Origin of the sequence: Salmonella sp. SG203 (assembly GCF_013350575.1) — a bacterium.
Lineage (GTDB): Bacteria > Pseudomonadota > Gammaproteobacteria > Enterobacterales > Enterobacteriaceae > Salmonella > Salmonella enterica.
The window spans coordinates 56,957-114,627 of record NZ_SNMT01000009.1 but is presented as its reverse complement, the minus strand read 5'-3'; the positions used below and the strand labels follow the sequence as shown (position 1 = coordinate 114,627).

48 protein-coding genes and 2 pseudogenes (2 of these 50 running past the window's edge) are annotated in these 57,671 nt (G+C 52.7%); 39 read left to right on the top strand and 11 right to left on the bottom strand.

What is annotated here, in order from left to right; genetic code table 11:
* The 13 genes and pseudogenes from golT to foxA form a co-directional block, all read left to right on the top strand.
* A protein-coding gene (gene golT, locus HV477_RS14620; protein ID WP_023259303.1) for a gold/copper-translocating P-type ATPase GolT crosses the window boundary here: on the top strand, positions 1-1,600 show its 3' portion. Its footprint begins 689 nt before the window's first position; the window shows 1,600 of its 2,289 coding nt (coding positions 690-2,289); its start codon lies off the left edge, out of view; its stop codon occupies positions 1,598-1,600.
* Positions 1,601-1,611: 11 nt separating this feature from the next.
* Positions 1,612-2,076 (top strand): Au(I) sensor transcriptional regulator GolS, encoded by a 465-nt coding sequence (gene golS / locus HV477_RS14615; RefSeq protein ID WP_001020583.1) that lies wholly within the window; start codon positions 1,612-1,614, stop codon positions 2,074-2,076.
* 77 nt (positions 2,077-2,153) lie between these two features.
* Positions 2,154-2,348 (top strand): gold resistance metallochaperone GolB, encoded by a 195-nt coding sequence (gene golB / locus HV477_RS14610; protein WP_001159470.1) that lies wholly within the window; start codon positions 2,154-2,156, stop codon positions 2,346-2,348.
* A 291-nt stretch (positions 2,349-2,639) separates the two neighbouring features.
* A complete protein-coding gene (locus HV477_RS14605; RefSeq protein ID WP_000288502.1) occupies positions 2,640-3,893 on the top strand; it encodes an MFS transporter in 1,254 nt (417 codons plus the stop codon).
* Positions 3,894-4,081: 188 nt separating this feature from the next.
* Positions 4,082-6,040 (top strand): site-specific DNA-methyltransferase, encoded by a 1,959-nt coding sequence (locus HV477_RS14600; protein WP_023204768.1) that lies wholly within the window; start codon positions 4,082-4,084, stop codon positions 6,038-6,040.
* A 9-nt stretch (positions 6,041-6,049) separates the two neighbouring features.
* Positions 6,050-9,022, top strand: a complete 2,973-nt coding sequence (locus HV477_RS14595; protein WP_001651666.1) for a type III restriction-modification system endonuclease — start codon at positions 6,050-6,052, stop codon at positions 9,020-9,022.
* Between the two features lie 276 nt (positions 9,023-9,298).
* The gene (gene ssaA / locus HV477_RS14590; protein ID WP_000934834.1) at positions 9,299-9,400 is read left to right on the top strand and encodes a small effector SsaA; all 102 of its coding nucleotides are present in this window, start codon (positions 9,299-9,301) and stop codon (positions 9,398-9,400) included.
* 116 nt (positions 9,401-9,516) lie between these two features.
* Positions 9,517-10,920, top strand: a complete 1,404-nt coding sequence (locus tag HV477_RS14585) for a cytochrome ubiquinol oxidase subunit I (RefSeq protein ID WP_000393711.1) — start codon at positions 9,517-9,519, stop codon at positions 10,918-10,920.
* Positions 10,917-11,927 (top strand): cytochrome d ubiquinol oxidase subunit II, encoded by a 1,011-nt coding sequence (gene cydB / locus HV477_RS14580; RefSeq protein WP_000151045.1) that lies wholly within the window; start codon positions 10,917-10,919, stop codon positions 11,925-11,927. The genes HV477_RS14585 and cydB overlap by 4 nt, the downstream gene beginning before the upstream one ends.
* Positions 11,873-12,058 (top strand): DUF2474 domain-containing protein, encoded by a 186-nt coding sequence (locus HV477_RS29035; RefSeq protein ID WP_305954967.1) that lies wholly within the window; start codon positions 11,873-11,875, stop codon positions 12,056-12,058. The genes cydB and HV477_RS29035 overlap by 55 nt, the downstream gene beginning before the upstream one ends.
* Positions 11,977-12,169: pseudogene (locus tag HV477_RS28450) on the top strand (hypothetical protein). The gene HV477_RS29035 and the pseudogene HV477_RS28450 overlap by 82 nt, the downstream one beginning before the upstream one ends.
* Positions 12,170-12,264: 95 nt before the next feature.
* On the top strand, positions 12,265-13,269 hold the full coding sequence (gene foxR / locus HV477_RS14570; protein ID WP_000074605.1) for a ferrioxamine uptake transcriptional regulator FoxR: 1,005 nt from the start codon (positions 12,265-12,267) through the stop codon (positions 13,267-13,269).
* Between the two features lie 145 nt (positions 13,270-13,414).
* On the top strand, positions 13,415-15,523 hold the full coding sequence (gene foxA, locus HV477_RS14565; RefSeq protein ID WP_114050743.1) for a ferrioxamine B receptor FoxA: 2,109 nt from the start codon (positions 13,415-13,417) through the stop codon (positions 15,521-15,523).
* Positions 15,524-15,563: 40 nt separating this feature from the next.
* On the opposite strand, the gene HV477_RS14560 is transcribed toward foxA, so the two are convergent.
* Positions 15,564-16,196, bottom strand: a complete 633-nt coding sequence (locus HV477_RS14560; protein ID WP_000433131.1) for a LysE family transporter — start codon at positions 16,194-16,196, stop codon at positions 15,564-15,566.
* 231 nt (positions 16,197-16,427) lie between these two features.
* Between HV477_RS14560 and yahO the strand changes: the two genes are divergently transcribed.
* A complete protein-coding gene (gene yahO, locus HV477_RS14555; RefSeq protein ID WP_000848026.1) occupies positions 16,428-16,703 on the top strand; it encodes a DUF1471 family periplasmic protein YahO in 276 nt (91 codons plus the stop codon).
* 135 nt (positions 16,704-16,838) lie between these two features.
* On the opposite strand, the gene prpR is transcribed toward yahO, so the two are convergent.
* Entirely contained in the window at positions 16,839-18,464 is a 1,626-nt protein-coding gene (gene prpR, locus HV477_RS14550; protein ID WP_023231392.1) for a propionate catabolism operon regulatory protein PrpR, read from the bottom strand.
* A 265-nt stretch (positions 18,465-18,729) separates the two neighbouring features.
* Between prpR and prpB the strand changes: the two genes are divergently transcribed.
* From prpB to prpE, 4 genes are all read left to right on the top strand, one after another.
* Positions 18,730-19,617 carry a methylisocitrate lyase gene (gene prpB, locus HV477_RS14545; RefSeq protein WP_000052223.1) on the top strand — a complete coding sequence of 296 codons (888 nt, stop codon included), beginning with the start codon at positions 18,730-18,732 and terminating at the stop codon, positions 19,615-19,617.
* 122 nt (positions 19,618-19,739) lie between these two features.
* A complete protein-coding gene (prpC, locus tag HV477_RS14540) occupies positions 19,740-20,909 on the top strand; it encodes a 2-methylcitrate synthase (protein WP_000132744.1) in 1,170 nt (389 codons plus the stop codon).
* Positions 20,910-20,948: 39 nt separating this feature from the next.
* The gene (locus HV477_RS14535; protein ID WP_023193430.1) at positions 20,949-22,400 is read left to right on the top strand and encodes a bifunctional 2-methylcitrate dehydratase/aconitate hydratase; all 1,452 of its coding nucleotides are present in this window, start codon (positions 20,949-20,951) and stop codon (positions 22,398-22,400) included.
* 40 nt (positions 22,401-22,440) lie between these two features.
* Positions 22,441-24,327 carry a propionate--CoA ligase gene (prpE, locus tag HV477_RS14530; RefSeq protein ID WP_000010229.1) on the top strand — a complete coding sequence of 629 codons (1,887 nt, stop codon included), beginning with the start codon at positions 22,441-22,443 and terminating at the stop codon, positions 24,325-24,327.
* 106 nt (positions 24,328-24,433) lie between these two features.
* Here the strand turns inward: prpE and hemB are convergent, their stop codons facing one another.
* Positions 24,434-25,408, bottom strand: coding sequence for a porphobilinogen synthase (gene hemB / locus HV477_RS14525; protein ID WP_000130724.1), 975 nt, complete (start codon positions 25,406-25,408; stop codon positions 24,434-24,436).
* Positions 25,409-25,920: 512 nt separating this feature from the next.
* Here hemB and HV477_RS14520 point away from each other — a divergent pair.
* Together HV477_RS14520 and iprA are read left to right on the top strand one after the other, a co-directional pair.
* Positions 25,921-28,899 (top strand): autotransporter outer membrane beta-barrel domain-containing protein, encoded by a 2,979-nt coding sequence (locus HV477_RS14520; RefSeq protein ID WP_079899094.1) that lies wholly within the window; start codon positions 25,921-25,923, stop codon positions 28,897-28,899.
* A gap of 85 nt (positions 28,900-28,984) precedes the next feature.
* Complete coding sequence (gene iprA / locus HV477_RS14515) at positions 28,985-29,608, top strand: hydrogen peroxide resistance inhibitor IprA (RefSeq protein WP_000950242.1); 624 nt, start codon at positions 28,985-28,987, stop codon at positions 29,606-29,608.
* Between the two features lie 44 nt (positions 29,609-29,652).
* Here iprA and ampH read toward each other — a convergent pair whose 3' ends face one another.
* Positions 29,653-30,810 carry a D-alanyl-D-alanine-carboxypeptidase/endopeptidase AmpH gene (gene ampH / locus HV477_RS14510; protein ID WP_000830777.1) on the bottom strand — a complete coding sequence of 386 codons (1,158 nt, stop codon included), beginning with the start codon at positions 30,808-30,810 and terminating at the stop codon, positions 29,653-29,655.
* Positions 30,811-31,156: 346 nt separating this feature from the next.
* Between ampH and sbmA the strand changes: the two genes are divergently transcribed.
* Entirely contained in the window at positions 31,157-32,377 is a 1,221-nt protein-coding gene (sbmA, locus tag HV477_RS14505; RefSeq protein ID WP_000477024.1) for a peptide antibiotic transporter SbmA, read from the top strand.
* Positions 32,378-32,391: 14 nt separating this feature from the next.
* Positions 32,392-33,486 (top strand): surface-exposed outer membrane lipoprotein YaiW, encoded by a 1,095-nt coding sequence (gene yaiW / locus HV477_RS14500; RefSeq protein ID WP_079899095.1) that lies wholly within the window; start codon positions 32,392-32,394, stop codon positions 33,484-33,486.
* Positions 33,487-33,523: 37 nt separating this feature from the next.
* Here yaiW and HV477_RS14495 read toward each other — a convergent pair whose 3' ends face one another.
* Positions 33,524-33,832: a YaiY family protein gene (locus HV477_RS14495; RefSeq protein ID WP_000763139.1), complete on the bottom strand. Its 309-nt coding sequence runs from the start codon at positions 33,830-33,832 to the stop codon at positions 33,524-33,526.
* 267 nt (positions 33,833-34,099) lie between these two features.
* Here HV477_RS14495 and HV477_RS14490 point away from each other — a divergent pair, with 267 nt between their 5' ends.
* Entirely contained in the window at positions 34,100-34,315 is a 216-nt protein-coding gene (locus HV477_RS14490) for a DUF2754 family protein (RefSeq protein ID WP_001239242.1), read from the top strand.
* Positions 34,316-34,340: 25 nt separating this feature from the next.
* Here HV477_RS14490 and ddlA read toward each other — a convergent pair whose 3' ends face one another.
* Positions 34,341-35,435, bottom strand: a complete 1,095-nt coding sequence (gene ddlA, locus HV477_RS14485; RefSeq protein WP_001096593.1) for a D-alanine--D-alanine ligase — start codon at positions 35,433-35,435, stop codon at positions 34,341-34,343.
* A 77-nt stretch (positions 35,436-35,512) separates the two neighbouring features.
* Here ddlA and HV477_RS14480 point away from each other — a divergent pair, with 77 nt between their 5' ends.
* From HV477_RS14480 to adrA, 5 genes are all read left to right on the top strand, one after another.
* Positions 35,513-36,226, top strand: coding sequence for an extensin family protein (locus tag HV477_RS14480; RefSeq protein WP_000480794.1), 714 nt, complete (start codon positions 35,513-35,515; stop codon positions 36,224-36,226).
* Positions 36,227-36,394: 168 nt separating this feature from the next.
* The gene (locus tag HV477_RS14475) at positions 36,395-37,606 is read left to right on the top strand and encodes a multidrug efflux MFS transporter (RefSeq protein ID WP_000446772.1); all 1,212 of its coding nucleotides are present in this window, start codon (positions 36,395-36,397) and stop codon (positions 37,604-37,606) included.
* 296 nt (positions 37,607-37,902) lie between these two features.
* Positions 37,903-38,163, top strand: coding sequence for an anti-adapter protein IraP (gene iraP / locus HV477_RS14470; protein WP_001518423.1), 261 nt, complete (start codon positions 37,903-37,905; stop codon positions 38,161-38,163).
* Between the two features lie 348 nt (positions 38,164-38,511).
* Positions 38,512-38,832 carry a phosphate starvation-inducible protein PsiF gene (gene psiF / locus HV477_RS14465; protein WP_017441686.1) on the top strand — a complete coding sequence of 107 codons (321 nt, stop codon included), beginning with the start codon at positions 38,512-38,514 and terminating at the stop codon, positions 38,830-38,832.
* 91 nt (positions 38,833-38,923) lie between these two features.
* A complete protein-coding gene (gene adrA / locus HV477_RS14460) occupies positions 38,924-40,036 on the top strand; it encodes a diguanylate cyclase AdrA (protein ID WP_175065150.1) in 1,113 nt (370 codons plus the stop codon).
* A 14-nt stretch (positions 40,037-40,050) separates the two neighbouring features.
* Here the strand turns inward: adrA and proC are convergent, their stop codons facing one another.
* Positions 40,051-40,860, bottom strand: coding sequence for a pyrroline-5-carboxylate reductase (gene proC / locus HV477_RS14455; RefSeq protein WP_000412193.1), 810 nt, complete (start codon positions 40,858-40,860; stop codon positions 40,051-40,053).
* Positions 40,861-40,999: 139 nt separating this feature from the next.
* On the opposite strand from proC, the gene HV477_RS14450 reads away from it, so the two are divergent.
* The 5 genes from HV477_RS14450 to ppnP all read left to right on the top strand — a co-directional run bounded on the left by HV477_RS14450 (position 41,000) and on the right by ppnP (position 43,686).
* A complete protein-coding gene (locus HV477_RS14450) occupies positions 41,000-41,455 on the top strand; it encodes a YaiI/YqxD family protein (protein WP_000158137.1) in 456 nt (151 codons plus the stop codon).
* 184 nt (positions 41,456-41,639) lie between these two features.
* Positions 41,640-42,185, top strand: coding sequence for a shikimate kinase AroL (gene aroL, locus HV477_RS14445; RefSeq protein ID WP_000983569.1), 546 nt, complete (start codon positions 41,640-41,642; stop codon positions 42,183-42,185).
* A 26-nt stretch (positions 42,186-42,211) separates the two neighbouring features.
* The gene (gene yaiA, locus HV477_RS14440) at positions 42,212-42,403 is read left to right on the top strand and encodes a protein YaiA (protein ID WP_001143161.1); all 192 of its coding nucleotides are present in this window, start codon (positions 42,212-42,214) and stop codon (positions 42,401-42,403) included.
* 250 nt (positions 42,404-42,653) lie between these two features.
* Positions 42,654-43,331, top strand: a complete 678-nt coding sequence (locus HV477_RS14435) for an AroM family protein (RefSeq protein WP_001276437.1) — start codon at positions 42,654-42,656, stop codon at positions 43,329-43,331.
* Positions 43,332-43,401: 70 nt separating this feature from the next.
* Positions 43,402-43,686 (top strand): pyrimidine/purine nucleoside phosphorylase, encoded by a 285-nt coding sequence (ppnP, locus tag HV477_RS14430; RefSeq protein WP_000941953.1) that lies wholly within the window; start codon positions 43,402-43,404, stop codon positions 43,684-43,686.
* 37 nt (positions 43,687-43,723) lie between these two features.
* Here the strand turns inward: ppnP and rdgC are convergent, their stop codons facing one another.
* On the bottom strand, positions 43,724-44,635 hold the full coding sequence (gene rdgC, locus HV477_RS14425) for a recombination-associated protein RdgC (RefSeq protein WP_000964305.1): 912 nt from the start codon (positions 44,633-44,635) through the stop codon (positions 43,724-43,726).
* 125 nt (positions 44,636-44,760) lie between these two features.
* Between rdgC and mak the strand changes: the two genes are divergently transcribed.
* Positions 44,761-45,669 carry a fructokinase gene (gene mak, locus HV477_RS14420; protein WP_001219273.1) on the top strand — a complete coding sequence of 303 codons (909 nt, stop codon included), beginning with the start codon at positions 44,761-44,763 and terminating at the stop codon, positions 45,667-45,669.
* Positions 45,670-45,688: 19 nt separating this feature from the next.
* Here mak and araJ read toward each other — a convergent pair whose 3' ends face one another.
* The 3 genes from araJ to sbcD all read right to left on the bottom strand — a co-directional run bounded on the left by araJ (position 45,689) and on the right by sbcD (position 51,373).
* On the bottom strand, positions 45,689-46,861 hold the full coding sequence (araJ, locus tag HV477_RS14415) for an MFS transporter AraJ (protein ID WP_000755625.1): 1,173 nt from the start codon (positions 46,859-46,861) through the stop codon (positions 45,689-45,691).
* A gap of 172 nt (positions 46,862-47,033) precedes the next feature.
* Entirely contained in the window at positions 47,034-50,174 is a 3,141-nt protein-coding gene (gene sbcC / locus HV477_RS14410) for an exonuclease subunit SbcC (RefSeq protein ID WP_079899096.1), read from the bottom strand.
* A complete protein-coding gene (gene sbcD, locus HV477_RS14405; RefSeq protein WP_001221263.1) occupies positions 50,171-51,373 on the bottom strand; it encodes an exonuclease subunit SbcD in 1,203 nt (400 codons plus the stop codon). The genes sbcC and sbcD overlap by 4 nt, the downstream gene beginning before the upstream one ends.
* Before the next feature lie 214 nt (positions 51,374-51,587).
* On the opposite strand from sbcD, the gene phoB reads away from it, so the two are divergent.
* The 5 genes and pseudogenes from phoB to malZ form a co-directional block, all read left to right on the top strand.
* Entirely contained in the window at positions 51,588-52,277 is a 690-nt protein-coding gene (gene phoB, locus HV477_RS14400) for a phosphate response regulator transcription factor PhoB (protein WP_000113921.1), read from the top strand.
* Between the two features lie 69 nt (positions 52,278-52,346).
* Entirely contained in the window at positions 52,347-53,642 is a 1,296-nt protein-coding gene (gene phoR, locus HV477_RS14395) for a phosphate regulon sensor histidine kinase PhoR (RefSeq protein ID WP_079899097.1), read from the top strand.
* 408 nt (positions 53,643-54,050) lie between these two features.
* Positions 54,051-55,372 (top strand): annotated as a pseudogene (gene brnQ / locus HV477_RS14390) (branched-chain amino acid transporter carrier protein BrnQ).
* 74 nt (positions 55,373-55,446) lie between these two features.
* The gene (gene proY / locus HV477_RS14385) at positions 55,447-56,817 is read left to right on the top strand and encodes a proline-specific permease ProY (RefSeq protein ID WP_001727981.1); all 1,371 of its coding nucleotides are present in this window, start codon (positions 55,447-55,449) and stop codon (positions 56,815-56,817) included.
* 161 nt (positions 56,818-56,978) lie between these two features.
* Positions 56,979-57,671, top strand: the start of a protein-coding gene (gene malZ / locus HV477_RS14380; RefSeq protein WP_175065149.1) for a maltodextrin glucosidase. 1,125 nt of this gene lie beyond the right edge of the window; only the first 693 of its 1,818 coding nucleotides appear in the window; its start codon is at positions 56,979-56,981; its stop codon lies off the right edge, out of view.

The window sequence follows — 57,671 nt, the reverse complement described above, 5'->3', positions numbered from 1 at the left end:
GATTAAACGTCTGGTGGGGCTACAGGCGCGGGTCGCGCATGTGTTACGCGAGGGCCGCATCGTGGATATCCCTGTCGACGAGGTTGTGCTGGGCGACTGTGTGGAGGTTCGGCCAGGCGAGCGGATCCCGGTTGACGGCGAAGTGACCGAAGGCCGCAGCTTCGTTGACGAGTCGATGATTACCGGCGAACCGATACCGGTAGAGAAATCCGCAGGAAGCGCGGTGGTGGGCGGTACCGTAAACCAAAAAGGCGCGCTCACGCTGCGGGCGACCGCCGTCGGCGGACAGACCATGCTGGCGCAAATCATTCGTCTGGTGGAACAGGCGCAGGGTTCAAAACTGCCGATTCAGGCCGTCGTGGATAAAGTGACGCTGTGGTTTGTCCCGATGGTGATGCTTATTGCTGCGCTGACCTTTGTGGTATGGCTGGCGTTTGGGCCGTCGCCTGCGCTGACTTTCGCTCTGATCAATGGCGTTGCGGTTCTGATTATCGCCTGTCCTTGCGCGATGGGCCTGGCGACGCCGACCTCCATTATGGTGGGAACCGGTCGTGGGGCGGAAATGGGCGTGCTGTTCCGTAAGGGGGAGGCGTTACAGCTACTCAAAGACGCTAAGGTGGTGGCCGTAGACAAAACCGGGACGCTTACCGAAGGCCGCCCGGTACTGACCGATCTCGACGTGGCCAGCGGCTTTGAACGCCGTGAGGTGCTGGCGAAAGTCGCGGCGGTAGAATCGCGTTCAGAGCATCCGATTGCCCGTGCGATTGTCGTGTCGGCAGAAGAGGAAGGGATCGCGCTACCAGGCATGAGCGGCTTCGAATCGGTGACCGGGATGGGCGTATACGCTACCGTTGACGGTACGCGTGTTGACGTGGGGGCCGATCGCTATATGCGCGAAATTGGCGTGGATATTAGCGGCTTCGCCACCACCGCCGAACGGTTAGGACAGGAAGGGAAATCGCCGCTCTATGCGGCTATTGACGGTCAACTGGCGGCGATTATCGCCGTGGCCGATCCGATCAAACCCAGTACGCCCGCCGCAATTAACGCTTTACATCAGCTCGGCATTAAGGTCGCCATGATCACTGGCGATAATGCCCGCACGGCACAGGCTATCGCCAGACAGTTAGGGATTGATGACGTGGTCGCCGAGGTATTGCCAGAAGGGAAAGTCGAGGCGATACGGCGCCTGAAAGCGGCGTATGGGCAGGTGGCGTTTGTCGGCGATGGCATCAACGATGCGCCAGCGCTGGCGGAGTCCGACGTGGGGCTGGCGATTGGCACCGGCACCGATGTGGCGGTGGAATCCGCCGACGTCGTACTAATGTCCGGCAACCTGCAAGGCGTGCCGAATGCTATCGCGCTGTCTAAAGCGACCATCCGCAATATCCACCAGAATCTGTTCTGGGCCTTTGCTTACAATACGGCGCTGATTCCTGTCGCGGCAGGCGCGCTATTTCCGGTCTGGGGCATATTATTGTCACCGGTATTCGCCGCAGGGGCGATGGCGATGTCGAGCGTGTTCGTGCTGGGCAACGCTTTGCGGCTGCGCCGTTTCCGGGCGCCGATGGCAACCCCATCCGACACATCCACGACATGAGGAGGAGCGTCATGAACATCGGTAAAGCAGCTAAAGCATCGAAAGTCTCGGCCAAAATGATTCGCTACTATGAACAGATTGGTCTGATTCCCGCGGCAAGTCGGACGGATTCCGGCTATCGGGCCTATACCCAGGCTGATGTTAATCAATTGCATTTTATACGCCGCGCGCGCGATCTCGGCTTTTCAGTTGCTGAAATCAGCGACTTACTGAATCTTTGGAATAACCAGTCGCGGCAAAGCGCTGACGTCAAACGCCTGGCGCAGACGCACATTGATGAACTGGACAGACGTATCCAGAACATGCAGCACATGGCGCAAACCCTCAAAGCGCTGATTCACTGCTGCGCCGGCGACGCGCTGCCAGATTGCCCCATTCTGCATACGCTTGGACAACCTGACGATAGCGAGCCGGAGGCGCGTACCGGAGCGGTATTGCGCCGTCCTCGTCGCCATGGACTGGCAAAGCGTCTGTAAGTCCTGAGATTACGCTTGACCTTCCAACACTGGCAAGGCCCAGACTGGCAACAGTTCCCAAACAAAAGGAGTTCACTATGCAGTTCCATATTGATGACATGACCTGCGGCGGCTGCGCCAGTACGGTAAAAAAGACGATTCTGACTCTCGATGCTAATGCGACGGTGAGAACCGACCCGGCGACGCGTCTGGTTGACGTTGAAACGTCGCTATCCGCGGAGCAGATTGCCGCCGCCCTGCAAAAGGCCGGTTTCCCGCCGCGCGAAAGGTAATCGTCAATGGCGATCGGTCTGGCGACAGGCCGGTCGCGATACGCTAGCCACGCTTCGCTTTCCTTTGCATGAGATAATCCCCATAAAAACTGTGACAAATCATGTGCCAGTAAGCTTTGTTAATAATATGTAATGATTTGTCTATTTTTGCTAACATTTTACCTGCTATATACAAAAAGATAACAAATAAGTAGCGCAACGCTACCTTGTTACGTCGCTTTGACGACGGGAGCGCTCCAGCGTTTCGCCGCTTCAAAGCTTGATGTTATTTTTTGATGCAGGACACTACCTATGTACACCCCCCTGAACTGGACGACGACACAACGACATGTGGCGTTTGCCAGCTTTACCAGTTGGATGCTGGATGCGTTTGATTTCTTTATCCTTGTCTTTGTACTTAGCGATCTCGCCGAATGGTTTCACGCTTCCGTATCGGACGTTTCCATTGCGATTATGCTGACCCTGGCGGTACGTCCCATTGGCGCGCTGCTATTTGGTCGAATGGCGGAAAAGTACGGACGTCGACCGATACTGATGCTCAATATTCTGTTCTTTACGGTGTTTGAACTGCTTTCCGCCTGGTCGCCCACCTTCATGGCATTTCTGATTTTTCGGGTCATGTACGGCGTGGCGATGGGCGGGATATGGGGCGTTGCGTCATCACTGGCGATGGAAACCATTCCCGATCGTTCGCGTGGCCTGATGTCGGGCATTTTTCAGGCGGGCTATCCCTGCGGCTATCTGTTCGCCTCGGTTATTTTTGGCCTCTTCTACAGTATGGTAGGCTGGCGCGGCATGTTCCTGATTGGCGCCCTGCCTGTTGTCTTGCTGCCTTATATCTGGTTTAAAGTGCCGGAATCCCCCGTCTGGCTGGCGGCCAGAGCGCGTAAAGAGAATACCGCGCTGCTTCCTGTTCTGCGCAAGCAGTGGAAGTTGTGTCTGTATCTGGTGCTGGTCATGGCGTTCTTTAACTTTTTCAGTCACGGCACGCAGGATCTCTATCCTACCTTCCTGAAGATGCAGCATGGTTTTGATCCGCATCTGATCAGTATCATTGCGATTTTTTATAACATTGCCGCCATGCTCGGCGGTATTTTCTACGGTACGCTATCGGAACGTATTGGGCGTAAAAAAGCGATCATGATCGCCGCCTTTCTTGCGCTTCCGGTACTCCCGCTATGGGCATTTTCCAGCGGATCATTCACGATTGGCCTGGGCGCGTTTCTGATGCAGTTTATGGTGCAGGGCGCCTGGGGTGTCGTACCGACCTGGCTGAACGAGCTGGTTCCGGCGAACGCGCGCGCCGTGCTGCCAGGGTTTGTTTACCAACTCGGTAATTTACTGGCGTCGGTTAATGCGACGTTACAGGCCCGCATCGCGGAAACGCATGGTGGAAATTACGGGTTGGCAATGGCGATCGTGGCTGGCGCGGTGGCTATTTTAATCTGTGTATTTGTGGCATTTGGTCGCGAGACCCGGGGAGTCGTCATCTCCGGTACAGATAGCGACGCCCTCCCGGAGTCGGCCATCGGTCATCGCACGTAAACACTACGCTCCTGGCGCATACTGTCGCCGGGAGCACGCCTTCCCCCCGTAGTTTTCACGCCCTTTCAACGAACAACAAAGGTTAATGATGGCATCTGCCGTTCGTGACCATTACAATCATCGCTTACTTTTTTCTTTATAAGAAATTGATTGCTGCACCTTAAAATTATCAACGGAGCGAAGATATCATGTTGAAAGATAACCAAAAACACAACGAGTCTGTTGCCCCGAATAGCGCCTTTCTGTCTGAGTTACAACGTGCATTACCGGAATTTTTTACCGCCGATCGCTATAACGAGCAGGGCGAACTGATCGCGAAAGGCGGATTTGATCTCGCCAAATTTGAGCGCGCGCTGAAAGCGCGTAATATTGATGAGCTGACTAGCGGTTATCAGATTGATTTTATTGGCAAAGATTACGCAAAAAAACAGGCGGGTGAAAAATCCGTTACCGTTATCGTTCCTGACGTGGAACACAATACTCTGGCAGAAAATAAAAACAGCCATAATCTTTTTCTGACCGGAGATAATCTGGATGTGTTACGCCATCTGCAAAATAATTACGCCGATACCGTCGATATGATCTATATCGATCCCCCTTATAACACCGGATCGGACGGGTTTGTCTATCCCGATCATTTTGAATATAGCGATCGGGCGTTGCAGGATATGTTTGGTCTTAATGATACCGAACTGGCACGTTTAAAATCCATTCAGGGTAAATCGACGCACTCCGCGTGGTTATCTTTCATGTATCCGCGTCTTTTCCTGGCCAGGAAGCTCCTGAAAGATACCGGATTTATTTTTATCTCTATCGACGATAATGAGTACGCCAATCTTAAATTAATGATGGATGAGATTTTTGGCGAAGGCGGATTTGTCACCAATGTGATGTGGAAGCGCAAAAAAGAGATTTCTAACGACTCTGATAACGTTTCCATCCAGGGGGAATACATTCTTGTTTACGCCAAAACCGGTCAGGGCGCTTTACGTTTAGAACCGCTTTCTAAAGAGTATATTCAGAAATCCTATAAAGAACCGACCGAACAGTTTCCAGAAGGGAAATGGCGGCCGGTGCCGTTAACGGTGTCAAAAGGGCTGAGCGGCGGCGGCTATACCTATAAAATTACCACGCCGAACGGTACGGTACACGAAAGACTATGGGCTTATCCTGAAGCCAGTTACCAAAAACTGGTGGCCGATAATCTGGTCTATTTTGGCAAAGATAACGGCGGTATTCCCCAGCGAGTCATGTACGCGCATCACAGTAAGGGGCAGCCAACGACCAATTACTGGGATAACGTAGCGTCGAATAAAGAGGGGAAAAAGGAGATTCTGGATCTCTTCGGCGACAACGTTTTTGATACGCCGAAACCGACCGCATTATTGAAGAAAATCATCAAGCTCGCTATCGATAAAGACGGCGTCGTCCTGGACTTTTTTGCCGGTTCCGGCACTACGGCCCATGCGGTAATGGCGCTGAATGAAGAAGATGGGGGGCAGCGCACGTTTATTCTGTGTACTATCGATCAGGCATTAAGCAATAACACTATCGCGAAAAAAGCAGGTTATAACACTATTGATGAAATCAGCCGCGAGCGAATTACACGCGTTGCGGCGAAGATCCGCGCCAACAATCCCGCGACCAATAGCGATCTCGGTTTTAAACATTATCGTTTTGCCACTCCGACACAGCAGACGCTGGACGATCTGGATAGCTTCGATATTGCTACCGGCCATTTTATCAATACCAGCGGTCAACTGGCCGCTTTCACCGAGTCAGGATTTACCGACATGATCAATCCTTTTTCCGCCAGAGGATTGGGCGTGCCGGGCGGCGCAAGCGGCGAAGAGACCTTATTAACGACATGGCTGGTCGCCGATGGTTATAAAATGGATATTGACGTACAGACCATTGATTTTTCCGGCTATTGCGCCAGGTATGTTGATAATACGCGCCTGTATCTGATTGATGAACGATGGGGAACAGAGCAGACCCGCGATCTTCTCAACCACATTGGTACGCACCAGCTTCCGGTTCAGACCATTGTCATTTACGGCTACTCTTTCGACCTTGAATCCATTCGTGAACTGGAAATCGGCTTAAAACAGCTTGATCAAAAAGTGAACCTGGTGAAGCGTTATTAAGAGGGGATGATGATGAATATTTTACTGGAAGAACTTCCCCATCAGGAACAGGCGTTAGCGGCGATTCTGGCGAGTTTCACCGGTATCGATCACGCGCAAGCCGATCATAATCACTATGCTAATCCGCTGATTAAGGAACGTTACGACGATAAGGCCAATATTGACGTTAAAATGGAGACCGGGACGGGTAAAACCTATGTCTATACCCGGTTGATGTATGAATTGCATCAGAAGTATGGCCTCTTCAAATTTGTGCTGGTGGTGCCGACGCCAGCCATTAAAGAAGGCGCGCGGAACTTTATTACCAGCGATTACGCCAGACAGCATTTTTCACAGTTCTACGAAAATACGCGGATGGAACTTTGCACCATCAACGCCGGTGATTTTAAAGTAAAGTCGGGGCGTAAAAATTTTCCGGCCCAGCTATTAAGTTTTACTGATGCCAGCCGTCGTGATAGCCATACGATTCAGGTTTTGCTGATCAATGCGCAGATGCTCAATTCCGCCAGTATGACGCGAGACGATTACGATCAAACGCTCCTGGGTGGGCTGACGTCGCCTGTTAAAGGGCTGCAAATGACGCGACCGGTGGTCATTATTGATGAACCGCATCGTTTTGCGCGAGATAACAAATTTTATCGAGCGATTCAGGCTATTCAGCCGCAAATGATCGTCCGCTTTGGCGCTACCTTCCCGGATATTGTCGAAGGTAAGGGTAAAAATAAATGTGTACGTAAAGATTACTATCGCCGGCAACCGCAGTTTGATCTCAACGCGGTGGACAGTTTTAACGATGGTTTGGTGAAAGGTATTGATATTTATTACCCGAATCTCCCCGAAGAACAGGCCAACAATCGTTATATCGTTGACAGCGTCACGGCAAAGAAATTAATCCTCCGACGGGGGAGCAAAATTGCCGAGGTTGGCGTGGGCGAAAATCTCGCCGATGTCGATGCAGGATTTGAAGGCAGTATCGAATATGCCGGCAGTAAAATGTTGTCGAACGATCTGGAGCTGGAGGCAGGGATGGCGCTGGTGCCAGGAACCTTTGGCGCGAGCTACCAGGAACTGATTATTCAGGACGCCATTGATAAGCATTTTGATACCGAGCAGGCAAATTTCTTACGCAGCAATGAGCCAGAAAATAATGCCCCGCGTATTAAGACCTTAAGCCTTTTCTTTATTGACAGTATTAAAAGCTATCGTGATGACGAAGGCTGGTTGAAAGTCACTTTTGAGCGTTTGCTAAAAAAGAAACTGACGCAACTGATTGACGATTATCAGCGCAAGACCCTGCCGCGAGAAGTGGAGTATCTGTCGTTTCTGCAGGCCACGCTCGCCAGCCTGCACTCGGATAACCAAAACGTCCACGCTGGTTACTTTGGCGAAGACCGCGGAAGCGGCGATGAGGCGATCCAGGCTGAGGTAGATGATATTCTGAAAAATAAAGAGAAGTTGCTCAGTTTTTCAGACCATCACGGCAACTGGGAAACGCGCCGCTTTCTGTTTTCAAAATGGACGCTTCGCGAAGGCTGGGATAACCCGAATGTTTTTGTCATTGCTAAATTACGTTCTTCCGGTAGCGAGTCGAGCAAAATTCAGGAAGTAGGGCGCGGCCTGCGGCTACCGGTAGATGAAAACGGTCATCGCGTTCATCAGGAAGAGTGGCCGTCCCGACTGTCGTTTCTGATTGGTTATGATGAAAAAGCGTTTGCCAGCATGCTGGTTGATGAGATTAATCGCGACAGCAAAGTTCAGCTTAACGAGCAGAAACTGGATGAGGCGATGATCACACTCATCGTCACCGAGCGGCAAAAAGTCGATCCTGCGTTTACGGAGCTTCGTTTGCTGGAAGATCTGGATGATAAAAAACTGATCAACCGGAGTAATGAGTTTAAACCCAGCGTCACGCTTAACGGGGAAACCAAAAGTGGTTTTGCGTGGCTACTGGAGTTCTACCCTGAGCTGACGCAGGCGCGGGTGCGAGCGGATCGCATTCGTGACAATAAGCCCGCCTCCCGGCTGCGAGTCAGGCTACGCAAAGAGAATTGGGAACAACTTAGCAGTATCTGGGAGCAGTTTTCCCGCCGTTATATGCTGCAATTCGAGCGTAGCGGCGCTTCTCTGGAACAAATTGCCGCCGAGGTGCTGCGCGATCCGGCGCTGTATATACGCCAGAAGCCAAGCCAGGTGCAACAACGGCTGGTATCGAATGAAGATAATGGCCGTTTTGAAGTGGCGCAGCGGGAAGGCGAATTAGCCGCCAGCGAATTTATGGCGGGCATGAAATATGGCCATTTTCTTAAGCAACTGGCGTTACGCACCAGTCTGCCGGTTAACGTCCTGCACCCGGTGTTAATGGCGATGCTGCGTGATGTGTTGCACGGAGATTCACGCTATTTAAGCGAGATCTCGTTGGACAATATGACCCGCGCATTACAGACGCGGATTAATGCGCATTTTGCGCAGCGCCACGATTATCTGCCTCTCGATTTTCAGGCTTCAACGTCGGTATTTGATTCCACGGCACGGCAGTTCAGAGAGGAGATTAGCGCTGAAATTGTGGGGAAAAATGTGGATGAGAATGCGATAGACGATCCCCGTTCTCTCTATCAAATACCGCCGTTGCGTTATGACAGCGTCGATCCAGAATTGCCGCTATTAAAATACGATTATCCGCAACAGGTTTCGGTGTTTGGCAAACTGCCTAAGCGGGCCATTCAGATCCCCAAATATACGGGGGGTTCTACTACGCCGGATTTTGTGTACCGTATTGAGCGTCAGGACGCCGACAGCGTTTATTTACTGGTTGAAACTAAAGCAGAAAATATGCGCGTAGGCGATCAGGTTATTCTTGATGCGCAACGTAAATTCTTCGATATGCTGCGTCGGCAAAATATTAATGTCGAGTTTGCGGAAGCGACCAGCGCGCCGGCGGTATTTTCTACGATCAATGGCTTGATTGAGGGGAAGGCAAACTAACGGGTTTGAATGGACCTTAACGGTTATCTTTTTGATAGACCATATAAAATGGCCGCCGCGCAGCGAGCGTTGCGGTCATTCTCCCTGTACTAATCCCCCGTCCCGTAAACCGCGTTGACTTGAAGGTTATCGTTTTACGTCTATTCTTAACTTTCAGCTAAGCGTATTTTGCTGAAATTGCAAATAGTCTTGAAGACGCTGTTTTTTTGTTTTGCCGTTATTTTTATAACGGCCAGGTAGATATTGCCAAGTGAATGTAACTAAGGGAGACATGTTATGCTAAATAGATACTACCGTTTCGCTGTCGAAAAAGACGACCCCTCCGAAGCGCCAGAGTCGGGCGATAAGCCTGACAGCCAGCCGCAAAAAAAATCGTAATTTATCTGGATATTCCCCGACGTTTTTACGTTTGGGGAAAATAACCGTTTCGTTTCAACCTGGTTGCGAACAGTGAATATTTTACACGAAGTGACTATATATAAACGGGAGGGAACATGGAGTTTGATGCCTTCTTTTTAGCGAGACTCCAGTTTGCCTTTACCGTCTCTTTTCATATTATTTTCCCCGCGATTACGATTGGCTTAGCCAGTTACCTGGTGGTACTGGAAGGTTTATGGCTAAAAACGCGTAATCCTGTCTGGCGCTCGCTCTATCAGTTCTGGCTCAAAATTTTTGCCGTCAACTTCGGGATGGGCGTGGTCTCCGGTCTGGTCATGGCTTACCAGTTCGGAACGAACTGGAGCGGTTTTTCCCAGTTCGCCGGCAGTATCACCGGGCCTTTATTAACCTATGAAGTGCTCACCGCATTCTTCCTGGAAGCGGGATTCTTAGGCGTGATGCTTTTTGGCTGGAACAAAGTCGGGCCGGGCCTGCATTTCTTGTCTACCTGTATGGTGGCGTTGGGCACGTTAATGTCGACGTTCTGGATTCTGGCGTCTAACAGCTGGATGCATACCCCGCAGGGATTTGAAATTCATAACGGTCAGGTGGTCCCGGTGGACTGGTTCGCGGTGATTTTCAACCCGTCGTTCCCGTATCGCCTGTTGCATATGTCCGTTGCGGCGTTTTTAAGTAGCGCGATGTTTGTCGGCGCGTCCGCAGCCTGGCATTTACTGAAAGGTAACGATACGCCGGCTATCCGCCGTATGTTCTCGATGGCGTTATGGATGGCGGTCGTGGTGGCGCCCGTTCAGGCATTGATTGGCGATATGCATGGCCTTAACACCCTGAAGCATCAGCCGGTCAAAATCGCCGCGATTGAGGGGCACTGGGAAAATACGCCCGGCGAGCCAACGCCGCTTACGCTGGTAGGCTGGCCGGATATGGAGGCGGAACGGACCCGCTATGCGCTTGAGATCCCGGCGTTGGGCAGTCTGATCCTGACGCATAGCCTGGACAAACAGGTGCCTGCGCTAAAAGATTATCCCAAAGAGGATCGCCCCAACTCTACCGTGGTGTTCTGGTCTTTCCGTCTGATGGTGGGCATGGGCGTACTGATGATCTTCCTGGGGCTGGCCAGCCTGTGGCTACGCTACCGACGCCGCCTGTATCATTCGCGGCCCTTTATGCACTTTGCGCTGTGGATGGGGCCGTCCGGGCTTATCGCCATCCTTGCCGGATGGGTGACGACTGAAGTAGGACGTCAGCCGTGGGTGGTCTATGGCCTGCTGCGAACGCGTGATGCGGTTTCCGCGCACAGTACCTTGCAGATGAGCATCAGTTTGCTGGCCTTCTTTGTGGTCTATTCCCTGGTCTTTGGGGTTGGCTATATTTATATGATTCGCCTTATCCAGAAAGGGCCGCAGCCGGCGGAGACACCGACCGCTGAAACCGATGGCAGACCCGCGCGTCCTATCTCTGCCGTGGGAGAATCGCTTGAGCAGGAGAAACGCGAATGACCATCGATCTTCCGGTTATCTGGTTTGCTATTATCGTGTTCGCCACGCTGATGTATATCGTGATGGATGGTTTCGATCTGGGCGTCGGTATCCTGTTTCCGTTTATTCGTGATAAACACGATCGCGATGTTATGGTGAACTCGGTCGCGCCGGTATGGGACGGGAACGAAACCTGGCTGGTGCTGGGCGGGGCCGGGCTTTTTGGCGCGTTCCCGTTGGCTTATGCCGTCATCACCGACGCGCTGACTATCCCGCTGGTGGTTATGCTGCTTGGTCTTATCTTTCGCGGCGTCGCTTTTGAATTCCGTTTTAAAGCCACCGAGTCGCATCGCGCGTTCTGGGATAAATCCTTTATCGTCGGGTCAATCCTGGCGACCTTTGCCCAGGGGGTTGTGGTGGGGGCGGTGGTGAGCGGTTTTCAGGTGGAAGGGCGAACCTTTAGCGGTTCGCAGCTTGACTGGCTGACGCCGTTTAACCTGTTCTGCGGCGTCGGTCTGGTTGTCACCTACGCGCTGCTGGGCGCTACCTGGCTGATTATGAAAAGCGAAGATCCGCTGCATAGCCGGATGTGCGCGCTGTCGCGCCCGTTGTTGATCGTCTTGTTGTTGGTGATGGGAGGCGTCAGCGTGTGGACGCCGCTCACCCACGACGACATCGCCGAGCGCTGGTTCACGCTGCCCAATTTATACTACTTCCTGCCGGTGCCTGTGCTGGTGTTGGCTTTTAGCATCTGGCTATGGCGCAGCGTGAAAAAACCAGAATCCCATGCGCGTCCATTTATTCTCACGCTAGGGCTGATTTTTCTGGGGTTCAGCGGGTTAGGCATCAGTATTTGGCCGAATATTATTCCACCGGATATTTCGCTGTATGCCGCCGCCGCGCCGCCGCAAAGTCAAAGCTTTATGCTGGTTGGGGCGCTGATAATCATCCCGATTATTCTGGCTTATACCTTCTGGAGCTACTACGTCTTCCGTGGAAAAGTGCGACATGGAGAGGGATATCACTGATGGTTAAAGTGAAAAAATGGTCGCGGCGAGTCGTATGGATGGTTGCGATATGGTGCGCCAGCGTGCTTCTGCTGGCGGGCGTCGGAATGTTGTTCAGACTGCTCATGACCTCCGCAGGATTTCGCTCCTGACTGATACCCCCCGGACGCGCTTTCGTCTCTCGCGAAAGCGCGTTTTTATCGACAGATCGGCGTTTATCGATCACCTTTGCTCGCCTTATCTCTCCCCTCAATAGCGGTTGATAATTATTCTCATCTTTATTGTCGTTCCCGGGCCGCAGTGATATGGTTACACAGTGGCTAACGCTCTGGTATAACGCAGATAAACGGTATTGATAATGTCTCCGATCTCCTGTCACTCTTCCGCCGCCCCGGCGATGAAAAAGATCTTTTCCGTCAGCGACTTCATCGCGTTTGGAGAGCGTTATGGCATTGATTACCGCTTCCCTGCGTTACCGCAGTATACGCAGAGTAGTCCCGTACTTCATGGCGATATCGAAGAGATAGCGCTTCCCGGCGGGATTTGCATTACACGCTCGGATGTTCACGTGTTACAACCTTATGAAACCACCTCTCGTCATAGCAGTCCGCTGTATATGCTGGTGGTGCTGGAAGGTAACGTCGCGCTGGCTGTCAATGAGCAGACCTTTTTGTTGAGCGCGGGGATGGCGTTTTGCTCGCAACTGAGTGAGCAGCAGACGATACGCGCCCATCACGGCGCAGACAGTAAATTGCGCACCTTATCGCTGGGAATGTACCCGGACGGCGGATGGCGGGAGCGTTTGCCTGTCTCGCTGGCAGACGAGTGGGAAAATAGCGCAACCTCGGCGAGGGTCTGGCAGGTGCCGGAGTTTCTGCTTTCGGGGCTACGTTATGCGCAGCAGCCCGGACCTCATGCGGCGTCACGCCAGTTAATGCTGGAAGGCATCATGCTGCAATTGCTGGGCTATGCGCTAAATCTATGTCAGCCCGCAACGCAAAAACGCGGGCTTCCCGTCACCGGTGAATACCAGCGGCTGGAGCTCATTCGGCGTTTACTGGAGCAGACGCCGGAAAAAGCCTACACGCTGAACGAACTGGCGCGTCGGGCGGCAATGAGTCCAAGTAGCCTGCGGTGCAAGTTTCGCCATGCCTATGGGTGTACCGTGTTTGATTATCTGCGCGATTGCCGCCTGGCGCGCGCGCGTCGTTATCTGATGGAGGGATACAGCGTGCAGCAGGCCGCCTGGATGTCAGGCTATCAACATGCCACAAACTTTGCGACGGCATTTCGTCGGCGTTATGGCTGCTCGCCCGGCGAGCTGCGTGACGCGTCTCTGACGGCGTCCCGACACTGTGCGTAACGCGCCCCGCCAGAACGGTAATATCCGCTGCTAACCCGGTTTTCTGCCGCTTTGGGTGATTTTTTATCATTGCGCATAGGCAATCTGGCGTTACGCATAGTGGTCCGTTATCTCTAAAAGGTAATAATTCTTATTTACAATAAAGATGCCTTTGGAGATGTTCATGTTTGCGACAACGCGTATGGCGCTATTGATAGGCGGAGCTATCGGCGGCGCGACTTTTCCTCTTTCTGCCCAGGAAACCACAAAAAATGATACCGTCATTGTCACCTCGCCCGTTCAGAGTGGCGCGACCAAGCTGGCGACGCCAGATATTGAAACGCCGCAGTCGGTATCCATTATTACCCGCCAGCAGTTTGAAGAGCAGGGCGCAACCAGCGTGCGTCAGGCGGTCAGCTACACCCCAGGCGTATACAGTAATCAGATAGGCGCCTCTAACCGCTTTGATTACATCGTATTGCGTGGTTTTTCGGACGGTAGTCTGGATAACGTTTATCTCGACGGGTTAAAAATGATGGGCGACACCAATTCGCACAGTTCGTTGGTGGTTGACCCCTGGTTTCTGGAAGATATCGAGGTGGTACGCGGCCCGGCGTCCGTTCTGTATGGACGTTCATCGCCAGGCGGCATTGTCGCGTTGACGTCGCGAAAACCGGCGTTTGATGCCGGGGGAGAAGTGAAGCTGTTTGCCGGCAATCACAACCAGCGCGGGGCGGCTTTTGATGTGACCGGCCCACTGGATGACAATGAACGTGTGGCGGCGCGTCTTAGCGGTATGACACGTTACGCCGATTCGCAGTTTACCCCCTTGAAAGAGGAACGTTATGCGCTGATGCCGAGCCTGACCTGGCGAATTACCGATCGGACGCGTCTTGATCTTATGGCCTATCTGCACCGTGATCCGGAAGGCGGTAGCCACTCCGGACTGCCTTATCAAGGCACGGTTGTACCTTATAACGGCAGAAAAATTTCTAACACTTTCTTTGAAGGTGAAGATGACTACGACAAATACGATCGCCGTGAAAATATGGTGGGTTATAACATTGAGCATCTGTTCGATAACGGCTGGTCGGTACGGCAAAAATTGCGTTATTTGCATACCAAAGTGACGTTGAATCAGGTCTATGCCGCAGGTTGGTTGAATGAAACGGCGCTGAATCGCGGCTATTCCGGCTCCGGGGAGAAAATGTCGGCTATCGCGCTGGATAATCAGCTCGACGGCAGCGTGGATACCGGGGCGATTAATCATCGTCTGCTGGTGGGGATCGATTATCAGGATCGCAGTAATCATACTACTGGCTATTATGGCGCGTTTCCGCCGATTGACGCTTTCAACCCTGTTTATGGCGCTCAGCCGGATTACATTACGTTGTATAGCCGTGAAAAACATAAGCTGCGGCAGACCGGATACTATTTACAGGATCAGATGTCATGGGATCGCTGGCGCTTTACGTTGGGCGGTCGTTACGATCGGGTCAGCGTGTCTAACATCGACAAACTTCATGATTCACGCAGCGATCTCGATAAAAACAACGTCAGCACCCGTGCCGCGTTGCTTTATCTGTTCGACAATGGCGTCGCCCCCTATCTCAGTTATTCTACCGCGTTTACGCCGACCAGCTTCGCCGACGAAAACGGCAATGTGCTGGAACCGATGAAAGGCAAGCAGTGGGAGGCGGGGGTAAAATACGAACCGCTGGGGGGGAACAGCCAGTTTAGCGCCGCCGTGTATCGTATTAACCAGACCAATATCGCGACCAAAGAAGAACCTACCGATCCGTACCGCTCGATTGGTGAAATTGAGTCTAAAGGGGTTGAACTGGAGGCCATTAGCCATTTGTCGGATAGCGTCCGTTTGCAGGCGGCGTATACCTATACTGATATCCGTTATAAGAAAAGTAGCCCGCAAGAGCAGGGGAAGCGCGCGGTTTATGCTCCACGGAACCAGGCCAGCGCCTGGCTAAGCTACGATGTGAAAAGCGGTCTGTTAGAGGGGCTGACTTTGGGCTCCGGCATCCGGTACGTCAACGGCGTGACCAGCGATCGCCTGAATACCCACACCTTGCCGTCCTATACACTGGTCGACATGGTGGTTGGGTATGATTTATCCAGCATTGGGTTAAATGGCTTGAGCGCCCAGCTCAACGTAAATAATCTGACGGACAAACGCTATGTCGCTGCCTGTAATTCGCTCTCTTATTGTTATTTTGGCGCCGAGCGTAGCATTGTAGGCAGCGTGTCATGGGCGTTTTGATAACGCTTATCGTCCGGTAGCAAAGGCTACCGGACAAACATTAGCGGTGCGTCACGCCTTCATAGAGAAGTCTGAGCGCAAACATCCCGATAATGGCGCCGATAACACGGCTGGCAATGCGCTGTATTCGTCCATAAGCGCGGCGGACTGCGGGGAGCGAAAAGGCCTGGCTGAGAAAAATACGCCAGATAACGGATGACAGCACAATTCCGGCCCAGGCCATTAACCTTGCCCATGTGGGCGTTTCTGCGCTAAGCGTTACGGAAAAAATACTGATAAAAAACAGTACGGTTTGCGGATTGGATAAATCGGTCATTAATCCCCGGCGAAAGAAAATTGTCCACGGGGCGGCAATTGGCGTCTGGAGCGTGCTCATTTGCGGCGTCGCCTGGTGACGAATACTGTTCCAGGCGAACCATAATAAATAGGCGCCGCCGACAATTTTGATAAGAGAAAATACCGCTTCGCATTGCGTAATGAGCGTCGCCAGACCGAAAAGCCCCAGCCCGGAATAAAAGGCGTCTCCCGTGGCGACGCCCAGGCCGGTGATGACCCCCGCCCGGCGTCCTGATGCGAGGCTGGTTTGCACCACCACAAACAGATTCGCGCCGGGATTAAAAAAGGTTAACACAAACAGACTGACGGTAAGCACAACGGCATGAAACGGCTCCATAGACAACTCTTCCCATAGCCTCAAGAAATAACGTTCATCTTATTAATAGTCAAACCAGATGATTGCGAGTGAGATCACAAAGCAGGGGCGTTTTAATCCGCGTTGTTACGCCGACTGAGCGGGGGCTGACTGGATTTTTCCAGCAATCTACACTACTTATTTAATCAGTCCGAACGGCCTTTTTGTTCTGATAAAGCGATGATGGCGTAATAATAAAACGAGGGTTTTGCTATGAAAACTGGCTACAAGGTTATGCTTGGCGCATTAGCGTTTGTCGTGACAAACGTTTATGCCGCAGAAATCATGAAAAAAACGGACTTTGATAAAGTCGCCTCCGAATACACGAAAATTGGCACGATTTCCACCACCGGGGAAATGTCGCCGCTGGACGCCAGAGAAGATTTAATCAAAAAGGCGGATGAAAAAGGGGCGGATGTGGTGGTGCTGACGTCCGGGCAGACAGAAAATAAAATTCATGGTACGGCTGATATTTATAAAAAGAAATAAAAGCGTTGCATCATAAAAATACCCGCCTGGGTTTCCGGCGGGTATATTTATTCCTGGCAACCGGCATCCGTTTTGCCGGATGACGGCCTGCAATAAACGTAGCGCCATCAGGCATTCAGGACGCGGTCATTTGTCTTAATTATCCGACTGGTCTTTGGCACCAGCTTTTAAACGACGCCACAGAGTGGTGCGGCTAATCCCCAGATAACGCGCCGCGGCGCTCTTATCGCCCTTAAAGCGCGCCAGTACATCCTGTAACGTGTGCGCATCCACGGTTGAAGGCGTCAGCTCTGCTGTGTTCACCATAAGCTCAGGTAATAACTGCCGCATAAATTGCCTGTCCAGCGTTGGCGCGGGATCGACGCTTAAAAAAAGCGCCAGGCGCTCCATCATATTACGCAGTTCGCGAATATTACCGGGCCAGCGCCAGGCCAGCAAAAGCGGCTGACACTGTGTCAATCCATGACGTATCGATTCGGTAAACGGAATTTCCATCGCCGCCAGCGACTGTTTTAAAAAGCTTTCCGCCAGCGGCAAAATATCAGCCTGCCGCTCGCGCAAAGGAGGAAGCGTCAGACGCAGAATACTCAGGCGATAAAAGAGATCGGGGCGAAAACGTCCTTGCATTATCTCCCGATCCAGATCGCAATGCGTAGCGCTGATCACCCGGACCTCCACCGGGATCGGCTGGTGTCCGCCGACGCGAGTGACGGCTTTTTCCTCCAGTACGCGCAAAAGTCGGGTTTGTAAGGGCAAGGGCATTTCGCCGATTTCATCCAGAAACAGCGTGCCGCCGTGTGCGATTTCAAACAGCCCCGCCCGGCCTCCTCGTCGTGAACCGGTAAACGCGCCCTCTTCATAACCAAACAGTTCCGCCTCCAGCAATGACTCGGTAATCGCGCCGCAATTGACGGCGACAAAGGGAGGGGATGGCTTATTCTGACGGTGAGGCTGGCGGTGAAAAAACGTCTGGTGAATCGCCTGCGCCGCCAGCTCTTTTCCGGTCCCTGTTTCCCCCTGAATCAGCACTGCCGCACGGGAGCGAGCATAGAGCGTAATCGTCTGGCGGAGCTGCTCCATTTGCGGCGACTGGCCGCGTATATCGCCCAGTTCATACCGGGTTTGTAATCCCTTGCCGGATGGGTAATCCACGCGCTGGCGCCGTGTCAGACGGGTCATATCCAGCGCATCATGGAAAGCCTGACGAACGGTCGCCGCGGAATAAATAAAGATGGCGGTCATTCCTGCCTCTTCCGCCAGATCGGTAATTAATCCCGCGCCGACGACGGCCTCAATACCGTTGGCCTTAAGTTCGTTAATTTGCCCGCGCGCGTCCTCTTCGGTGACATAGCTTCGCTGTTCAAGACGGAGGTGAAACGTTTTCTGAAAGGCAAGTAAAGCCGGAATGGTCTCCTGATAGGTCACGATACCGATAGACGAGGTGAGCTTTCCCGCTTTCGCCAGCGCCTGTAATACATCGAATCCGCTGGGCTTGATGAGGATCACCGGTATTGACAGGCGGCTTTTTAAATAGGCCCCATTCGAACCCGCCGCGATAATCGCGTCGCAGCGCTCGGTCGCCAGTTTTTTGCGAATGTAGGTCACCGCCTTTTCAAAACCGAGTTGAATAGGCGTGATGGTCGCCAGATGATCGAATTCCAGGCTGATATCCCGAAACAATTCGAACAGACGCGTTACGGAGACCGTCCAGATCACCGGTTTATCGCTATTATCGCGCGGAGCGCTGTGGGCAGTCGTCATCGCAGTAGGTTCATCTTTAAGGAGCGATTTTTTGTTTTAAACGCGTTTCATAAATGTTGCAATGAAACGGGGCGATTCGTTTCATGAAACGTTAGCTGACACGTTTTTCTTTTCCCTTAATCGCGCTTATTCATAACAGGAATGACTGTAATTACCTGTTTTTAAATCTCATTGTATTTAATTTTCTCGCAGCCTCTTTGCCTGGCATAGCCTTTGCTTTGGTGAATACATTCTGAGTAACAATTTACTAACATGAGGACGAGATATGTCTTTACATTCGCCGGGGCAGGCATTTCGCGCCGCGCTCGCTAAAGAGAATCCATTACAAATTGTCGGCGCTATTAATGCCAACCATGCTCTGTTGGCCCAACGGGCCGGGTATCAGGCTATCTATCTTTCTGGCGGCGGCGTAGCGGCGGGCTCGCTCGGACTGCCGGATCTGGGGATTTCTACGCTGGATGATGTGTTAACCGATATCCGGCGCATCACGGATGTTTGCCCGCTGCCGCTGTTGGTGGATGCGGATATTGGCTTTGGCTCCTCCGCGTTTAATGTCGCGCGGACGGTAAAGTCCATAGCCAAAGCGGGCGCTGCCGCGTTGCATATTGAAGACCAGGTTGGCGCTAAGCGCTGTGGACACCGTCCAAACAAAGCGATCGTCTCGAAAGAGGAGATGGTAGACAGAATTCGGGCGGCAGTGGATGCGCGCACCGATCCGAACTTTGTGATCATGGCGCGTACCGATGCGCTGGCGGTGGAAGGGCTGGAGGCGGCTCTCGATCGCGCGCAGGCTTACGTGGACGCGGGGGCAGACATGCTGTTCCCGGAGGCGATCACCGAACTGTCGATGTACCGCCAGTTCGCCGACGTGGCGCAGGTGCCGATCCTCGCCAACATCACTGAGTTTGGCGCGACGCCGCTGTTTACGACCGACGAATTGCGCAGCGCAAACGTGGCGATGGCGCTCTATCCGTTGTCGGCGTTTCGCGCCATGAACCGCGCCGCAGAAAAAGTCTATACCGTGCTGCGCCAGGAAGGGACGCAAAAGAATGTGATCGACATCATGCAGACCCGTAATGAGCTGTACGAAAGCATCAATTATTACCAGTTCGAAGAGAAGCTGGACGCGCTGTACAGGAATAAAAAATCGTAGCCTGTAGGCCTGATAAGGCGAAGCCGCCATCAGGCAATGCCGGATGGCACTACGTTTAACCCGCCTACGGTACGGCCTACACGCCTCAATACCCTACACATTACAATAATGACGAGGACAATATGACAGACACGACGATCCTGCAAAACAACACGCATGTCATTAAGCCTAAAAAATCGGTCGCGCTTTCCGGCGTACCTGCCGGAAATACCGCTCTGTGTACCGTGGGAAAAAGCGGTAACGATCTGCACTATCGCGGTTACGACATTCTCGATCTGGCGGAGCACTGCGAATTTGAAGAAGTCGCGCATTTACTGATCCACGGAAAATTACCGACCCGCGACGAGCTGAACGCGTATAAAAGCAAATTAAAAGCGCTGCGCGGATTACCCGCCAATGTCCGTACCGTTCTGGAAGCGTTACCGGCGGCCTCGCACCCGATGGACGTGATGCGTACCGGCGTTTCCGCGCTGGGCTGCACCCTGCCGGAAAAAGAGGCACATACCGTCTCCGGCGCGCGCGATATTGCCGATAAGCTGTTGGCCTCGCTCAGCTCTATCCTTCTTTACTGGTATCACTACAGCCACAACGGCGAACGTATTCAGCCGGAAACCGACGATGATTCCATCGGCGGCCATTTCCTGCATCTGCTGCACGGTGAAAAGCCAACCCAAAGCTGGGAAAAGGCGATGCATATTTCGCTGGTGCTGTATGCCGAGCATGAGTTCAACGCTTCGACGTTTACCAGCCGGGTGATTGCCGGGACTGGCTCGGATGTCTACTCCGCGATTATCGGCGCGATTGGCGCGCTGCGCGGCCCGAAACACGGCGGAGCGAATGAGGTGTCGCTGGAAATTCAACAGCGTTATGAAACACCGGACGAGGCAGAGGCGGATATCCGTAAACGCGTGGAAAACAAAGAGGTGGTGATTGGCTTTGGACATCCGGTTTACACCATCGCCGACCCGCGCCACCAGGTGATCAAACGGGTGGCGAAACAGCTTTCAGAAGAAGGCGGCTCGCTGAAGATGTACCACATCGCCGACCGTCTGGAAACGGTGATGTGGGAGACAAAAAAGATGTTCCCGAATCTCGACTGGTTTTCGGCGGTCTCCTACAACATGATGGGCGTCCCTACCGAAATGTTCACCCCGCTGTTTGTCATCGCCCGCGTTACCGGCTGGGCGGCGCACATTATTGAACAGCGTCAGGACAACAAAATTATTCGTCCTTCCGCCAATTATACCGGCCCGGACGATCGCCAGTTTGTCTCGATAGACGATCGTTGCTAACTCACTCTTATTAAAAATAAAACGCAGGAAACGTACCCTATGTCTACCCAAGAACTGAACATCCGCCCGGAATTTGACCGCGAAATCGTCGATATCGTTGATTACGTTATGAATTACGAGATCACCTCAAAGGTGGCGTACGACACCGCGCATTATTGCCTGCTCGACACGCTTGGCTGTGGTCTGGAAGCGCTGGAATACCCGGCCTGTAAAAAATTGCTTGGGCCGATCGTGCCAGGCACGGTGGTGCCCAACGGCGCACGCGTGCCGGGCACCCAGTTCCAGCTCGATCCGGTACAGGCAGCCTTTAACATTGGCGCGATGATCCGCTGGCTCGATTTTAACGATACCTGGCTTGCCGCCGAGTGGGGCCATCCTTCTGATAACCTCGGCGGTATTCTGGCGACGGCTGACTGGCTGTCACGCAACGCCGTCGCCGCCGGCAAAGCGCCGCTGACCATGAAACAGGTATTGAGCGGGATGATCAAAGCCCATGAAATTCAGGGCTGCATCGCGCTGGAAAACGCCTTCAACCGTGTCGGACTTGACCATGTGCTGCTGGTGAAAGTGGCCTCGACCGCGGTGGTCGCTGAAATGCTGGGGCTGACGCGCGATGAGATCCTCAACGCGGTATCGCTGGCGTGGGTGGATGGGCAGTCGTTGCGCACTTATCGTCATGCGCCGAATACCGGTACGCGCAAATCCTGGGCGGCGGGCGATGCGACTTCGCGCGCGGTACGTCTGGCGCTGATGGCGAAAACCGGCGAGATGGGCTATCCCTCGGCGCTCACCGCCAAAACCTGGGGCTTCTACGACGTTTCATTCAAAGGTGAAACATTCCGTTTCCAGCGTCCTTACGGCTCCTACGTGATGGAAAACGTGCTATTCAAAATTTCTTTCCCGGCAGAATTCCACTCGCAAACCGCCGTCGAAGCGGCGATGACGCTGTATGAGCAGATGCAGGCCGCGGGTAAAACGGCAGCGGATATCGAGAAAGTGACCATCCGCACCCACGAAGCCTGTCTCCGCATTATCGATAAAAAAGGCCCGCTCAATAACCCGGCGGACCGCGATCACTGTATCCAGTATATGGTCGCCGTGCCGCTGCTGTTCGGACGGTTAACCGCGGCGGATTATGAAGACGAGGTGGCGCAGGACAAGCGTATTGACGCCCTGCGCGAGAAGATCGTGTGTTATGAGGACCCGGCTTTTACCGCCGACTATCACGACCCGGAAAAACGAGCTATCGGCAATGCGATCACCGTGGAGTTTACTGATGGCTCACGCTTTGGCGAGGTTGTCGTGGAGTATCCGATTGGTCATGCGCGTCGCCGCGCCGACGGTATTCCGAAGCTTATCGAAAAATTTAAAATTAACCTGGCGCGTCAGTTCCCGACTCGCCAGCAGCAACGCATTCTGGATGTCTCCCTGGACAGAGCCCGCCTGGAGCAGATGCCGGTTAACGAATACCTCGATTTATATGTCATCTGAGCCAGCCAGCAGTAAGGCGTAAGTTCAACAGGAGAGCGTGATGTCTTTTAGCGAATTTTATCAGCGTTCCATTAACGAACCGGAGGCGTTCTGGGCCGAGCAGGCCCGGCGTATCGACTGGCGACAGCCGTTTACGCAGACGCTGGATCATAGCCGTCCACCGTTTGCCCGCTGGTTTTGCGGCGGCACCACTAACTTATGTCATAACGCCGTTGACCGCTGGCGGGATAAACAGCCGGAGGCGCTGGCACTGATTGCCGTCTCATCAGAGACCGATGAAGAGCGCACATTTACCTTCAGCCAGTTGCATGATGAAGTCAACATTGTGGCCGCCATGTTGCTGTCGCTGGGCGTGCAGCGTGGCGATCGCGTATTGGTCTATATGCCGATGATTGCCGAAGCGCAGATAACCCTGCTGGCCTGCGCGCGCATTGGCGCGATCCATTCGGTGGTCTTTGGCGGTTTTGCCTCGCACAGCGTGGCGGCGCGCATTGACGATGCCAGACCGGCGCTGATTGTGTCGGCGGATGCCGGAGCGCGGGGCGGTAAAATCCTGCCGTATAAAAAGCTGCTTGATGACGCTATTGCGCAGGCGCAGCATCAGCCGAAACACGTTCTGCTGGTGGACAGAGGGCTGGCGAAAATGGCGTGGGTGGATGGGCGCGATCTGGATTTTGCCACGTTGCGCCAGCAGCATCTCGGCGCGAGCGTGCCGGTGGCGTGGCTGGAATCCAATGAAACCTCGTGCATTCTTTACACCTCCGGCACTACCGGCAAACCGAAAGGCGTCCAGCGCGACGTCGGCGGTTATGCGGTGGCGCTGGCAACCTCGATGGACACCATTTTTGGCGGCAAGGCGGGCGGCGTATTCTTTTGCGCATCGGATATCGGCTGGGTCGTCGGCCACTCCTATATCGTTTACGCGCCGCTGCTGGCAGGCATGGCGACTATTGTTTACGAAGGACTGCCGACGTACCCGGACTGCGGGGTCTGGTGGAAAATTGTCGAGAAATACCAGGTTAACCGGATGTTTTCCGCCCCGACCGCGATTCGCGTGCTGAAAAAATTCCCGACGGCGCAAATCCGCAATCACGATCTCTCCTCGCTGGAGGCGCTTTATCTGGCCGGTGAGCCGCTGGACGAGCCGACGGCCAGTTGGGTGACGGAGACGCTGGGCGTACCGGTCATCGACAATTATTGGCAGACGGAGTCCGGCTGGCCGATCATGGCGCTGGCCCGCGCGCTGGACGACAGGCCGTCGCGTCTGGGAAGTCCCGGCGTGCCGATGTACGGTTATAACGTCCAGCTACTCAATGAAGTCACCGGCGAACCTTGCGGCATAAATGAAAAGGGGATGCTGGTGATCGAAGGGCCGCTGCCGCCGGGCTGTATTCAGACTATTTGGGGCGACGATGCGCGTTTTGTGAAGACTTACTGGTCGCTGTTTAACCGTCAGGTTTATGCCACTTTCGACTGGGGAATCCGCGACGCCGAGGGGTATTACTTTATTCTGGGCCGTACCGATGATGTGATTAATATTGCGGGTCATCGGCTGGGGACGCGAGAAATAGAAGAAAGTATCTCCAGCTACCCGAACGTAGCGGAAGTGGCGGTAGTGGGGATAAAAGACGCTCTGAAAGGGCAGGTAGCGGTGGCGTTTGTCATTCCGAAGCAGAGCGATACGCTGGCGGATCGCGAGGCGGCGCGCGACGAGGAAAACGCGATTATGGCGCTGGTGGACAACCAGATCGGTCACTTTGGTCGTCCGGCGCATGTCTGGTTTGTTTCGCAGCTTCCCAAAACGCGTTCCGGAAAGATGCTTCGCCGCACGATCCAGGCGATCTGCGAAGGCCGCGATCCGGGCGATCTGACAACCATTGACGATCCTGCGTCGTTGCAGCAAATTCGCCAGGCGATCGAGGAATAGCCGTAAGCCGGATAAGCCGCGTTCGGCAACGGGTCAGGCTCAGCGACTGAATAGTGGGGGGGAACGTCGGGAAAGGGCGGCGGCAGCGCGCCGCCCTGTAACAGAATTAACGCAGAATATTTTTCTCAGCCAGATCCAGCGCGAAGTAACTGAAAATCAAATCGGCGCCGGCGCGTTTAATCGAGCCCAGACTTTCCAGCACGACCTTTTCTTCATCAATGGCGCCAGCCATAGCAGCAAATTTAATCATGGCGTATTCACCGCTCACCTGGTAAGCGCCAAGCGGCAACTCTGTGCGTTCGCGGATTTCACGCAGCACGTCCAGATACGCGCCGGCCGGTTTCACCATTAAGCAATCCGCGCCCTGGGCTTCGTCGAGCAGTGATTCGCGAATCGCTTCACGGCGGTTCATCGGATTCATTTGATACGTCTTGCGGTCGCCTTTTAACGCGGTACCCGCTGCTTCACGGAAGGGGCCGTAGAAAGAAGAGGCGAACTTGGTGGAGTAGGACATTATTGCCGTATCGGTAAAACCGGCGGCATCCAGCGCCTGGCGGATAGCCTGGACTTGTCCATCCATGGCCGCGGAGGGCGCAATAAAATCTGCTCCAGCCGCCGCCGCGATAACGGCCTGCTTGCCGAGGTTGGCCAGCGTCGCATCGTTATCCACACCGTGTTCGCACAATACGCCGCAGTGGCCGTGCGAGGTGTATTCGCAGAAGCAGGTGTCGGACATAACGATCATCTCCGGCACGGTTTGCTTACAGATGCGGGACATTCTTGCCACCAGGCCGTCTTCTTTCCAGGTATCGCTGCCGGTGTCATCAGTATGGTGAGAAATGCCGAAGGTCATAACGGAACGAATACCAGCATTTGCGATACGTTCAATCTCTCGCGCCAGCTGCTTTTCCGGGATACGCATTACGCCGGGCATGGCATCAATAGCTTTGTAATCGTCGAGTTCTTCTTCAACAAAGATCGGCAACACCAGGTCGTTCAGGCTAAGTGTTGTCTCTTCAAACATAGCGCGCAGCGCAGCGGATTTGCGCAGGCGGCGAGGGCGATGGATAAGGTCTGTCATGGTCTGCCTGATGTTTGTGGAATCGAAGGCCCAGTATACCTGAATCTGCAGGCAGATGTTTTACGAAAACGGTCCTTAACGTAGCAGGCGCAGCCCCGGCGGCGGCGGAACATGGCGCTTCTTTTATATACCGAAGATTAATACCTCAGGCACTATATCATTTTAAATAAGAATTAGTTTTACGTTGTTTTTAGTTTTATTTCATCATCATTTAAGTAAATGTGGATTTTGACATTATTCATATTTATTTTGTTTTTCTTTAATTCATATTTATCTTATATGTATTTTGTTTTTTTATTTTCTTGCAAGGTCATGAAAAAGAACGCTTTTTAATTATCAACTTTCCTTTTATTACGCCTTTTTAATTCATGTCCGAATCCGGACTGAGGATAAAGAATAATTGAACCTTTTAGCAATGACGCCGCATAATCCTCCTTGCTAAACATCTCTATGTTTTTATGCATTGATAATTGATGGATCAACTATATTACGTCCCTGAGGAGGGATGACAAATGCACTCCTGGAAAAAGAAACTTGTAGTCTCACAATTAGCATTGGCTTGCACTCTGGCAATCACTTCTCAGGCGAATGCTACTACTTATAACACTTTTGGGTATCATGACGACGCAGACACTGCATTTAGCTGGAGTGACTGGGAAAATGCAGATAATCTGAATTACATTACCTATAATGGTTACATTTACAACAACACAACTGATGGTGCTTATGACCAGACCTTCAACGGTGATGTAGTTAATGGGGTAATTTCTACTTATTACCTGAACAACGATTATGCAGATAACACCGCAAATACGTTGAACATCTATAATTCAACCATTCACGGCATGATTACTTCTAAACAAGTTTATGATCATGACAATTATGGTTGGACAAATGGTACAGATGTTGATTATAGATGGAACGATGGTGATACATTTAATCTGAATATTGCTGATTCCACCATTGATGACGATTATGAGTATTTTTATTTTACCGATAGCTATCTGGATGCTGATGGTAAAAGAACATCAGAAGATATGCGTACCGCAGATTATGCTTATCTAGGCACTGCAGTTACGTTAGATGTAGAAAGCAATATCAATATTACTGATAATTCTCGTGTTGCAGGTATCACTTTAAGCCAAGGTAATACTTATAATGGGGATTATGCTACTGGCGGTGATAGTGCTTATGCTCATACTTGGGACAATACCATTACGGTTGACAATTCAACCGTAACGTCTGGTGCCTTTACTCCGTTAGAAGGTAGCGGCTGGTACGGAAACTCTGAAGAGCCAAGCGATTATTCTGGCAACGCTGTTTATGATGCAACGACAGGAACCTGGTATCATAATCCGAATGACACTGCTTTATCGTTCTCAGATGATCCTGACTCATACTATTCGATGAAGAACAATGTTACGTTCACCAACGGTTCAACGTTGATGGGTGATGTTGTGTTTACGAGTAACTTCAACAATGCTGGCGACGCGAACGCTGATTCCAATGGCGATGGTGTTATCAGCGCCAGCGATGGTTTCAGCCCAATCGGTTATGACACCAACAATGATGGCGTAGAAGATACGAATGGCGGTTGGAGTCACGACAACGATAACGTTGATGAACTGAACCTCAAACTGGATAACGGTAGTAAGTGGGTAGGTGACGCATACTTTAGCTATGAGTATATCGCACCGACTGAGATGTACGATCTTGAAGATGGTACTAACAGCTTAGAACCTAATTCTACTTTGGATAAATGGGGCAACGTTACTGATGACAAGACCTTCCAGAGCGGTATCTTCACTGTAGCGCTGGATAACGGTTCTGAATGGGATACGGTAAACACTTCAAACGTCGATACCCTAACTGTTAATAATGGTTCTCAGGTTAACGTAGCTGATAGTTCTTCTTTAATCGCAGACACCATCACATTGACCAATGGTTCAACGATGAACCTCAGTTCCTATGGTGAAGTTGATACCGATCACCTGACGGTTGATAGTTACAGTAAAGTTGATCTGACAAACGAAACTGCTTATCTGTATGCTAACACTATTACCGTATCAAACGGCGGTGAATTCAGCATCGGTGCTGGTGAATTTGATGCCGATTCTTTCGGTACGGATACTCTGGAACTGACCAACGCTGGTGTATTTAACATCAACAACAGCGACTATGTGCTGGATGCAGATTTGGTTAACGGCCACACCAATACAACCGATACATCAAATGCTACCTATGGTTACGGTGTCATCGCTATGACTTCTGACGGTCATTTGACCGTGAATGGTAATGGTGATTATTACAACGGTGATAACACTGCTGATACTACTTACAGTGCTAACGGTGAAGCGGATAATAGCTACACTGACAACGTTGTAGCCGCAACTGGTAACTATAAAGTGCGCATCGACAACGCTACTGGTGCCGGTTCTGTTGCGGATTACAAAGGCAACGAGCTGATTCGTGTCAATGACGTAAACACCGACGCTACCTTCTCTGCAGCAAACAAAGCTGACCTGGGTGCTTACACCTATCAGGCTAAGCAGGAAGGCAACACTGTCGTGCTGGAACAGATGGAACTGACCGACTACGCTAACATGGCGCTGAGCATTCCTTCTGCGAACACCAATATCTGGAACCTGGAACAAGACACCGTTGGTACTCGTCTGACCAACGCTCGTCATGGCCTGGCGGATAACGGCGGCGCATGGGTAAGCTACTTCGGCGGTAACTTCAACGGCGACAACGGCACCATTAACTACGATCAGGATGTTAATGGCATCATGGTCGGTGTTGATACCAAAGTTGATGGTAACAACGCTAAGTGGATCGTTGGTGCGGCAGCAGGCTTCGCGAAAGGCGATCTGAGCGATCGTACCGGTCAGGTGGATCAGGACAGCCAGTCTGCCTACATCTACTCTTCCGCTCGTTTCGCAAACAACATCTTTGTTGACGGTAACTTGAGCTACTCTCACTTCAACAACGATTTGTCTGCTAACATGAGCGACGGTACTTACGTTGACGGCAACACCTCTTCTGACGCCTGGGGCTTCGGCTTGAAACTGGGTTATGATCTGAAGCTGGGTGATGCAGGCTACGTAACGCCTTACGGCAGCGTATCCGGTCTGTTCCAGTCTGGCGATGACTACCAGCTGAGCAACGACATGAAAGTTGACGGTCAGTCTTACGACAGCATGCGTTATGAACTCGGTGTAGATGCAGGTTATACCTTCACTTACAGCGAAGATCAGGCGCTGACCCCGTACTTCAAACTGGCTTACGTTTACGACGACTCCAACAACGATGCTGACGTAAACGGCGACTCTATCGACAACGGCGTAGAAGGTTCTGCGGTACGTGTTGGTCTGGGTACTCAGTTCAGCTTCACGAAGAACTTCAGCGCCTACACCGATGCTAACTACCTCGGCGGCGGTGATGTTGATCAAGACTGGTCTGCAAACGTTGGTGTTAAATATACCTGGTAATCATTTTCTCTCAGGAGAAATAAAGGTAATTTAAACTGAAAAATGCCCGTCAAGGACTTGACGGGCATTATTGCAAGGAATGCATATGTTATCTTTAAGCAAGCCACTACAGGAATTCTACAGACTCGATAAATGCCTTTCTAAGCATGGTACGCGTTTCGAGTTTGTTAATGATAAAGAGATTATCTGTTCACCTGATGAAAGTAATACCCATACCTTTGTTATTTTAGAGGGGGTTGTTTCGTTAGTTCGGGGTGATAAAGTTCTTATTGGTATTGTGCAGGCCCCCTTTATTTTCGGCTTAGCCGATGGTGTGGCGAAAAAAGAGGCACAATATAAATTAATTGCGGAGAGCGGTTGCATCGGTTATCGCCTCTCATCATCACAAACTCTCGCCATCATTGAGCAGAACCAACTGTGGCGTGAAGCCTTCTGTTGGATAGTATGGAAAAGTCAGGTACTGGAGCTTCGTGACAAGCAGCTCATTGGTAATAATTCTTACGACCAGATTCGTGCGACGTTAATGACAATGATTGAGTGGGATGAAGAACTTCGCTCACGTATTGGTGTTATGAATTATATCCATCAACGAACGCGCGTATCGCGATCGGTGGTGGCGGAAGTTCTCGCGGCCCTGCGTAAGGGTAATTACATTGAAATGAATAAAGGCAAACTGATCAGTATTAACCGTTTGCCCTCCGAATATTAACAAAAAGGTTGCGCCTCGTCTGATATAGCGCGAGGCGCGACGACTCAGGATGCAGGAATAGCAATCGGTTTATTGCCGCTTAGCTCAGTAACCAAATCGTTAATCCCGTCGCTCATATTGGTAAAACGAGTGAGGGGGGAACGGGTTACGACCACAAAAGCGCCAATATTATATTGTGGGATCATCGCCATATAGGTAATAAAACCGCCGCCGCCTCCTGTTTTCTGGATAATGCCTGGACGTCCGTCTTTTGGCGCCATATAGACCCAACCCAGACCGAGCGCGTCGGCTTTACCCGGTACGTCCATCCCGATGATTTTCTTTAACTGTGTGCGCTGATAAATCAACGTTTGCATACGATCGGCCTGTTGGCTACGGTGATAGAAATCTGACGACAGATACTGTTGCATCCAGCGCATCATATCTCCTGGCGTAGAATAGACCCCGCCGCTGCCAATGGCAGCCAGCGTATTATTACAGGGGCTTGCGCCTTTCTCTGCCACCATCAGACGTTTACACTGATCGGGAGAAGGGGTAAACGTGGTGTCTTTCATTCCCAGCGGGCGGGTAATCTTTTCTTCAAACAGTTGCGTATAAGGTTTGCCGGAGGCGGTCGCCAGCGCGTCGGCTAACAGGTCGAACGCCAGATTGGAATAGGCCGCCTGTGAACCGGGCGCGACTTTTAACGTTGCTGTGGAGAGCCAGTTCCAGCGTTGTTCGCGGGTTGGCCAGACAAATACCGGACGATGCGCCGCGCCGCCTGGCTGTTCTCGCGGAAGCGCGCTGGTATGGGTTGCTAAGTTGACCAACGTAATCGGCGTGCCTTGATACGTCGGGACATGCGCGCCGGGAGGCGCATATTTGCTGAGCGGATCGTTTAATTTTACCGTTCCCTGATCGAGCAATTTTACCAACATTTCACTGGTCATGAGCTTGGTGAGAGAAGCGATACGAATGACCGAATCAAGCTGTGGACGAACATTATTGCCCGGTCTGGTGTCACCGAAACTACGAAACACGCGTTGATTGCCGTCGATCACCACCAGCGCCATGCCCGTGGCGCCGCTACCATAAAAGATATGCTCGGCATAACGATCAACGATATCAGAGGCAAAAACCGGATCGGCAATCGGCTGAGCCGCCTGGACAGAAGTAAGTGATGCCGCAAACAGCATGGCAGTAAAAAGCAGACTACGTTTCAACGGTGATGTCCATAAGTGAAATAACGGTGGTTATGCGTATTTATACTACCCGGCGGCACATTGCAAAACGTTAAAGAGAAAAAAGTGGGTGAAAAAACGTAACGGCGGGTTTTCGTGATGGAGAATGTTTACTTTTGTGATAGAGCGCTTGTGATAACCTGATAGCGTCAGCGTGCCTGCTGTGTATGAAACTCGTCGAAACAATTCTGTTGAGCAGAAATGCGAACTAAGCGTCACAACGTAGGTCACAATGCCTGGTTTAGCCCTTTCATTTGCGTGGGCATGGCGTGATATTGCCGCCGTTACAGCAGCCGTAATAAAGAGAAGAAGTTAGCAGGAGAGCATGATGTTTAAATCTTTTTTCCCAAAGCCAGGGCCGTTTTTCATGTCGGCGTTTGTTTGGGCGCTGATCGCCGTCATTTTCTGGCAGGCGGGAGGAGGAGATTGGGTGGCGCGACTTGTAGGGGCATCGGATGAAGTGCCTATCAGCGCAGCGCGCTTTTGGTCGCTGGACTATCTGATTTTTTATGCTTATTACCTGATTTGCGTGGGATTATTTGCAACGTTCTGGTTCATCTATAGCCCGCACCGCTGGCAGTACTGGTCGATACTTGGCACCTCGCTCATTATTTTTGTCACCTGGTTTTTGGTGGAGGTTGGCGTCGCGGTTAACGCCTGGTACGCGCCGTTCTATGATTTGATTCAAACGGCGCTCAGCTCGCCGCACAAGGTCACTCTTGGTCAATTTTATCATGAAGTGGGGGTGTTTCTCGGTATTGCGCTTATCGCCGTGGTGATCGGCGTGCTGAACAACTTCTTTGTCAGCCACTATGTATTTCGCTGGCGTACCGCAATGAATGAGCACTATATGGCGCACTGGCAGTACCTGCGCCATATCGAAGGGGCTGCCCAGCGTGTGCAGGAAGACACCATGCGTTTTGCCTCTACACTGGAGAACATGGGCGTGAGTTTTATCAATGCCATCATGACGCTTATCGCCTTTCTGCCGGTGTTAGTCACCCTGTCAGCGCATGTGCCGAATTTACCCATCGTAGGACATATCCCTTACGGCCTGGTCATTGCCGCCATAGTCTGGTCATTAATGGGGACGGGCCTGCTGGCGGTCGTCGGGATCAAATTGCCAGGGCTGGAATTTAAAAATCAGCGAGTGGAAGCCGCTTATCGTAAGGAGCTGGTCTACGGTGAAGATGACGCCAGCCGCGCCACGCCGCCCACCGTCCGTGAACTGTTTAGCGCGGTGCGCCATAACTACTTCCGTCTCTACTTTCACTATATGTATTTCAACATCGCGCGCATTCTCTATTTGCAGGTCGATAACGTTTTCGGTTTGTTCCTGCTGTTTCCTTCCATTGTTGCCGGTACGATTACGCTGGGGCTGATGACGCAAATCACCAACGTGTTTGGTCAGGTGCGCGGTTCGTTCCAGTATTTGATTAACTCCTGGACGACTCTGGTGGAGCTGATGTCTATTTATAAACGTTTACGTAGCTTTGAACGCCAGTTGGATGGTCAGCCAGTTCAGGAAGTGACCCACTCTTTTAGCTAACAGAAGGAAACGTTATGTCGGCGGCGTCCCGTCTTTACCCTCTGCCTTTTCTGGCGGTCGCCATATTGGCTGGCTGTAGTAGTCAATCCGGGCAGCCGGTGAGCAAGGGCGAGAAGCCTGTGGACGTGGCAAGCGTAGTACGTCAGAAAATGCCGGCCAGTGTCAAAGACAGAGAGGCCTGGGCGAAAGATATCGCGACAACGTTTAAGAGCCAGGGGCTGGCGCCGACGGTAGAAAATATCTGTTCGGTGCTGGCTGTCGCCCAGCAGGAGTCCGGTTATCAGGCGGATCCTGTCGTGCCGGGGCTAAGTAAAATCGCCTGGCAGGAGATTGACCGCCGCGCTGAACGACTACACATTCCGCTGTTTCTGGTGCACACCGCGCTGAAAATTAACTCCCCCAACGGCAAGAGCTATAGCGAACGCCTGGACACGGTAAAAACCGAAAAACAGCTTAGCGCTATTTTTGACGATTTTATCAATATGGTCCCTATGGGGCAGACGCTATTTGGCTCATATAACCCGGTGCATACGGGCGGCCCGATGCAGGTCAGCATTGCCTTTGCCGAACAGCACGCGAAAGGCTATCCGTGGAAGATGACGGGTACGGTACGTCAGGAGGTCTTTACGCGCCATGGCGGGTTGTGGTTTGGAACCTACCATTTGCTGAATTACCCGGCGAACTACAGCGCGCCTGTTTTCCGCTTCGCCGACTTCAACGCGGGATGGTACGCCAGCCGTAACGCTGCGTTCCAGAATGCCGTCAGTAAAGCCAGTGGGGTAAAACTGGCGCTGGATGGCGATCTGATTCGTTATAACAGCAAGGAACCGGGCAAAACAGAGTTAGCGGTACGCAAACTGGCAGGGCAGTTGGGAATGAGTGAGCGTGAAATTCGCAGCCAACTGGAGAAAGGCGATAGCCTGGCGTTTGAAAAAACGGCGCTCTACAAGAAAGTCTATAAACTGGCCGAGGCCAAAACGGGCAAGACGCTTGCGCGGGAAATGTTGCCCGGTATTCAACTGGAAAGTCCGAAGATCACGCGCAAGCTGACGACCGCCTGGTTTGCTAAACGAGTTGATGAGCGGCGGGCGCGGTGTATGGGGCGATAAATTTCGCGCTGGGATATTTTCTCCAGCGCGCTAAGGTTTATTGGTGACGGTGACGCCAGCGTAAAAACGCGGCGATAACGGCAAAAATGAGGCAGCCCGTGAGGAAGGGCACCAGGCCAAAAATCGTCCCGACGCCCAGCCCAATCTCTACCCGCGGTCGACCTGTATCCTGTACCTGCATCAGATGCTCATAGATGCCCGGCGCATGAACCAGCAGGTTTAAGAGTTGCGCTCCGGCCCAGAAGCAAAACAGTACAAATATGGCGTAAGCAATATTTCCGGGCGTAGAGGAGGTTTCTCGATGCTTCCCGCTGAACAGCGATTTTGAGAGAGTGAAATCAGCCATAAAGACCTCCAGGATGATCGGCTACGATCTGGCGTTATGCCATCGGCTTACTGTGAAGTCTGACAGGTCATTGTGTTTGTCAATATCAGAATCATGGTAATTTCACATACGGAATGTATCCATCGCGTAAATTTTTGTTAGTTGTCACAAAACGATCACTTTTATCAAAATCAATTAACATTTAAGAAATTCCGTATCCCCCACAGACTCGCTCGCCAGAAGTATGCAAAAATACGTTTTTGTTGCTGTTAATACGTCGGAGTCGTTATGCGTTTGCCTGTAAAAATTCGTCGTGACTGGCACTACTATGCCTTCTCTATTGGCCTTATCTTTATTTTGAATGGCGTCGTAGGATTGCTGGGATTTGAGGCGAAAGGATGGCAAACCTATGGTGTTGGGCTGGTAACGTGGATTATTAGCTTCTGGCTGGCGGGGTTCATCATTCGCCGGCGCGAAGATGGTGAGGTAAAAGACGCCCGATAAACGTTGCGCTATCGGGCGTGCGCTATTACATCGTGGTTTTTAAGGCGTTATTCGCCGTATGGCGTTCCAGCGCCAGCTCAATCAGGCGGCTGATCAAATCGGTATAGCCCAATCCGCTCGCCTGCCAGAGTTTTGGATACATACTGATATTGGTAAAACCTGGCAGCGTATTAATCTCGTTAATCACGACCTCATTGTCTGCCGTTAAGAAGACATCGACACGCGCCATACCCGCGCATCCCAGCGTCTGATAAGCCTGGATCGCAATCGCGCGAATCTTGTCATTCACCCCGGAAGGGAGCTGCGCAGGTACGACAACTTGTGCGCCGTTATCATCAATATACTTAGTATCGTAGGCGTAAAATTCGCTATTCAGTACGATTTCGCCGCAGGTGCTGGCCTGTGGGTTATCGTTACCTAATACGGCGCATTCGATCTCGCGCCCTTTGATCCCTTGCTCCACCACCACTTTATGATCGAATTCGAAAGCCAGCGCGACCGCCTGCTGATATTGCGCTTCGTTAGCGACTTTACTAACGCCGACCGAAGAGCCCTGATTGGCGGGCTTAACGAACAGCGGCAGTCCCAGACGGGATTCAACCTCGGCAAAACTAAACGCGTGACGATTCGTTCGGGTGAGTGTAATAAACGGGGCGATATTCAGTCCTGCATCGCGTAGCAGTCGTTTGGCGACGTCTTTATCCATGCAGGCTGCGGAGCTCAGCACGTCTGAACCGACAAACGGTAAGTTTGCGACGCGCAGCATCCCCTGCAATGAGCCGTCTTCGCCCAGCGTACCGTGGACGATAGGAAAAATAACATCTACCGTCGGTAGCGGCTGCCCGTTCTGAGCGTTAATCAATTGGTGTTGGTGTTTGCCAGGCACCTGGGCCAGACTGATTGCCGAAGGACGTAGCGCGATATGTGCCGGATCGTCTGCATTCTGCAAATAATTTTCCGCATCGTTAACATGCCATTGTCCTGCCTTATCTATCCCTAACAGCACCACGTCGAAGCGGGTTTTATCGATCGCATCAACGATATTTTTCGCTGATTGCAAAGACACTTCATGTTCCGCCGACTTACCGCCAAATACTATTCCTACCCGCAATTTCGCCATCTTAAAAACCCATTCCATCGAATGCAAAGCGTATACATTACCACGACAAAACGCGGGTTTCGCGGGCTTCTGCCATAATGTTTATGGGATGTGAGAACGGAGGCCGCGTGAGAGGTAAGGGTTTTCTGATTATTGTGCTGTTGGGCGGCATTGGCGGGCTGGGATATCGTTATCTTCCCTCTTATTATAATCCTTTTGCTCCGCTACAACTTGCCGATCCGCCAGGCTGGATCACTACCTTCAAACTACAGCGCCTGACGCCGTCGCAGTGCCGGGAGCTTTTGACGGCGGCCAATCAACAGGGATTAATTTCATCACAACCTGTTGCGGATAGCGCTGGTGAATGTCCCTTATCCCATGTTGTGCGCGTCAGAGATTTTGGCCAGGTAAAACTGAGCAGCAGTTTTTTAGCCTCCTGCCCGTTGGCGCTGCGCTCCGCGCTGTTTGTCGAACAGCAGGCAAAACCTTTAACAGAAACGTGGATGAAGCGCCGCCTGACCCGTATCGAACATCTGGGCAGCTATGCCTGCCGTAATATTTATCACCGCCCGGATGCGCGTCGCAGTGAACATGCCAGCGCAGAAGCGCTGGATGTCAGCGGGTTTCAGCTATCGGATGGCCGAAAAATCACTGTCCTGCGCGGCTGGGGGCGTCAGGAGACGGGGCCCTGGTTACGCGCTATGTTAAACGCCAGTTGCCATTATTATGGCAATGGGCTCGGGCCTGACTATAACGCTGCGCATGCTAACCATTTTCATCTTGGAATGCGGGGCTACGGCGTGTGTCGTTAAAGCATAAACGTCTGCCTTGCGCGGCTATATAATGTGACATGTTTCACAAAAATGATGAACGGGGAGACAAAATAGCAAAGTGTGACGTATCGCACCTCTGGAACCACCAGGAAAAAGAGAACTTGCTAAGCTAGCGCGTATTTTCAGCTACTTACCGTTACGAGTCTTATGGAATCCTGGAAAGTTAATCTAATTTCCGTTTGGTTTGGATGTTTTTTTACCGGGCTGGCAATCAGCCAAATCCTGCCATTCTTACCCCTTTATATTTCCCAGCTTGGCGTCTCTTCCCATGAAGCGTTATCAATGTGGTCCGGGTTAACGTTTAGCATCACGTTTCTTATTTCCGCCATTGTGTCGCCGATGTGGGGCAGTCTCGCCGATCGCAAAGGGCGTAAACTGATGCTATTGCGCGCGTCGCTCGGGATGGCGATAGCTATTCTACTGCAGGCATTCGCGACCCATGTCTGGCAACTTTTCCTGCTGCGCGGAATCATGGGGTTAACGTCAGGTTATATCCCCAATGCTATGGCGCTGGTAGCCTCTCAGGTACCGCGCGAACGTAGCGGCTGGGCGCTCAGTACGCTTTCTACCGCGCAGATCAGCGGCGTTATCGGCGGGCCGTTAATGGGCGGCTTTGTCGCGGATCATATCGGGCTGCGGGCGGTATTTCTGATTACTGCCATGCTGTTGGTGGTGAGCTTTCTGGTCACGCTATTTTTAATTAAAGAAGGCGTGCGTCCGGTCATCAGGAAAAGCGAACGCCTGAGCGGTAAAGCCGTTTTTGCGTCGTTACCTTATCCTGCGCTGGTGATCAGTTTGTTTTTTACCACGATGGTCATTCAACTCTGTAATGGTTCCATCAGTCCAATCCTGGCGCTGTTTATCAAATCAATGATGCCGGACAGTAATAACATCGCCTTTCTTAGCGGGTTAATCGCCTCGGTGCCCGGTATCTCTGCGCTTATCTCCGCGCCTCGCCTGGGAAAACTTGGCGACAGAATCGGCACGGAAAGAATTCTGATGGCCACGCTTATCTGCGCAGTGCTGCTTTTCTTCGCGATGTCCTGGGTCACCACGCCGTTCCAGCTGGGGCTGTTACGTTTCTTGTTAGGCTTTGCCGATGGCGCGATGTTACCCGCCGTACAAACGTTATTGGTGAAATACTCCAGCGATCAAATTACCGGACGTATTTTTGGCTACAACCAGTCATTTATGTACCTGGGCAACGTGGTTGGGCCGTTGATGGGCGCGACGGTATCGGCGATGGCCGGTTTCCGCTGGGTTTTTATCGCTACGGCGGCGATCGTGTTGATCAATATCGGGCAACTGACCCTGGCGTTACGTCGTCGGCGTAACGCGCAAAAAGCGAAAGGCCAATAGCGGTGCATCGTAACGGCGCTTCTGCCGTTACGATATGGTTTAAATTAAAAGATATATTCTTTATCCGTGAAGTTTTTCTATAGATGGCATAACCTTAAATTATGATATAGCGTGATTATTGTTTTTTGATGGTTTATTATCGTCTCGTTTACGGCCTGAGAAACGTTTCGCTGCGGCGACAGTGATAATTATTTGTGTAAAGTTCTTCCTGTATCATAAAAATAGTACTTTCAGCCTCTAGGCAGTGGTTCTTCATAGTGATAACGTCACCCTGGAACTAATAAGGAAATATGGTCATGAAAAATCTCATAGCAGAGTTGTTGCTTAAGCTAGCCCAAAAAGAAGAAGAGTCGAAAGAACTGGTTGCTCAGGTAGAAGCGTTAGAGATTATCGTCACAGCAATGTTACGTAACATGGCGCAAAACGAGCAGGAGATGTTGATACGTCAGGTAGAGGGGGCACTTGAAGGCGTAAAGCCGGATGCCAGCGTTCCTGATCACGATACGGAATTGCTGCGCCAATATGTAAAAAAGTTGCTGAGACACCCCCGGCACTAATCGTATTTAAAACAACACAGTTGTTATAACGTTACTTTTATAAAATAGCCCTGGCCGCTTCGTTTTTATTTTGCTCTGTATTAACCAGAAGAAAATAAAAACGAAGCGGCTATGGTAATAACAGTGTAACGTTATGCGTTGTTCTTCTGCATCCTGCGTGACTGTGGATAATCGAGTTGCACATTAGCCTACGGTTTGTCAATCAATAAAACATATATTGCTAACGGTAAGTAATACTTTTACTGCCGGGTGGTATTTTTGCCAGTAACAGCCAGACTTATATAAAGTCCCTGGGATATTTCCCAAAGGGACAACGTGTAATGCGTACACTGACAAAAGGATGGTGCTATGAAAATAACATTACTGGTGACTTTACTTTTTGGCCTGGTCTTTTTAACGACCGTCGGCGCAACCGAGAAACCGTTAACGCCGCAACAGCAGCGCATGACGACCTGTAATCAGCAGGCGACAGCGCAAGCGTTGAAAGGCGATGCGCGTAAAACCTACCTTAGCGACTGCCTGAAAAACAGCCAGTCAGCCCCTGGCGAGAAAAGCCTGACGCCGCAACAGCAGAAAATGCGTGAATGCAATGTTCAGGCGACGGAACAATCACTGAAAGGCGATGACCGTAGCAAGTTTATGAGCGCCTGCCTGAAAAAAGCGGCGTAGTGCTATCGGGTGAGCCCTGAAAAACACTCACCCGAAATTTCATACTCCCTCCATGCGCTCTGTTTCTATAATTTGGGAAAATTGTTTCTAAATGTTCCCAAAAATAATGAATGATGAAAATTTTTACCGAAAAGCGGTTGAGCAGGCGGTAGCGCCGCCTGACCCTTCTGATGATCGTCAGCGCTCCGGATTGCGCTTCGCCCGGCGCATCAGGCTACCGCGCGCGGTGGGGTTAGGGGGGATGTTTTTACCGGTGGCCGCCGTGTTAGTGTCGCAACCTGTCTTTGGCGGCTGGTGGTTATTGCTGGTCGGCTGGTCTTTTGTCTGGCCGCATCTGGCGTGGCAGTGGGCGGCGAAAGCCCTTGATCCGCTACGCCAGGAAATTTACAACCTGAAAGTGGATGCGATCCTCTCCGGCATGTGGATCGCGTTGATGGGCGTCAATATGTTGCCTGCCGCCGCGCTGTTTATGATGATGAGCATGAATCTGATGGGCGCTGGCGGGCGGCGGCTATTCACTGTCGGAATGGGCCTTTTGCTGGCGTCATGTCTGGTGACGTTGCAGCTTACCGGGCTACCCGTCGCGATGCGAAGCTCGTCGCTGGAAGTCACGCTCTCTTTGCCCGTCATTATGTTGTATCCGCTTCTGTTCGCCTGGGTAAGTTATCAAACGGCCATTAAATTAGCGGAACATAAGCGACGCTTGCAGGCGATGAGCTCGCGGGATGGCATGACCGGCGTCTATAACCGACGCCACTGGGAAATTTTATTACGTAATGAATTCGATCACAGCCGACGCCACCATCGGGAGGCGACATTGTTGATTATCGATATCGATCATTTTAAGAGCATTAACGACACCTGGGGACATGATGTTGGGGATGAGGCTATTATCGCCCTGACGCGTCAATTACAGATAACGCTACGCGGGAGTGATATTATCGGGCGCTTTGGCGGCGACGAATTTGCGGTGATTATGTGCGGAACGCCGGCAGACAGCGCGATTACCGCCATGTCGCGAGTGCATGAACGGCTAAATACCTTACGCTTGCCGGGCGCGCCGCAGGCCATGTTACGTATCAGCGTGGGCGTGGCGCCGTTAACGCCACAAATCGGTCATTATCGGGAATGGCTAAAGTCTGCGGATATGGCGCTTTACAAAGCAAAGAATGCCGGACGTAACCGCACCGAAGTGGCGGCATGACGTCCAGCCGGGCTTCAGGATTTACTGAGCGCCTCTGATTTTTCCATACACTTCGTCATCGCTTCTATTACCGCAGCGCGGAAGCCACGTTCTTCCAGAACGCGTACGGCTTCAATCGTCGTTCCGCCAGGCGAGCACACCATATCTTTCAGTTCGCCGGGATGCTTTCCGGTTTCGAGTACCATTTTCGCCGACCCCATGACGGCCTGCGCGGCGAATTTATAAGCCTGAGCGCGAGGCATACCGCCCAGAACGGCAGCGTCCGCCATCGCCTCGATAAACATAAAGACATAGGCCGGCGAAGATCCGCTCACGCCAACCACCGGATGGATCATCGGCTCAGCAATCACCTCCGCCTCGCCAAAGCAGCGGAAAATATTCAGGACATCAGCCGTATCTTCCGGTGTGACCAGCGCGTTGGGCGTGACGGAGGTCATTCCTGCGTTAACCAGCGAGGGCGTATTCGGCATAGCGCGAATGATTTTACGGTCGTGTCCCAGCGCGCGCGCAAGCTGATCAAGCGTTACGCCTGCGGCGATAGAGACCACCAGCGAGTCTTTGTTCAGGCTGGAGGAGATTTCACTGAGCACTTTCACCATAATGCCCGGTTTTACCGCGCCGAAAACGATATCCGCGACCTGAGCGACCTCCTGCGCGCTTTGCGCCGCATTAATGCCGTACTGATCATGCAGGGCGGCAACTTTATCGGGGGAGGGGGTGTAGACCCAGATCTGGCCGGGAAGTACCTGACCGCTGGCAATCAGTCCGCCAAGAATAGCCTTGCCCATATTACCGCAGCCAATAAAACCGATTTTCTTCTCCATCTCGTCACTCCCTATGTTTGTGTGTTATGGGGAATGGTTAGCTTAACGCGGATTGAAAACGGGCAGAAGGAGAAACATCACTTTGATGAAAGACAAAAGCGCGAGACAATAAAAGATTGTATACCGTACGGGAGACATTATGACCATCTGGGTGGATGCGGATGCGTGTCCGAATGTCATTAAAGAAATTTTGTACCGCGCCGCCGAGCGGATGCAGTTACCGCTTATTCTGGTTGCCAATCAGGCCTTGCGCGTGCCGCCTTCGCGTTTTATCCGCACGCTCCGCGTGGCCGCCGGGTTTGACGTGGCGGATAACGAAATCGTGCGTCAATGCGAAGCGGGCGATCTGGTGATTACCGCAGACATTCCGCTGGCGGCTGAAGTGCTGGAAAAAGGCGCTGCGGCTCTTAATCCCCGGGGAGAACGCTATAGCGACGCCACGATTCGCGAACGTCTGACGATGCGTGACTTTATGGACACGCTACGCGCCAGCGGCGTACAAACGGGGGGGCCAAACACTCTCTCGCCGCGCGATCGTCAGCATTTTGCCGCCGAGCTGGATAAGTGGTGGCTGGAAAGCCAGCGTAAAAAATAAATCCTGTAATGAAAAATTTACAGTTTATTCATTTCTGATTCTTGCTATAGTACTAATATTGTGACTTTAGTACCTTTGTGTAAATTATTATTTACATTTATGTGTTGTACTAGTTAGATGATATGATTATAACATTGCTGATATCAAATCCTGCGTATGCGCAGTTCCTGGGGGAACGCCTGCTATGATGCAACCTCTTTATCTTGTTGGCCCGCGGGGCTGTGGGAAAACCACCATCGGTATGGCGCTGGCGCAGGCAACCGGTTTTCGGTTTGCAGATACCGACCGCTGGCTGCAATCGCACGTGCAGATGAGCGTCGCTGATATCGTTGAAAAAGAAGGCTGGGGAGGGTTCCGCGCCCGGGAAACCGCGGCTCTGGAAGCGGTAAGCGCGCCTTCGACTGTCGTGGCGACAGGAGGCGGTATTATTCTCACGGAGTATAACCGACGTTATATGCACCGTGTTGGCGTAGTGATTTATCTGTGCGCGCCGGTATCCACGCTGGTTAACCGGCTTGAGGCTGAACCTGAAGCGGATCTGCGCCCGACCCTCACCGGCAAGCCGTTGAGCGAAGAGGTTCGGGAAGTGCTTGAGCAGCGTGACGCGTTGTATCGCGAAACGGCGCATTACATTATTGACGCGACGAAAGCGCCGGCCCAGGTCGTTTCTGAAATTATTGCGGCGCTGCCGCCGTCGACGCAACGGTTACAGGGAGATGTCTATACTTAACGCTCACCCAGAATAAAGGAAACGCTATGCCAACCAGACCACCTTATCCGCGGGAAGCTTATATCGTCACCATTGAAAAAGGCACGCCGGGCCAGACGGTGACGTGGTATCAGCTACGGGCTGACCATCCGAAACCTGATTCGCTCATCAGCGAGCATCCGACCGCAGAAGAAGCGATGGATGCGAAAAAACGTTACGAAGATCCGGATAAATCATAGACGCATGAACCACTCGGAAGGGATTCTGAGTACCCCTAAATTGTATCTCCATCACATTCTTGAAACATTTATACTGGCAACTAAAACCGTAAATTAAGCGATAACAATACAATATTGGAGTTATTTGGAATCTTTACACAATACGTTGCTCATCTGCTGCTACGCTTTCTGAGATTTGTAGGGCAGGTAGCGCGGTGAGCGTGTGAATATTTGCCCGGGAATTACGACGAAGTAATAAGGTGGAATAAAAATGAGTGCGTCGTTGGCAATCCTCACAATCGGCGTTGTGCCAATGAGCGAAGTGTTACCGCTTCTGACGGAATACATCGACGAACAACACATCACCCATCATAGCCTGCTGGGAAAAATGAGCCGGGAAGACGTTATGGCGGATTACGCTGTAGAGCCTGGCGACGATCCGCTTTTGACGTTGCTGAATGATAACCAGATAGCCCATGTTTCCCGCCAGAAGGTGGAGCGAGATTTACAGAGCGTTGTCGAGGTGCTGGATAACCAGGGTTATGACGTCATTATACTGATGAGCACCGCGGCGATTAAAAGTATGGCAGCCCGTAATTCTATTTTGCTTGAACCGCTGCGTATTATTCCACCGCTTGTCGCCTCTATTGTGGATGGGCATCAGGTGGGCGTGATTGTGCCTGTTGCAGAACTTCTGGCGGCCCAGGAGAAAAAATGGCAGGTATTGCAAATGCCGCCGGTGTATTCGCTGGCGAATCCGGTTCACGGTTCTGAGCAACAGTTAATTGATGCCGGGCAGGCGCTACTGGATCAAGGCGCGGACGTCATTATGCTGGATTGTCTGGGTTTTCATCAGCGTCATCGGGATATTTTACAGCAGGCGCTGGATGTGCCGGTTTTACTCTCTAATGTTTTGATTGCGCGGTTAGCTTCAGAACTGCTTGTCTAATTTTACGTGACAGGCCGAACGTCAGGACTCTATATTGAGTGTTAATTTAATAATGAGACGGGGCCTGATTATGCTACAAAGCAATGAATACTTTTCCGGGAAAGTGAAGTCTATTGGATTTACCAGCAGTAGCACCGGCCGGGCCAGCGTTGGTGTGATGGCGGAAGGGGAGTATACCTTTGGCACCGCCGAACCCGAAGAGATGACGGTTGTGAGCGGCGCGTTGAAGGTACTGTTGCCGGGAACTGTCGAATGGAAAGTGTATACAGCCGGTGAGGTGTTTAACGTGCCTGGCCACAGCGAGTTTCATCTACAGGTCGCTGAGCCCACCTCGTATCTGTGCCGCTATTTGTAACGGTGAGTCCCCTCTCCGGCGGAGAGGGACCCTCTGGTTAGCGCTGCGCTTCGCCGCCTAATCCTTCCACCAGGCTTTGAATCAGCGCCGCCAGCTCGCCGGTCATCAGGATAAAGTCCGCATCAAAACGTTGGGCAAAATCTTCCCGGTCGATATCTTCGTTCTGATCGCGCAGCTCATCGCAGAATTTCAGACGCTTAATGGAGCCGTCGTCGCACATGACGAATTGAATACGCTGCTGCCAGTCGAGCGCCAGCTTCGTGACCACTTTACCCGCTTCAATATGAACGGCGATCTCGTCGCTGACCAGATCCTGCTTTTTCGCGCGGATCACGCCGCCATCTTCCAGCATCGCTTTCAATTCGGCTTCGTCCAGCAACTGGAAACCCTGAGCGACCGTACCGGAGCGCACCCACTCGGTGAGCGTCAGCTCAATCGGATTTTCCAGCGCCAGCGGGACGACTGGCAGCGAGCCAAGACTTTTACGCAGTAGCGCCAAAGTATCTTCCGCTTTTTTCGCGCTGGCGCAGTCAACCATAATCAGGCCGTTAACGGTATCAATCCACATCATTGTCTGACTGAAGCGGCTAAACGCGCGCGGCAGCAACGAATGCAACACTTCATCCTTCAGGGAATCTTTTTCCGTCTTCTTCAGCTTGCGTCCCTGATCGGCTTCCAGTTTCTGGATTTTCGCCTCCAGAGCCTGTTTGATCACTGGCGATGGCAGGATTTTCTCTTCTTTGCGCGCGCAAATAATAATTTGGCCATTGGCGGTGTGCGTTAACGCATCGCTGTGAGAGCCCATCGGCGGAACCCAGCCCATTTTGGCCATATCCTGGCTACCGCATGGGGTAAACGTCATTGAGGCGAGCTGTTTCTCCATCTCTTCGGCGCGTAATGTGATATCGCGGCTAAGACGGTAAACCATTAAATTTTTGAACCACAGCATGATAATTTCCACGGCCTTGTCGTTAAATCCAGGCGGTATAGTAACGAATTGTCGGCAGGCTTGCATTGCCAATCAGAACGGTGAATTCTACCCTGTTGATATTCCCAAAAAATGAGGAGCGGTATGTGCGTATTGGTATCGATTTAGGCGGCACAAAAACGGAAGTCATTGCGCTTGATGATGCAGGAGAGCAGCGGTTTCGCCATCGTCTGCCTACGCCGCGGGAGGATTATCAGCAAACGATAGAAACCATCGCTACGCTGGTCGACATGGCGGAACAGGCGACCGGCCAGACCGGTAGCGTTGGCATTGGCATTCCCGGTTCTCTCTCGCCTTACACCGGCGTGGTAAAAAACGCTAACTCTACGTGGCTTAACGGCCAGCCGTTCGATAGCGATGTGAGCCGTCGTCTGAAGCGTGAAGTGCGGTTAGCCAACGATGCCAATTGCCTGGCGGTATCAGAGGCGGTAGATGGCGCGGCGGCGGGGGCGCAAACGGTATTTGCGGTGATTATCGGTACCGGGTGCGGCGCGGGCGTAGCGCTAAATGGCCGGGCGCACATCGGCGGCAACGGTACGGCAGGCGAATGGGGCCACAATCCGTTGCCGTGGATGGATGACGATGAGTTGCGTTACCGCGAAGAAATTCCCTGTTATTGCGGTAAACAAGGCTGTATCGAAACCTTTATTTCCGGTACGGGATTCGCCACGGATTACCAGCGTTTGAGCGGTAAAACGCTAAAAGGCGATGAGATTATTCGTCTGGTCGACGCGCAGGACGCCGTGGCGGAACTGGCGATAAGCCGTTATGAGCTACGGCTGGCGAAGGCATTATCTCATGTCGTGAATATTCTGGATCCGGATGTCATTGTGCTGGGCGGCGGTATGAGCAATGTTGAGCGCCTGTACAAAACGGTTCCGTCGCTGATGAAATCGTTTGTTTTTGGCGGCGAGTGCGAGACGCCGGTACGTAAGGCGCGGCATGGCGATTCGAGCGGCGTGCGCGGCGCGGCCTGGCTGTGGCCGCTGGCGTAACGTTTCTAGCCGGATGGCGTCATCCGGCAACCGGCGTGACCGATGGCTGCTTGTGTTTTAGACGTCCGTATACCAGCAACGACGACATGGCGGAAAACGAGAGCAGGGCGGCGGGAAGCGCCACGTAGTGGTACGCAAAACCTAGCGTCAGCATCAGGCCGCCGCACCAGGCGCCAATCGCGCTACCGAGATTAAACGCGATTTGCCCTCCCGCCGCGCCCAGCAGTTCGCCGCCTTTGGCGTTTTGCAACAGCAGGATTTGCAGCGGCGCAGAGAGCGCAAACAGACCAGCGCAGCAGATAAACGCGAAAGTCAGCGATGCCGTTTTGTATCCGCTGAAGAAAAAGAGCGCCATGAGAGAGAGCACGATAACGAGGTCAGTTACTACCGCGATGCGCAGCGGCGTATATCTGCCGGAGAGTTTGCCGCTTAACAGATTGCCTAACACCATCCCCAGCCCGACCAGCATCATAATAAACGTCATGCTCGTCTCCGAAAAACCGGAGATGTACATCATAAATGGCTTGATATAGCTGAACCAGGCAAAAACGCCCGCATTGCCGAACATCGTGGCGGCGAAAATGAGCCACGGCGCGGGGCTACGCAAGAAGTGGAACTGCTCGCGCAGGCTGCCTTGGGCTTTGTCGCGAATATCCGGCACCCAGAAGAAAATCGCGGTGAGCACGGCGATGTTGAAAACCGCGATCAATAAAAAGGTGTAGCGCCAGCTAAATTCCTGGCTCAGGTAAGTGCCGAACGGAATGCCCACCAGATTCGCCACCGTCATCCCTGAAACCATACCCGCGACGGCGGCGGTGACCTTCCCGGGGCGGATAATCTTTGACAGGACAATGGCGCCGACGCCAAAAAAGGCGCCGTGCGGAAAGCCGGAAACCAGTCTGCCGACGGCGAGCATCAGATATGACGAGGAAAAGGTAAATATGGCATTGCCCATCACGCACAGCGTGACCAGAAACAGCAGTATATGTTTAAGCGAAAAGCGGCTGGAAAAGAGCGCCATAACAGGCGCGCCCAGCACGACGCCGAAGGCGTAAAACGAGATCATATGCCCGGCGGCGGGAATCGTTATCCCGACATCGCGTGCCAGCTCCGTCAGCACGCCCATAATGCCAAACTCGGCCATCCCCAGTCCGAACGTACCCAGCGCCAAAGAAAAAATAACTTTTTTCATACCACCTGCCGAAAATGAAGACGCATGTCGCGCGCTGTGGCTGTGAATTGTCACAGTCAATCAACGTATAGCTTGCGGATAAGCGCGAGGTAATACCATTCCTTATTCGTCTTTGTGTATTCATTATTATGCTATGTCATGACGGTATGCTGTGCGCAGGATGACACTCGCGTTACTCCACGGCAAACGCTTTGTCCAGTTTGCTATAACCAAGCCCATTGATTTTTTTCACTTTTATCTGCACGGGGATACGTTCTTTCATGGCTTCCACGTGGCTAATCACACCGATGGTCTTCCCGCTGGCATTCAGCGCGTCGAGCGCATCCAGCGCGGCGTCCAGCGTTTCGCTATCAAGCGTGCCGAAGCCTTCGTCGAGGAACAAAGAATCAATGCGCGTTTTATGGCTGACCAAATCTGATAACGCCAGCGCCAGCGCCAGGCTGACCAGGAAACTTTCGCCGCCTGATAACGTTCGCGTATCGCGCACGGCGTCGGCCTGCCAGGTATCGACAACCTCCAGTTCCAGCGCGTCGCTGGCTTTGCGCTGCAATAAATAGCGGCCATGCAGGCGGGTGAGCTGATGATTCGCCAGCCAGACCAGATTATCCAGCGTCAGTCCCTGGGCGAATTTGCGGAACTTATCACCTTCTTTAGAGCCGATCAGCGCATTGAGATAGCCCCAGTCTTCCACTTGCTGAGAGGCTTGTTTCATTTCCGCCATCAGCGCGCGTTGGCGCTGCCGATTATCTGCATCCTGTTTAATTTGCTGGCGGATTTCCCCCTGGCGTGTCGTGTTCTCGCGCAGTTGTTGCGCCAACTGCGCCAGCCGCTGCGCGAGCTGCTCCGCCGTACACGTTGGGGCCAGACCGGCGGGCGGCTGTTGCTGATGGTCAGCCAGCGCCTGCGCGGACTGCGCGCTTAACGCCTTCGCTTGTTGTAGCTGACTTTCCAGCGTTTGTTGTTGTTTTTCCAGACGGGTCACGGTCTCTTCATCCAGCAACGCCGCCAGGAACGTTGCCTGGCTGTCAAACGGGCTATTTTTTAACGCCGCATCAAAGTGCGCTATCGCCTCGGCGGCGCGCTGCTGTTCCTGCGTCGTCTGTTCCTGCAGGGTTTGCAACTGGCTTTGTAATGACACGCACTCATCATGCGTCTGCCGCCAGTTATCCAGCGGCACGTCGTCGTCGGAATCCGCGGTATCCGTTTGCGGTAGCGTCTCCAGCAACGGGGCAAGCCTGTCGATCTGCGTTTGCAAATCCGCGAACTCTGTCTGACGCTGTTGCCATATTTTCGCTTCGTCGGCGCGCTCATTCAGCCAGGAAGCCTCGTCTTCTGGCGCAGGAAGGGAAAGCGTATACTGCGCCAAATCAGCCGTCAGCGACGCCTGACGCTGTGCAATCTGCGCGGTAAAGCGCGCTACCTGTTCAGTATGCGCCGCGATTTGCGTTTGTAGAGCATGACGCTGGCTGAGCTGATCCAACTGTTGCTCATGCTCTTCCGCGGCGGTCAGCCAGCCAGCGAGGTCTTCTTGCGGCTGGAGCTGAACGCCCAGCGTAGCGCACAGCGTTTGCCATTCCTCAGTAAGCGCTTGCTCCTCCTGCAACAACGACTGCGCCTCGCTTTCATCCCGCTGTAATTGTTGCGTTAAGGCATCTAACTGTCCTCGCAGCGCAGCGCCTTCTTCCGCCAGCGTTTTGACCTCTTTTTCCAGCGCGTCGCGGCGGGTTTGATTCGCGCTCAGTTCCAGCGCCTGATAGGCGGCGATGGCGGGGTGCGTCGTCGAGCCGCAAAGCGGACACGGCTGGCCGGACTGTAAGTGCGCCCGCTGGCTTTCCAGATCTTTGATGCGCGCCTCCTGCTCGCAAATAGTGCGAACGTCCGCAAGCTCCTGCGCTTTAGTCTTATAACTCAGGCGCTTATCTGCCAGACGTTGGGTGTATTGCGTCTGCTCCTGATGATGACGCGCGATAGCTGCCTGTAGCTGCGCCTGACGCTTTTGTTTCGGGAGAATTTGCCCCTGAAGCGTGGCGAGACGATGGCGTAGCGGACGCTGCCGGGTATGCAATGCCCTGGCTTCCGCCAGCGCCTGTGGCGTGAGGTCGAGCGTGAGCGGCGGTAGCGCATCACGCTGACGCATATCGCTCAGCAACTGCTGTTGCCATTGGCTCAGTTGCGCCCGGTCGTGGGATTGTTGTGTTAATAATGCTCGCCACCCCGCCAGTTCGCTGCGCCAGACGCGGATGCCGTCGTGTTCCGCCAGCCATGTCTTCAACCGCTGCCCTGTGGCGTTCAGTTGCGTGAATTGTCGATGCGCGCAGGCGCGGATACGCTGGCGCAGGCGATACGCGCTTTGTAAGCGAGCATTCACTTCATCACTGTGCTGGCGAACACGCTCAACGGCGCGGGTTTGTTCCTGAATGCGCTCCCAATGCGGACGCAACTGGCGAGCAGGTTGCGCCAGAGTCAGCGCCGCGAGCTGCGGCTGCGCTTTTTCTCGCGCCTCTTGCGCTGCGTACAGCGCCTGCTGCCGGGCGTGTAATTCAGTGTGGAGCTCGTTTTTTCGGGTCAGCCAGTGAAGGTGCTGCTGCTGTACCTGCTGGTCGGCCAGCAGGCGTTTCTCTTCGTCAGTAAGCGCCTGCAAACTGGCTTCCAGTTGCTGTAACTGTTCGTCCGCCAATAGGGCGACGCCGCTGGCCTGCGCTTGTAACTTTTCCAGTTCGAGACGGGCTGATTTATGTTTTTCAAATACCTGTGCGGAGATCTGCCCGTAAATCTCAGTGCCGGTGAGCTCCTCCAGAAGCTCTGCGCGCTCTTTCGCTTTGGCGTTAAGAAAGGCGGCGAACTGCCCCTGTGATAACAACATCGAACGGGTGAAGCGCCCGTAGTCCAGCCCGGTCAACGTGGCGATCATCTCCAGTTTATCCTTTACCTTATCGGCAAAGATCTTTCCGTCTGAACACCGCGCCAGCTCTACGCGTGGGGCCTGGAGATTGCCGTCAGGCTGATTTCGGGCTCGGTTCTGGCTCCAGAACGCGCGCCAGGCTTCGCCTTTTACCTCAAACTCCACTTCGGCCAGACATTCCGCCGTATCGCGCGTCATCAAATCGTTTTGCGACTGCGATACCGTATTCAGGCGCGGCGTTTCGTGGTACAGCGCCAGGCAGATGGCGTCAAGCAAGGTGGTTTTTCCCGCGCCGGTCGGGCCGGTAATGGCGAATAACCCGTTACTGGCAAACGGTTCGGCGGTAAAATCGACCTTCCATTCTCCTTTCAGCGAGTTCAGGTTTTTCAGACGCAAACTGAGAATTTTCATGCCTCATGCTCCTCATTCAACGCGTAGAGCGTGCTGGAAAAGAGCTGATTCAGGCGCTCGCGCTGCGGGGGATCTAACGCTTCCAGCGCCAGACGCCGCGCAAAAACCTCTTCCACGCTAAGCTCGCTTAATGTTTCCCGCCGCTCGTTCGCCAGCGAGCGTTCGCGCTGTTCGCGGCTACGGCGCACCAGTAATACCTCTACGGGTAGCGACTCCGTTAGCGTCTGTATTCTGCGTTGGATATCGTGCAGATAATCATCGGTGGTGATTTCAATATCCAGCCAGACGGGGGGCGATTGCTCCACGCCGCGCCACTGCTCAAGCTGTTCGGTAATTGATGCCAGGTCGCCTTTTAAAACCGCCAACGGTTGAGTCACGGGGACAGCCAGACTTTCGGTGCTTTGCCATTTCCCCTGGTCGAAGGTCACCAGATGCACGCATTTGCTTTTGCCGCACTCATCAAAGCTGAGGGCGATGGGCGAGCCGCAATAGCGGATATGCTCTGTGCCGCCGACACATTGCGCGCGGTGAATGTGTCCCAATGCGATATAATCCGCTGGGGGGAAATGCTGCGCCGGAAAGGCATCCAGCGTACCGATATAAATGTCGCGAACCGCATCGCTTTTGCTGGCGCCGACGGTGGTTAAATGCCCCGTCGCGATAACCGGCAGCTTTCGTTCGCCGCGTAGCTGGCATGCTTCCCGATATTGCTGTTGATAATAATCGGCAATCGCATGAAGAAGTTGCTGCTGTTTCTCGCTGCCGGATAACCCCGCCTGACTGGTAATAATGTCGCGCGGGCGCAAAAAGGGAATGGGGCACAGTACGGCGCCCGGAGACCCGTCGCGACGATGAAGTAGCCGCGGCGCATAGCCCGCGCTGGCGATCACGGTTGTATTGAGAAACGCCAGAATGTCGCGCGACTCGTTTAGCGTGGCGACGGAATCATGATTACCGGCCAGCACCACCAGATGACAGCCCGTTTGCTGTAAATTAACGACGAAACGGTTATAAAGTTCTCGGGCATAGCTTGGCGGCGAACCGGTATCAAAAATATCGCCAGCGACAATAATGGCATCCACCTGATGGGCCTGCGCGGTCTCCAGCAGCCAGTCCAGAAAAGCCTGATGCTCCGCGGCGCGGCTTTTACTGTAGAAATTTTGTCCCAGATGCCAGTCAGAGGTGTGGAGGATGCGCATAATTGTTCCATGCAAAAAAAGCGTGAACGGGATTATACACGTCATCCCCTCCATTTTTGGGCGCAATTTACCGCCGGTACACGGTAATGCACGGTTTCACCGGTGTCATAAATCATCAACATGCTGTCAATGCCGCCTTTTTTTTTCATAAATCTGTCATAAATCTGACGCATAATGGCGCGGCATTGATAACTAACGACTAACAGGGCAAATTATGGCGAGACGTATTCTGGTCGTAGAAGATGAGGCGCCGATCCGTGAAATGGTGTGCTTCGTGCTCGAACAAAATGGCTTTCAGCCCGTAGAAGCCGAAGATTATGACAGTGCGGTGAATAAACTTAATGAACCCTGGCCGGATCTCATCCTTCTTGACTGGATGTTGCCCGGCGGGTCAGGGTTACAGTTTATTAAACATCTCAAACGTGAGGCCATGACCCGGGATATTCCTGTGGTTATGCTGACCGCGAGAGGTGAGGAAGAAGATCGTGTGCGCGGGCTGGAAACCGGCGCTGACGATTACATTACCAAGCCGTTTTCCCCCAAGGAGTTGGTGGCGCGCATTAAAGCCGTTATGCGGCGTATCTCGCCGATGGCGGTCGAAGAGGTGATCGAGATGCAGGGACTGAGCCTTGATCCCGGCTCTCACCGCGTGATGACCGGCGACAGCCCGCTGGATATGGGGCCGACCGAATTTAAATTACTCCATTTCTTTATGACGCACCCGGAACGGGTTTACAGCCGCGAACAGCTACTCAATCATGTCTGGGGCACCAATGTGTACGTTGAAGACCGGACGGTCGACGTGCATATTCGCCGTTTGCGTAAGGCGCTGGAGCACAGCGGCCACGACCGGATGGTGCAAACGGTACGCGGGACAGGGTATCGTTTTTCGACCCGCTTTTAATGCCTTTTCCGCCAGTAGAACACAGGTTTCTGGCGGAGAAGGCTTTCCATTCTTGAGGGAGTATGACGCGTGCTGGAACGGCTGTCATGGAAAAGGCTGGTGCTGGAGCTGGTGCTCTGTTGCATCCCCGCGCTTATCCTTAGCGCTTTTTTTGGTTATCTGCCGTGGTTTTTACTGGCGGCGGTGACGGGACTGCTTGTCTGGCATTTCTGGAATTTATTACGCCTCTCCTGGTGGCTTTGGGTCGACAGAAGTATGACGCCGCCGCCGGGACGGGGAAGTTGGGAACCGCTGTTATACGGTTTACACCAGATGCAGTTGCGAAATAAGAAGCGTCGCCGCGAGCTGGGGAACCTGATTAAACGTTTTCGCAGCGGCGCGGAGTCGCTGCCTGATGCCGTGGTACTGACCACAGAAGAGGGCGGCATTTTTTGGTGTAACGGTTTGGCGCAACAGATATTGGGGCTACGCTGGCCGGATGACAACGGGCAGAATATTCTCAATCTACTGCGTTATCCGGAGTTTACCCAGTATTTAAAAACGCGTGATTTCACCCGTCCGCTTCATTTGGTGCTCAATACCGGACGGCATCTGGAGATCCGCGTCATGCCTTATACCGATAAACAACTCCTGATGGTGGCGCGCGATGTAACGCAAATGCATCAGCTTGAAGGCGCCAGACGTAACTTTTTCGCCAACGTTAGCCATGAGTTGCGTACGCCCCTGACGGTATTGCAAGGCTATCTGGAAATGATGCAGGAACAGGCGCTGGAAGGGGCGACGCGAGAGAAAGCGCTGCATACGATGCGCGAGCAAACGTATCGTATGGAAGGGCTGGTAAAACAACTGCTTACGCTGTCTAAAATTGAGGCGGCCCCGGCGCTGTTATTAAATGAAAAAGTGGATGTACCAATGATGCTGCGGGTCGTGGAGCGTGAAGTGCAGACGCTCAGCCAGCAGAAACACACCTTTACGTTTGAGGTCGACGATAGTCTTAGCGTTCTGGGCAATGAAGAGCAGCTACGTAGCGCGATCTCAAACCTGGTGTATAACGCGGTAAACCATACGCCGGCGGGAACGCATATTACGGTGAGCTGGCGACGTGCCGCGCATGGCGCTGAATTTTGCATTCAAGATAACGGTCCGGGGATTGCTGCCGAGCATATTCCTCGTCTGACCGAACGCTTCTACCGTGTCGATAAAGCGCGTTCGCGGCAAACGGGCGGCAGCGGCCTGGGATTGGCGATTGTGAAACATGCGTTGAATCACCATGAAAGCCGCCTTGAAATCGACAGTTCGCCTGGCAAAGGAACGCGATTTAGCTTTGTGCTGCCGGAACGTTTAATTGCCAAAAATAGCGATTAATTGCCTTTCGTAAGTATAACTTTCCATAAGCCAGCGGATGCTGGCTTATTTTCTTTGCAGTTAAGACGGGCTCGTTGAAACATTCAACGTTTGGTGATTTTTTGTTCGCATGATTAGCCATAACTTTTTCATGAGAATGGTGTTTTATTCTGGTTGCAAATTTCATATCGCTATATTCATCTGGTTTTTAGATCCCACCTTGCTTTAAAACGTTATAAGCGTTTAAATTGCGCTTCAGGTGCTGTCATTACGACTGCATTTGCGCGGTAAATCGAAAAACAATTCTTCGCCGCATCGGTCCGGGAGCTTTTCCCGCTGAAATTGATAAAAAACGCCGCTTTATAATCCTCCGGGAAAGGCAAAAATTTTAATGTTTACAACATCACCATCCACAGGCAGTAAGACTTTATGACCCATCAGTTAAAATCGCGCGATATCATCGCCCTGGGCTTTATGACATTTGCGCTGTTCGTTGGCGCAGGCAATATTATCTTTCCTCCTATGGTCGGTTTGCAGGCGGGTGAACACGTCTGGACAGCCGCTATTGGCTTTCTGATTACCGCCGTAGGGCTACCGGTTCTTACTGTTGTGGCGCTGGCGAAAGTCGGCGGCGGCGTAGACAGCCTCAGTACGCCGATTGGTAAAGTGGCGGGACTCCTGCTGGCGACCGTTTGCTATCTGGCCGTCGGGCCGTTATTTGCGACGCCGCGTACCGCGACGGTGTCGTTTGAGGTCGGTATCGCTCCGTTGACCGGCGATTCTGCAATGCCGTTGCTGATTTACAGCGTGGTCTATTTCGCTATTGTTATTCTGGTTTCCCTCTATCCGGGTAAGCTGCTGGATACGGTGGGGAATTTCCTGGCGCCGTTGAAAATTATTGCGCTGGTCATCCTTTCCGTCGCGGCTATCGTTTGGCCTGCCGGTCCAATCAGCAACGCCCTGGACGCTTATCAGAATGCGGCCTTTTCTAACGGATTTGTGAACGGCTATCTGACGATGGGGATACGCTGGGCGCGATGGTGTTTGGTATCGTTATTGTGAACGCGGCGCGTTCTCGCGGCGTTACCGAAGCGCGCCTGTTGACGCGTTACACGGTCTGGGCCGGCCTGATGGCGGGCGTGGGGCTGACGCTGCTTTACCTTGCCTTGTTCCGCTTAGGTTCTGATAGCGCGACGCTGGTCGATCAGTCAGCGAACGGCGCGGCGATTCTTCATGCCTACGTTCAGCATACCTTTGGCGGCGCGGGAAGCTTCCTGCTGGCGGCGCTGATCTTTATCGCGTGTCTGGTGACGGCGGTGGGGCTGACCTGCGCCTGCGCTGAGTTTTTCGCGCAGTATATTCCGCTGTCTTACCGCACGCTGGTCTTTATTCTCGGCGGCTTCTCTATGGTGGTGTCAAACCTCGGACTGAGCCATCTGATTCAAATCTCCATTCCGGTGCTGACGGCTATCTATCCGCCGTGTATCGCACTGGTTGTATTAAGTTTTACCCGCTCATGGTGGCATAATTCCACCCGTATCATCGCGCCGGCCATGTTTATCAGTCTGCTTTTTGGTATCCTTGACGGCATCAAAGCATCTGCCTTTGGCGATATGCTGCCAGCCTGGAGTCAGCGTTTGCCGCTGGCGGAACAGGGACTGGCGTGGTTGATGCCAACGGTGGTGATGGTGATCCTGGCGATTATCTGGGATCGCGCGGCGGGTCGGCAGGTGACCTCCAGCGCTCACTAAAATCGCTGACATATGTGTACACCACGGGGCTTAACGCCCCGTGGTTTTTTATTGTGTTGATAGGTCAGAAATTGATGGAAAGCAATAATAAGCTAAAGCGTGGGCTGAGCACCCGGCACATTCGCTTTATGGCATTAGGTTCGGCAATCGGCACCGGCCTGTTTTACGGCTCGGCGGACGCCATCAAAATGGCGGGGCCGAGCGTGCTGTTGGCCTATATTATTGGCGGGGTCGCGGCATATATCATTATGCGCGCATTGGGGGAAATGTCCGTTCACAACCCTGCCGCCAGCTCATTTTCGCGCTATGCGCAGGAAAACCTCGGCCCGCTTGCGGGCTACATTACCGGCTGGACCTACTGTTTTGAGATCCTGATCGTCGCCATTGCCGACGTGACCGCGTTCGGCATTTACATGGGAGTCTGGTTCCCCGCCGTGCCGCACTGGATTTGGGTGCTTAGCGTGGTGCTGATCATTTGCGCCATCAACCTGATGAGCGTCAAGGTGTTCGGCGAGCTGGAGTTTTGGTTCTCCTTCTTCAAAGTCGCCACCATTATTATCATGATTGTCGCGGGTATCGGCATCATTGTGTGGGGAATTGGCAACGGCGGGCAGCCGACCGGCATTCATAACCTGTGGAGCAACGGCGGCTTCTTCAGCAATGGCTGGTTGGGAATGATCATGTCGCTGCAAATGGTGATGTTCGCTTACGGCGGGATTGAGATTATCGGTATCACCGCCGGGGAAGCGAAAGACCCGGAGAAATCCATTCCGCGCGCCATTAACTCAGTACCGATGCGTATCCTGGTATTTTATGTCGGCACGCTGTTCGTCATTATGTCTATCTATCCGTGGAATCAGGTCGGCACAAACGGCAGCCCATTTGTGCTGACGTTCCAGCATATGGGGATTACCTTTGCCGCCAGCATTCTGAACTTTGTGGTATTGACCGCCTCGCTTTCCGCTATCAATTCCGATGTGTTTGGCGTAGGCCGTATGCTGCATGGTATGGCGGAGCAGGGGAGCGCGCCGAAAATCTTTGCCAAAACGTCACGCCGTGGTATTCCGTGGGTCACTGTGCTGGTGATGACGATTGCGCTGCTGTTTGCGGTTTACCTGAACTACATCATGCCGGAAAACGTCTTCCTGGTGATTGCTTCGCTGGCGACGTTTGCGACGGTATGGGTATGGATTATGATCCTGCTGTCGCAAATCGCCTTCCGTCGTCGTTTACCGCCGGAAGAGGTAAAAGCGCTGAAATTTAAGGTGCCGGGCGGTGTCGTCACGACGATAGCGGGTCTGATTTTCCTGGTCTTCATTATTGCGCTTATCGGCTACCATCCGGATACCCGCATCTCACTGTATGTGGGCTTCGCCTGGATAGTTCTGCTGTTGATTGGCTGGATGTTTAAACGCCGTCGCGACCGTCAATTGGCGCAGGCGTAGTCGTTTTTCTCTGCCTTATCCGGTCTGTAGGCAACAGTAGGCCGGATAAGCGGAGCCGTTTCTCCTCCTGGAGTCTCCTCCCCTAATAAACCCCTGGATGATGAGTTATCCTTTAAATCTCTATGGCAAGGTGGCCCCATTTTCAGTAGAGGGGATACGAGATGTTGAATGCCTGGCACTTACCGGTTGCCCCATTTGTGAAGCAACATAACGATAAATTAACCATTACGCTGTGGCTGAGCGGAGAAAATCCGCCGTCTCGCGTGACGTTGCGCTCAGAATTCGATAATGAAGAAATCTCACTGGCGATGCGCAAACAGCGCCGCCAGCCGCAGCCGGGCGTGACGGCGTGGCGAGCGACGCTCAATATCGCGTTAGGGCAACCCCGTCGCCGTTACAGCTTTAAATTGCTTTGGCATGACCGCCAGCTTTGGTTCACGCCGCAGGGTTTTAACCGCTTCCCACCGGCGCGGCTGGAACAATTTGCCGTTGATGTTCCAGACAGCGGACCGCAGTGGGTCGCCGATCAAATTTTTTATCAGATCTTCCCGGATCGTTTTGCCCGCAGCCAGTCTCGTGAAGCCGGGCAGGATAAGGTGTATTACCACCATGCTGCCGGTCACGACATCGTGCGTAAAGAGTGGGATGAACCGCTCACCCCCCAGGCGGGCGGTTCCACCTTTTACGGCGGCTGTCTGAATGGCATTTGTGAGAAGCTGCCGTATCTGAAAAAACTGGGCGTCACAGCGCTATATCTGAATCCGGTATTTACCGCGCCGAGCGTCCATAAGTACGACACGGAAGATTATCGCCATGTCGATCCGCAATTTGGCGGCGATCGGGCGCTGCTACGC

Excerpts from the sequence above, each read along its gene's own strand:
- ppnP (WP_000941953.1), top strand. The coding sequence starts at position 43,402 with ATGCTACAAAGCAATGAATACTTTTCCGGGAAAGTGAAGTCTATTGGA.
- proC (WP_000412193.1), bottom strand. The coding sequence starts at position 40,860 with ATGGAGAAGAAAATCGGTTTTATTGGCTGCGGTAATATGGGCAAGGCT.
- sbmA (WP_000477024.1), top strand. The coding sequence starts at position 31,157 with ATGTTTAAATCTTTTTTCCCAAAGCCAGGGCCGTTTTTCATGTCGGCG.
- prpC (WP_000132744.1), top strand. The coding sequence starts at position 19,740 with ATGACAGACACGACGATCCTGCAAAACAACACGCATGTCATTAAGCCT.
- ssaA (WP_000934834.1), top strand. The coding sequence starts at position 9,299 with ATGCTAAATAGATACTACCGTTTCGCTGTCGAAAAAGACGACCCCTCC.
- phoB (WP_000113921.1), top strand. The coding sequence starts at position 51,588 with ATGGCGAGACGTATTCTGGTCGTAGAAGATGAGGCGCCGATCCGTGAA.
- sbcC (WP_079899096.1), bottom strand. The coding sequence starts at position 50,174 with ATGAAAATTCTCAGTTTGCGTCTGAAAAACCTGAACTCGCTGAAAGGA.
- HV477_RS14605 (WP_000288502.1), top strand. The coding sequence starts at position 2,640 with ATGTACACCCCCCTGAACTGGACGACGACACAACGACATGTGGCGTTT.
- cydB (WP_000151045.1), top strand. The coding sequence starts at position 10,917 with ATGACCATCGATCTTCCGGTTATCTGGTTTGCTATTATCGTGTTCGCC.
- HV477_RS14435 (WP_001276437.1), top strand. The coding sequence starts at position 42,654 with ATGAGTGCGTCGTTGGCAATCCTCACAATCGGCGTTGTGCCAATGAGC.
- hemB (WP_000130724.1), bottom strand. The coding sequence starts at position 25,408 with ATGACAGACCTTATCCATCGCCCTCGCCGCCTGCGCAAATCCGCTGCG.
- HV477_RS14585 (WP_000393711.1), top strand. The coding sequence starts at position 9,517 with ATGGAGTTTGATGCCTTCTTTTTAGCGAGACTCCAGTTTGCCTTTACC.
- HV477_RS14520 (WP_079899094.1), top strand. The coding sequence starts at position 25,921 with ATGCACTCCTGGAAAAAGAAACTTGTAGTCTCACAATTAGCATTGGCT.
- iraP (WP_001518423.1), top strand. The coding sequence starts at position 37,903 with ATGAAAAATCTCATAGCAGAGTTGTTGCTTAAGCTAGCCCAAAAAGAA.
- golB (WP_001159470.1), top strand. The coding sequence starts at position 2,154 with ATGCAGTTCCATATTGATGACATGACCTGCGGCGGCTGCGCCAGTACG.
- sbcD (WP_001221263.1), bottom strand. The coding sequence starts at position 51,373 with ATGCGCATCCTCCACACCTCTGACTGGCATCTGGGACAAAATTTCTAC.
- HV477_RS14475 (WP_000446772.1), top strand. The coding sequence starts at position 36,395 with ATGGAATCCTGGAAAGTTAATCTAATTTCCGTTTGGTTTGGATGTTTT.
- HV477_RS14560 (WP_000433131.1), bottom strand. The coding sequence starts at position 16,196 with ATGGAGCCGTTTCATGCCGTTGTGCTTACCGTCAGTCTGTTTGTGTTA.
- HV477_RS14490 (WP_001239242.1), top strand. The coding sequence starts at position 34,100 with ATGCGTTTGCCTGTAAAAATTCGTCGTGACTGGCACTACTATGCCTTC.
- foxA (WP_114050743.1), top strand. The coding sequence starts at position 13,415 with ATGCCTTTGGAGATGTTCATGTTTGCGACAACGCGTATGGCGCTATTG.
- ddlA (WP_001096593.1), bottom strand. The coding sequence starts at position 35,435 with ATGGCGAAATTGCGGGTAGGAATAGTATTTGGCGGTAAGTCGGCGGAA.
- proY (WP_001727981.1), top strand. The coding sequence starts at position 55,447 with ATGGAAAGCAATAATAAGCTAAAGCGTGGGCTGAGCACCCGGCACATT.
- HV477_RS14535 (WP_023193430.1), top strand. The coding sequence starts at position 20,949 with ATGTCTACCCAAGAACTGAACATCCGCCCGGAATTTGACCGCGAAATC.
- rdgC (WP_000964305.1), bottom strand. The coding sequence starts at position 44,635 with ATGCTGTGGTTCAAAAATTTAATGGTTTACCGTCTTAGCCGCGATATC.
- HV477_RS14495 (WP_000763139.1), bottom strand. The coding sequence starts at position 33,832 with ATGGCTGATTTCACTCTCTCAAAATCGCTGTTCAGCGGGAAGCATCGA.
- adrA (WP_175065150.1), top strand. The coding sequence starts at position 38,924 with ATGTTCCCAAAAATAATGAATGATGAAAATTTTTACCGAAAAGCGGTT.
- foxR (WP_000074605.1), top strand. The coding sequence starts at position 12,265 with ATGTCTCCGATCTCCTGTCACTCTTCCGCCGCCCCGGCGATGAAAAAG.
- prpB (WP_000052223.1), top strand. The coding sequence starts at position 18,730 with ATGTCTTTACATTCGCCGGGGCAGGCATTTCGCGCCGCGCTCGCTAAA.
- yaiW (WP_079899095.1), top strand. The coding sequence starts at position 32,392 with ATGTCGGCGGCGTCCCGTCTTTACCCTCTGCCTTTTCTGGCGGTCGCC.
- psiF (WP_017441686.1), top strand. The coding sequence starts at position 38,512 with ATGAAAATAACATTACTGGTGACTTTACTTTTTGGCCTGGTCTTTTTA.
- golS (WP_001020583.1), top strand. The coding sequence starts at position 1,612 with ATGAACATCGGTAAAGCAGCTAAAGCATCGAAAGTCTCGGCCAAAATG.
- aroL (WP_000983569.1), top strand. The coding sequence starts at position 41,640 with ATGATGCAACCTCTTTATCTTGTTGGCCCGCGGGGCTGTGGGAAAACC.
- HV477_RS14600 (WP_023204768.1), top strand. The coding sequence starts at position 4,082 with ATGTTGAAAGATAACCAAAAACACAACGAGTCTGTTGCCCCGAATAGC.
- yaiA (WP_001143161.1), top strand. The coding sequence starts at position 42,212 with ATGCCAACCAGACCACCTTATCCGCGGGAAGCTTATATCGTCACCATT.
- araJ (WP_000755625.1), bottom strand. The coding sequence starts at position 46,861 with ATGAAAAAAGTTATTTTTTCTTTGGCGCTGGGTACGTTCGGACTGGGG.
- prpR (WP_023231392.1), bottom strand. The coding sequence starts at position 18,464 with ATGACGACTGCCCACAGCGCTCCGCGCGATAATAGCGATAAACCGGTG.
- prpE (WP_000010229.1), top strand. The coding sequence starts at position 22,441 with ATGTCTTTTAGCGAATTTTATCAGCGTTCCATTAACGAACCGGAGGCG.
- HV477_RS14595 (WP_001651666.1), top strand. The coding sequence starts at position 6,050 with ATGATGAATATTTTACTGGAAGAACTTCCCCATCAGGAACAGGCGTTA.
- yahO (WP_000848026.1), top strand. The coding sequence starts at position 16,428 with ATGAAAACTGGCTACAAGGTTATGCTTGGCGCATTAGCGTTTGTCGTG.
- iprA (WP_000950242.1), top strand. The coding sequence starts at position 28,985 with ATGTTATCTTTAAGCAAGCCACTACAGGAATTCTACAGACTCGATAAA.
- HV477_RS14450 (WP_000158137.1), top strand. The coding sequence starts at position 41,000 with ATGACCATCTGGGTGGATGCGGATGCGTGTCCGAATGTCATTAAAGAA.
- HV477_RS14480 (WP_000480794.1), top strand. The coding sequence starts at position 35,513 with ATGTTTATGGGATGTGAGAACGGAGGCCGCGTGAGAGGTAAGGGTTTT.